This is a genomic window from Companilactobacillus huachuanensis, assembly GCF_005404815.1.
Lineage (GTDB): Bacteria > Bacillota > Bacilli > Lactobacillales > Lactobacillaceae > Companilactobacillus > Companilactobacillus huachuanensis.
In genome coordinates this window covers 57,672-115,342 of sequence record NZ_BJDF01000005.1, presented here as the reverse complement: position 1 = coordinate 115,342, position 57,671 = coordinate 57,672, and the positions used below count along the sequence as shown (strand labels likewise).

Annotated in this window: 52 protein-coding genes (1 of these 52 only partly in view); 37 read left to right on the top strand and 15 right to left on the bottom strand. The window is 36.0% G+C overall.

Features of this window, described 5'->3' with window-relative positions; genetic code table 11:
* Positions 1-4 precede the first annotated feature (4 nt).
* Entirely contained in the window at positions 5-724 is a 720-nt protein-coding gene (locus FFM71_RS04305; RefSeq protein WP_137610957.1) for an MIP/aquaporin family protein, read from the bottom strand.
* A 132-nt stretch (positions 725-856) separates the two neighbouring features.
* On the opposite strand from FFM71_RS04305, the gene FFM71_RS04300 reads away from it, so the two are divergent.
* From FFM71_RS04300 to FFM71_RS04290, 3 genes are read left to right on the top strand one after another with little or no spacing between them, the layout of a single operon-like run.
* A complete protein-coding gene (locus FFM71_RS04300; protein ID WP_137610956.1) occupies positions 857-1,426 on the top strand; it encodes a cob(I)yrinic acid a,c-diamide adenosyltransferase in 570 nt (189 codons plus the stop codon).
* Positions 1,427-1,436: 10 nt separating this feature from the next.
* Positions 1,437-2,045: a sugar O-acetyltransferase gene (locus FFM71_RS04295; RefSeq protein WP_137610955.1), complete on the top strand. Its 609-nt coding sequence runs from the start codon at positions 1,437-1,439 to the stop codon at positions 2,043-2,045.
* 35 nt (positions 2,046-2,080) lie between these two features.
* Entirely contained in the window at positions 2,081-2,791 is a 711-nt protein-coding gene (locus tag FFM71_RS04290) for a DNA alkylation repair protein (RefSeq protein WP_171000468.1), read from the top strand.
* A 151-nt stretch (positions 2,792-2,942) separates the two neighbouring features.
* Here FFM71_RS04290 and FFM71_RS04285 read toward each other — a convergent pair whose 3' ends face one another.
* From FFM71_RS04285 to FFM71_RS04275, 3 genes are all read right to left on the bottom strand, one after another.
* On the bottom strand, positions 2,943-3,737 hold the full coding sequence (locus FFM71_RS04285; RefSeq protein ID WP_137610953.1) for a Cof-type HAD-IIB family hydrolase: 795 nt from the start codon (positions 3,735-3,737) through the stop codon (positions 2,943-2,945).
* Positions 3,738-3,817: 80 nt separating this feature from the next.
* Complete coding sequence (locus FFM71_RS04280) at positions 3,818-4,627, bottom strand: Cof-type HAD-IIB family hydrolase (RefSeq protein ID WP_171000471.1); 810 nt, start codon at positions 4,625-4,627, stop codon at positions 3,818-3,820.
* Between the two features lie 63 nt (positions 4,628-4,690).
* Positions 4,691-5,668 carry an ROK family protein gene (locus FFM71_RS04275; RefSeq protein WP_171000467.1) on the bottom strand — a complete coding sequence of 326 codons (978 nt, stop codon included), beginning with the start codon at positions 5,666-5,668 and terminating at the stop codon, positions 4,691-4,693.
* Positions 5,669-5,878: 210 nt separating this feature from the next.
* Between FFM71_RS04275 and FFM71_RS04270 the strand changes: the two genes are divergently transcribed.
* Positions 5,879-6,919 carry an alpha/beta hydrolase fold domain-containing protein gene (locus FFM71_RS04270; RefSeq protein ID WP_137610950.1) on the top strand — a complete coding sequence of 347 codons (1,041 nt, stop codon included), beginning with the start codon at positions 5,879-5,881 and terminating at the stop codon, positions 6,917-6,919.
* 15 nt (positions 6,920-6,934) lie between these two features.
* On the opposite strand, the gene FFM71_RS04265 is transcribed toward FFM71_RS04270, so the two are convergent.
* Both FFM71_RS04265 and FFM71_RS04260 read right to left on the bottom strand, forming a co-directional pair.
* Positions 6,935-8,311, bottom strand: a complete 1,377-nt coding sequence (locus FFM71_RS04265) for an MATE family efflux transporter (RefSeq protein ID WP_137610949.1) — start codon at positions 8,309-8,311, stop codon at positions 6,935-6,937.
* A gap of 887 nt (positions 8,312-9,198) precedes the next feature.
* Positions 9,199-11,898 (bottom strand): glycoside hydrolase family 65 protein, encoded by a 2,700-nt coding sequence (locus tag FFM71_RS04260; RefSeq protein WP_137610948.1) that lies wholly within the window; start codon positions 11,896-11,898, stop codon positions 9,199-9,201.
* Between the two features lie 220 nt (positions 11,899-12,118).
* Between FFM71_RS04260 and FFM71_RS04255 the strand changes: the two genes are divergently transcribed.
* The 4 genes from FFM71_RS04255 to FFM71_RS04240 all read left to right on the top strand — a co-directional run bounded on the left by FFM71_RS04255 (position 12,119) and on the right by FFM71_RS04240 (position 18,951).
* A complete protein-coding gene (locus FFM71_RS04255) occupies positions 12,119-14,083 on the top strand; it encodes a PTS sugar transporter subunit IIABC (protein ID WP_137610947.1) in 1,965 nt (654 codons plus the stop codon).
* 789 nt (positions 14,084-14,872) lie between these two features.
* On the top strand, positions 14,873-15,412 hold the full coding sequence (locus tag FFM71_RS04250) for a GNAT family N-acetyltransferase (RefSeq protein ID WP_137610946.1): 540 nt from the start codon (positions 14,873-14,875) through the stop codon (positions 15,410-15,412).
* 549 nt (positions 15,413-15,961) lie between these two features.
* The gene (gntK, locus tag FFM71_RS04245) at positions 15,962-17,497 is read left to right on the top strand and encodes a gluconokinase (protein ID WP_137610945.1); all 1,536 of its coding nucleotides are present in this window, start codon (positions 15,962-15,964) and stop codon (positions 17,495-17,497) included.
* 779 nt (positions 17,498-18,276) lie between these two features.
* The gene (locus FFM71_RS04240) at positions 18,277-18,951 is read left to right on the top strand and encodes a DPBB and LysM peptidoglycan-binding domain-containing protein (RefSeq protein ID WP_137610944.1); all 675 of its coding nucleotides are present in this window, start codon (positions 18,277-18,279) and stop codon (positions 18,949-18,951) included.
* 122 nt (positions 18,952-19,073) lie between these two features.
* On the opposite strand, the gene FFM71_RS04235 is transcribed toward FFM71_RS04240, so the two are convergent.
* Positions 19,074-19,379: a PTS sugar transporter subunit IIB gene (locus tag FFM71_RS04235; RefSeq protein ID WP_137610943.1), complete on the bottom strand. Its 306-nt coding sequence runs from the start codon at positions 19,377-19,379 to the stop codon at positions 19,074-19,076.
* A 151-nt stretch (positions 19,380-19,530) separates the two neighbouring features.
* Between FFM71_RS04235 and FFM71_RS04230 the strand changes: the two genes are divergently transcribed.
* The gene (locus FFM71_RS04230; RefSeq protein ID WP_137610942.1) at positions 19,531-20,958 is read left to right on the top strand and encodes a C69 family dipeptidase; all 1,428 of its coding nucleotides are present in this window, start codon (positions 19,531-19,533) and stop codon (positions 20,956-20,958) included.
* A gap of 280 nt (positions 20,959-21,238) precedes the next feature.
* Positions 21,239-22,075 (top strand): alpha/beta hydrolase, encoded by an 837-nt coding sequence (locus FFM71_RS04225; protein ID WP_171000466.1) that lies wholly within the window; start codon positions 21,239-21,241, stop codon positions 22,073-22,075.
* A 581-nt stretch (positions 22,076-22,656) separates the two neighbouring features.
* On the opposite strand, the gene FFM71_RS04220 is transcribed toward FFM71_RS04225, so the two are convergent.
* Positions 22,657-23,091: an ACT domain-containing protein gene (locus FFM71_RS04220; RefSeq protein ID WP_137610940.1), complete on the bottom strand. Its 435-nt coding sequence runs from the start codon at positions 23,089-23,091 to the stop codon at positions 22,657-22,659.
* 403 nt (positions 23,092-23,494) lie between these two features.
* Here FFM71_RS04220 and FFM71_RS04215 point away from each other — a divergent pair, with 403 nt between their 5' ends.
* Together FFM71_RS04215 and FFM71_RS04210 are read left to right on the top strand one after the other, a co-directional pair.
* The gene (locus tag FFM71_RS04215; protein ID WP_137610939.1) at positions 23,495-24,187 is read left to right on the top strand and encodes an NAD(P)H-dependent oxidoreductase; all 693 of its coding nucleotides are present in this window, start codon (positions 23,495-23,497) and stop codon (positions 24,185-24,187) included.
* Positions 24,188-24,189: 2 nt separating this feature from the next.
* Complete coding sequence (locus FFM71_RS04210; RefSeq protein ID WP_137610938.1) at positions 24,190-24,375, top strand: hypothetical protein; 186 nt, start codon at positions 24,190-24,192, stop codon at positions 24,373-24,375.
* Between the two features lie 173 nt (positions 24,376-24,548).
* Here the strand turns inward: FFM71_RS04210 and FFM71_RS04205 are convergent, their stop codons facing one another.
* Positions 24,549-25,259: a B3/B4 domain-containing protein gene (locus tag FFM71_RS04205; protein ID WP_137610937.1), complete on the bottom strand. Its 711-nt coding sequence runs from the start codon at positions 25,257-25,259 to the stop codon at positions 24,549-24,551.
* A gap of 136 nt (positions 25,260-25,395) precedes the next feature.
* Here FFM71_RS04205 and FFM71_RS04200 point away from each other — a divergent pair, with 136 nt between their 5' ends.
* Entirely contained in the window at positions 25,396-26,256 is an 861-nt protein-coding gene (locus FFM71_RS04200; RefSeq protein WP_137610936.1) for an NmrA family NAD(P)-binding protein, read from the top strand.
* Between the two features lie 13 nt (positions 26,257-26,269).
* Here the strand turns inward: FFM71_RS04200 and FFM71_RS04195 are convergent, their stop codons facing one another.
* On the bottom strand, positions 26,270-26,713 hold the full coding sequence (locus FFM71_RS04195) for an Rrf2 family transcriptional regulator (protein WP_137610935.1): 444 nt from the start codon (positions 26,711-26,713) through the stop codon (positions 26,270-26,272).
* Between the two features lie 163 nt (positions 26,714-26,876).
* Between FFM71_RS04195 and FFM71_RS04190 the strand changes: the two genes are divergently transcribed.
* From FFM71_RS04190 to FFM71_RS04160, 7 genes are all read left to right on the top strand, one after another.
* Complete coding sequence (locus tag FFM71_RS04190) at positions 26,877-27,815, top strand: ABC transporter ATP-binding protein (RefSeq protein WP_137610934.1); 939 nt, start codon at positions 26,877-26,879, stop codon at positions 27,813-27,815.
* Positions 27,815-29,335, top strand: coding sequence for an ABC transporter permease/substrate-binding protein (locus FFM71_RS04185; RefSeq protein ID WP_137610933.1), 1,521 nt, complete (start codon positions 27,815-27,817; stop codon positions 29,333-29,335). Before FFM71_RS04190 ends, FFM71_RS04185 begins: the two co-directional genes overlap by 1 nt.
* A 311-nt stretch (positions 29,336-29,646) precedes the next feature.
* On the top strand, positions 29,647-30,279 hold the full coding sequence (locus tag FFM71_RS04180; protein ID WP_506256160.1) for a DUF6198 family protein: 633 nt from the start codon (positions 29,647-29,649) through the stop codon (positions 30,277-30,279).
* Positions 30,280-30,411: 132 nt separating this feature from the next.
* Entirely contained in the window at positions 30,412-30,687 is a 276-nt protein-coding gene (locus FFM71_RS04175) for a hypothetical protein (protein ID WP_137610992.1), read from the top strand.
* Positions 30,688-30,816: 129 nt separating this feature from the next.
* The gene (locus FFM71_RS04170; RefSeq protein ID WP_137610932.1) at positions 30,817-31,269 is read left to right on the top strand and encodes a MarR family winged helix-turn-helix transcriptional regulator; all 453 of its coding nucleotides are present in this window, start codon (positions 30,817-30,819) and stop codon (positions 31,267-31,269) included.
* Entirely contained in the window at positions 31,269-31,790 is a 522-nt protein-coding gene (locus tag FFM71_RS04165; RefSeq protein ID WP_137610931.1) for a GNAT family N-acetyltransferase, read from the top strand. The genes FFM71_RS04170 and FFM71_RS04165 overlap by 1 nt, the downstream gene beginning before the upstream one ends.
* A gap of 1 nt (position 31,791) precedes the next feature.
* A complete protein-coding gene (locus FFM71_RS04160) occupies positions 31,792-32,505 on the top strand; it encodes a B3/B4 domain-containing protein (RefSeq protein WP_137610930.1) in 714 nt (237 codons plus the stop codon).
* Between the two features lie 337 nt (positions 32,506-32,842).
* Here FFM71_RS04160 and FFM71_RS04155 read toward each other — a convergent pair whose 3' ends face one another.
* Together FFM71_RS04155 and FFM71_RS04150 are read right to left on the bottom strand one after the other, a co-directional pair.
* The gene (locus FFM71_RS04155; protein ID WP_137610991.1) at positions 32,843-34,024 is read right to left on the bottom strand and encodes an MFS transporter; all 1,182 of its coding nucleotides are present in this window, start codon (positions 34,022-34,024) and stop codon (positions 32,843-32,845) included.
* 120 nt (positions 34,025-34,144) lie between these two features.
* On the bottom strand, positions 34,145-34,903 hold the full coding sequence (locus FFM71_RS04150) for an NUDIX hydrolase (RefSeq protein WP_137610929.1): 759 nt from the start codon (positions 34,901-34,903) through the stop codon (positions 34,145-34,147).
* A gap of 663 nt (positions 34,904-35,566) precedes the next feature.
* Here FFM71_RS04150 and FFM71_RS04145 point away from each other — a divergent pair.
* Positions 35,567-36,178 carry a WxL domain-containing protein gene (locus tag FFM71_RS04145; protein WP_171000465.1) on the top strand — a complete coding sequence of 204 codons (612 nt, stop codon included), beginning with the start codon at positions 35,567-35,569 and terminating at the stop codon, positions 36,176-36,178.
* Positions 36,179-36,242: 64 nt separating this feature from the next.
* Positions 36,243-37,286: a WxLIP family cell surface protein gene (locus FFM71_RS04140; protein WP_137610927.1), complete on the top strand. Its 1,044-nt coding sequence runs from the start codon at positions 36,243-36,245 to the stop codon at positions 37,284-37,286.
* 385 nt (positions 37,287-37,671) lie between these two features.
* Here FFM71_RS04140 and FFM71_RS04135 read toward each other — a convergent pair whose 3' ends face one another.
* Positions 37,672-37,983, bottom strand: coding sequence for a DMT family transporter (locus FFM71_RS04135; protein ID WP_137610926.1), 312 nt, complete (start codon positions 37,981-37,983; stop codon positions 37,672-37,674).
* Between the two features lie 207 nt (positions 37,984-38,190).
* On the opposite strand from FFM71_RS04135, the gene FFM71_RS04130 reads away from it, so the two are divergent.
* From FFM71_RS04130 to FFM71_RS04115, 4 genes are read left to right on the top strand one after another with little or no spacing between them, the layout of a single operon-like run.
* Positions 38,191-38,895, top strand: coding sequence for a hypothetical protein (locus tag FFM71_RS04130; protein WP_137610925.1), 705 nt, complete (start codon positions 38,191-38,193; stop codon positions 38,893-38,895).
* The gene (locus FFM71_RS04125) at positions 38,896-39,510 is read left to right on the top strand and encodes an ATP-binding cassette domain-containing protein (RefSeq protein WP_137610924.1); all 615 of its coding nucleotides are present in this window, start codon (positions 38,896-38,898) and stop codon (positions 39,508-39,510) included.
* 12 nt (positions 39,511-39,522) lie between these two features.
* Positions 39,523-40,350: a DNA/RNA non-specific endonuclease gene (locus tag FFM71_RS04120; protein ID WP_223876476.1), complete on the top strand. Its 828-nt coding sequence runs from the start codon at positions 39,523-39,525 to the stop codon at positions 40,348-40,350.
* Positions 40,351-40,401: 51 nt separating this feature from the next.
* Positions 40,402-40,968 carry a sugar O-acetyltransferase gene (locus FFM71_RS04115; RefSeq protein ID WP_137610923.1) on the top strand — a complete coding sequence of 189 codons (567 nt, stop codon included), beginning with the start codon at positions 40,402-40,404 and terminating at the stop codon, positions 40,966-40,968.
* Between the two features lie 106 nt (positions 40,969-41,074).
* Here FFM71_RS04115 and FFM71_RS04110 read toward each other — a convergent pair whose 3' ends face one another.
* Positions 41,075-41,893, bottom strand: coding sequence for an AraC family transcriptional regulator (locus FFM71_RS04110; protein WP_137610922.1), 819 nt, complete (start codon positions 41,891-41,893; stop codon positions 41,075-41,077).
* A 134-nt stretch (positions 41,894-42,027) separates the two neighbouring features.
* Between FFM71_RS04110 and FFM71_RS04105 the strand changes: the two genes are divergently transcribed.
* From FFM71_RS04105 to FFM71_RS04095, 3 genes are read left to right on the top strand one after another with little or no spacing between them, the layout of a single operon-like run.
* A complete protein-coding gene (locus tag FFM71_RS04105) occupies positions 42,028-43,533 on the top strand; it encodes a PTS transporter subunit EIIC (RefSeq protein ID WP_137610921.1) in 1,506 nt (501 codons plus the stop codon).
* Positions 43,534-43,548: 15 nt separating this feature from the next.
* Positions 43,549-45,063, top strand: coding sequence for a glycoside hydrolase family 32 protein (locus FFM71_RS04100; RefSeq protein WP_137610920.1), 1,515 nt, complete (start codon positions 43,549-43,551; stop codon positions 45,061-45,063).
* Between the two features lie 20 nt (positions 45,064-45,083).
* Positions 45,084-47,285 (top strand): alpha-galactosidase, encoded by a 2,202-nt coding sequence (locus FFM71_RS04095; RefSeq protein ID WP_137610919.1) that lies wholly within the window; start codon positions 45,084-45,086, stop codon positions 47,283-47,285.
* Positions 47,286-47,838: 553 nt separating this feature from the next.
* Here the strand turns inward: FFM71_RS04095 and FFM71_RS04090 are convergent.
* Complete coding sequence (locus FFM71_RS04090) at positions 47,839-48,882, bottom strand: alcohol dehydrogenase catalytic domain-containing protein (RefSeq protein WP_137610918.1); 1,044 nt, start codon at positions 48,880-48,882, stop codon at positions 47,839-47,841.
* Positions 48,883-49,653: 771 nt separating this feature from the next.
* Between FFM71_RS04090 and FFM71_RS04085 the strand changes: the two genes are divergently transcribed.
* The 8 genes from FFM71_RS04085 to FFM71_RS04050 form a co-directional block, all read left to right on the top strand.
* Positions 49,654-50,361 carry an AzlC family ABC transporter permease gene (locus tag FFM71_RS04085; protein WP_137610917.1) on the top strand — a complete coding sequence of 236 codons (708 nt, stop codon included), beginning with the start codon at positions 49,654-49,656 and terminating at the stop codon, positions 50,359-50,361.
* Positions 50,348-50,674 carry an AzlD domain-containing protein gene (locus FFM71_RS04080; RefSeq protein WP_041500730.1) on the top strand — a complete coding sequence of 109 codons (327 nt, stop codon included), beginning with the start codon at positions 50,348-50,350 and terminating at the stop codon, positions 50,672-50,674. Before FFM71_RS04085 ends, FFM71_RS04080 begins: the two co-directional genes overlap by 14 nt.
* An 81-nt stretch (positions 50,675-50,755) precedes the next feature.
* Entirely contained in the window at positions 50,756-51,706 is a 951-nt protein-coding gene (locus tag FFM71_RS04075; RefSeq protein ID WP_137610916.1) for a zinc-binding dehydrogenase, read from the top strand.
* Between the two features lie 94 nt (positions 51,707-51,800).
* A complete protein-coding gene (locus FFM71_RS04070) occupies positions 51,801-52,967 on the top strand; it encodes a cation:proton antiporter (protein WP_137610915.1) in 1,167 nt (388 codons plus the stop codon).
* 14 nt (positions 52,968-52,981) lie between these two features.
* Entirely contained in the window at positions 52,982-53,596 is a 615-nt protein-coding gene (locus FFM71_RS04065; protein ID WP_137610914.1) for a TMEM175 family protein, read from the top strand.
* A 490-nt stretch (positions 53,597-54,086) separates the two neighbouring features.
* Positions 54,087-55,190, top strand: a complete 1,104-nt coding sequence (locus FFM71_RS04060) for a lactate oxidase (protein WP_137610913.1) — start codon at positions 54,087-54,089, stop codon at positions 55,188-55,190.
* A 685-nt stretch (positions 55,191-55,875) separates the two neighbouring features.
* Complete coding sequence (locus tag FFM71_RS04055) at positions 55,876-57,636, top strand: ABC transporter ATP-binding protein (protein WP_137610912.1); 1,761 nt, start codon at positions 55,876-55,878, stop codon at positions 57,634-57,636.
* Positions 57,626-57,671 carry the start of an ABC transporter ATP-binding protein gene (locus FFM71_RS04050; RefSeq protein ID WP_137610911.1) on the top strand. The gene runs 1,754 nt beyond the window's last position, so the window shows 46 of its 1,800 coding nt (coding positions 1-46); the start codon lies at positions 57,626-57,628; its stop codon lies off the right edge, out of view. The genes FFM71_RS04055 and FFM71_RS04050 overlap by 11 nt, the downstream gene beginning before the upstream one ends.

Here is a 57,671-nt window from a genome sequence, read left to right as displayed (position 1 = left end):
CTTTTTACGGAATCAACAAGTAGGCAAATGCTGCAACGGCACCACCAGCTAGTGGTCCAAAGATAGGAACCCAACTGTATGCCCAGTCAGATTTACCTTTGTTAGCAATAGGTAGGATTTGATGGGCAATTCTTGGCCCCAAATCTCTGGCAGGATTAATGGCATAACCGGTCGTTCCACCAAGTGAAAAACCGATTGCTGTGATTAACAATCCGACTACAATTGGATTTAATCCTGAGGTGAATTTACCACGTGTAAATGCTAATAGAGCAAATACTAAGACAAATGTTCCGATAAATTCACTTAAGAAGTTGAAGAAATAATTTCTAATGGCAGGTCCTGTGGCGAATACTCCTAGAATAGTTGCTGGGTCGTCAGTTTCTTGCCAATGTGGGTAATAATTAAGCCAAACGATGGTTGCCCCAACGATTGCTCCTAATGTTTGAGCAATGATATAAGGAATGACTGATGACCAAGGGAAGACCCCGGCAATTGCCATACCTAAAGTTACGGCCGGATTTAAATGAGCAGGACTTAAAAATGCTGAACAATAAATTCCTAATGTAACAGCTAATCCCCAACCTAAGGCAATGGCAATCCAGCCAGCCCCCTCGGCCTTTGATTTCTTTAAACTAACGGCGGCAACGACCCCATCACCAAGTAAAATTAAAACTAGGGTTCCGATGAACTCACCGAGTAATTGTAATGTTAAACTATCTTGCATAGATTTCCCTCCATAAATTCACATGACTACGCTTACATGCTATTATTATACATAGCTACCAGGCATAACGCTATGAATTTACGTTGTGAAAGCGCTATTTTAAGTAGACAGATTGTATGAGGAATATTAAAAATGAAAATTTATACCAGAACTGGCGATAAAGGCCAGACCAGAATTATTGGAAATGATGTGTTATATAAATCAGCTCCTAGAATCAATTCATATGGAACAATTGATGAATTGAATTCTCTAGTTGGTGTTGTGATTGCTAATTTATCCGATAAAACTATCGTATTGAAGGAAGAATTAGAAGAAATTCAACAGTTACTATTTGATTGTGGAACTGATTTAGCAATTTCTCCAACAGATAAGAAACATGAATTTATCTTCAAGGATGACAATGGTTCAGTTGATTGGTTGGAGAAGAAGATTGATGAGTATACTGATAAAACACCAAAAATCCAGAAGTTCATTTTACCTGGAGGATCCAAAACCGCTGCTAATTTACATATGGCACGCACAGTTACCAGACGTGCTGAAAGAGAAATTGTTGGATTAATGCAAGAAGAGCCAATCAATGATTTTGTCTTGAAATTTATCAATCGTTTATCAGATTATTTCTTTGCTGCCGCTCGTTACAGCAATGTACTAGATGGCGTTGAAGATATTCAATATCGTAACAGTAAACCAGTTTTTAGATAGGAGAAACTTTATGCGCTCAGAAAAAGAAAAAATGTTAGCAGGCGATTTATATATTGCTCACGATCCCGAATTGCGTAAGGATTTTAAGAAGGCCAAAGAATTAGTCCGAGAATATAATCATACGACTGAAAATCAACCTGAGGAACGTCAAAGAATCATCAAAAATTTGTTCAAAAAGAGTGGTAAAGGTGTGTATCTAGAACCACCATTTTACACAGATTATGGCTGTAATACTGAGGTTGGCGATAATTTTTACACTAATTATGAATGTATTATTCTGGATATCGCTAATGTTAAGATTGGCAATAACGTCTTTTTTGGACCACGAGTAGGAATATATACAGCAGGTCATCCGATTGATGCTGCCATTCGTGGAGAATCCTTCGAGTACGGTAAACCAGTTACAATTGGAAATGATGTTTGGGTCGGTGGAAATGTTGTTATCAACCCTGGCGTAACGATTGGCAATAACGTCATAATCGGTTCTGGCGCTATTGTTACGAAGAATATTCCAGACAATGTAATTGCAGTTGGTAATCCATGTAAAGTTTTGCGTGAAATTAATGATGAGGATAAGAAGTATTGGGAATTGGAAAAACAACGTTATTACGAAAATTAATTTCTGAATAACTAGATTTGATGGAGGTGTCTTTGATGCTGATGGATCTGAAAAAATTATCTTGGTCAAATGATGATTATCAAAAATTTTTAATGGAATTGGAAAGTCTCAGCGACCAGAAATATCGCGAGCGTGCAGTTAAAATCGTACCAACAGCATATAACGTGCTGGGAATTTCCATGGGTGAGTTAAAAAAGATTGGTAAAGAAATCAGTCAAGGCTCTCCAGATGCTTTCATGGAAATGGCGGGAATTGAAAATTATGAAGTTGTAATTATTCAAGGATTCGTACTCAGCAATTTGAAATTGTCACTACCGGCATTTGAAGATTATTGTGATGCGTATTTGGGAAAATCAAATTCATGGGCAACCTGCGATATGGTGGTTCATTTTAAGCAAGTTCAAAAATTCTTGCCAGAATTTATGACTAAAATCAAAGAGTATTTGAATAGTGATAATCCTTGGTTGCAACGGAGTGGTTTAGTATTTCTATTGAAATTCTATAATACTGCTGAATATCGAAATGAGATGCTCGATTTAACTACCAATATTTCCAGTGACGATTATTACGTTCAAATGGCGCAGACTTGGTTGTATGCAGCAGTGTTTCCGTATGATCAGGATAAAATTTATCAAATAATTAAGCATGAACCCAAATCAAAAGTTTCCAAATTAACGGTTAGAAGAATCAAGTCACTGCGACATACGACAAATGAAGAAAAAGATGTTTTAGCGTCTTTGTTATAGAATGCCTTGGAACAAAATGGTTAACTTTCAGTCATTAAAAAAAAGAGACACCATAATCCTATTTTGGATTACGGTGTCTCTTTTTTTTTTCGCATTCAAATTTTAATAATTAATTTTAAGATTTTTTATTAATTGACAAGTCAGAGAATACTCATAATTCAAATAATTCTTCCAAATGCTGAATAACACCTTGTTGATTGTTATCCACAGTTTCAAACGGAGCAGTTTGGTGAACGATTGGTGAAGCATTTTTCATAGCAACGCCGTGTCCAACATAACGTAACATTTCTAAATCATTGCCACCATCGCCAAAAGCACACATTTCATCTGGTTGAATATGCAACTTTTCTGACAAATAATCTAATCCAGTAGCCTTGTTGACGTCGGCGCGAATAACGTCAATATCACCATGACCACTTGTAACAACTGAAACTTCTAGACCAATCATATCCGATAATTTTTCCATGTAGGCTTCAGTTTCATCCATAGGGCAACTGATTGAAAATTTCAACACGCCATCATTGACGTCTTCTAATTTATCAACACTAGTGATTTCTGGAAAATAGAATTTACTGGTTTTATAAAATTCTGGAGTTACATTCTTTTCGATATAAGCGGATTTCTCGCCACACATAATTGATTGAACATCATCGAGACTATTGAGGACTCTGATTGTCTTAGCAATTACGTCCGCGGTAAAAGTATCGGTCTTATAAATTTCATCATGACTACCAACAAGAGCACCATTTTCAGCTACAAAAAGGGTCTTGGGGAATTCGCTGAAGAAATTTTTTAACTGATAATATTGATTACCACTGGCGGAAACAAAAGTGATATCGTTTTTTGTCATGTAATCGTAGACGCGACGAAAACGTTCGACATCAAAATGTTTATCGTCAGTTAAAAAAGTTCCGTCCATATCCGTTGCAACTAACTTAATTGTCATAGTAAATTCCTTTCAGTTTCAAAACATTATATTGCTGATTGTATCTGGAAATGTGTAAATGAAGCAACTGCTTTTTGCATTTAAAAAATAAATTTATCCAATGCTTTGGCAATTCCATCATTATCGTTTGTATCAGTGACGTAATCGGCGTTTTCTTTTGCTAAATCTGATCCATTTCCCATACAAACGGCAGTCCCAGCAAATTTAAACATTGGCAAATCATTTTGTTCGTCTCCGAATGCCATGACTTCTTCCGGTTTGATATTCAAAAGTTCAGTTAATTGTGTTAGACCGCTACCTTTGTTAACGTTTTGATGCATCACTTCTAGGAAGTTGTCGGCTGCACGTACAACATAGTAGTCGTTTGAAAATTCTTGTTTCAATTGTTTCTCAAAGCCATCTAGAGTTTCTTTTTCTCCAACGATTGCAGCCTTAGGAATTTCGAAGTCGGCTGGCAATTCATCAGGTGTTCTGACAAAGATACCGGCACTATTTTCCCAAGCTTGAACAACGGCGATACGGTTAATATCATGGTTTGATGTATAAACGTTACTGTTATCGTCTAAAACATAGTATTGCATGTCGTGTGCTTCAACATATTTAACAATGCGTCGGTAATCAGCGTTGGTTAATATTTGCTTAGAGATAATTTTTCCAGAAACTGTTTCAATTAAAGCACCATTATAAGTAATAACGTATTGTTCATCGCCAGAAACACCCAATTCCTTGAGGAATGGGCTGACCCCAGCTAAAGGACGACCGGAGCAGAGAACAATCTTGATGCCCTCTTGGAGAGCCCTTTGTAACGCTATTTTAGTATCCTTGGTAATTTTACTTTGTGAATTTAACAATGTTTGATCAATATCCAATGCAATCAATTTAATCATAATCGGCTCCCTTTTTAAACTTAATTAATTAAGATAGGGCTATTGTACCAAATTGATAAAGCGGTTTCAATCAGTGATTAAATCATTTAGGATTTTGTGTCGACCAATAGTTGCTAAGCCAGTACGATAATCGTTTTCAAAATTACGTTCAAAGTCGATTCGATATTTTTCATGTAATGGCAATACTCGTTGAATGGTCTGTTTTATTTGATCAGTTTGTAAGTTTGAAAGCTGCGTTTTTTTGGCATAAACGATAATCAAATTTGGATTAAGGAAGCTAATAATATTTTGAATATGCTGAATAATTTGTTGAGATAGAGTAGTGTCATGATTGATATTGCTATATTCGATTTCACCAGCCAGACCATCAGCGCCGTTTATTAAGTGATTATTAATGACAATGCCAACTCCAGGTTCAAAATTATTTGGGAAGTACATGCCAACAGCAATATTTTGGCTTTCATTTAATTCAATTGCTGCACCAAAAGTACTAGCATTAGCATCATTAACGACAACGGTTTTAATATCGGTTGCAGTCTCAATTGCCAGTGACAAATTGATACCTTGTAGTGATTTTACATCACTGATCTGGAGATAGCCGTTTAACTCAGCCCCGGGAACTCCAATGATGATTTTCTCTGGTTTATGAGTGGTCACTTGTAGTTTAATGAATTTAGTCAATTGATCAACTGAGGTAATCGGTTGATTATTGAATTCTTTTTGCAAAATTTCACCTTTTAGGTTAGTTAAAAAATATGTGGCTTTAATATCTGAGCCATTTTCGACCAAAGAAACAATTCCTAGCTGATATGCGTCATAGTTCAAACGATATATTTTAGCACGGCGGCCTCGGGTATTGATGTAGTCAGTGGTAATAATGGCGGTATTTAAAAGGAGAATTCCTAATAATTTATTAATACTAACAATACTTAAACCAGTTAAGGCTGATAATTCCTTGGCTGAAAGTTGTTCATTTTCATCCAGCAAATCAAGAATAGCTTGTAAATTTTGTTGGCGGGCAGATAAGTGTATACCTGTTTTCAAAATATTCCTCCTCAGTAATGAATAAGTAGTCAAACTTGATAAAAATAATTATTAAATTTAGATAGAAAATATGTTTAAACATCGTGCATAATAGGTGTAGATAAATTAGTTTAAAAATTAGTCGAAAGAAATGAGAGTATTGGGCAGCGAAGGCACAGCTGATGAATATTGTCATATCTGGAGACGGCCACAAAAAGGATGGTAATTCTTATGATTAAAAATGATTATAACGTAGAACTAAATCGTTTGAATCAAATTGATGCAGTTGATATCCCTCATTTAAGAAATGTTCAGATGATAGTAAAAGATCGTATTGACGCTCATTCATATGAACCTATAATTTATGACCATCTGAAGGGCTTATCCGATGAACCTAGTTTACCAAATGATTTAACACAATTGCGGGATGGAAACAGTCATGATGATATTCCCACGAAAAATTACCCTAACGTGTCGATTGATGAAGAGTTTACAGATACTTTGAATCGTCACGTTCGTTATTTGAAAATTTATCGTAACGATATAACGGTAGATTCTAAGGCTCTAGTTTATCTTCACGGTGGGGCGTTTTATGGTGGAACTCCAGAAGATACTTTACCATTTTTACAGCTTTTAGCCACTAAATTTGCAGGAGTAATTTACAGTGTGGATTATGGTATTGCACCGGAAAATCCTTTTCCATCAGGTGTTGAAGATGTCTTATCAGTTATGTCAGATATTGGTCATAAATACGATGAAGTATCATTATCGGGTGATTCAGCTGGGGCAGCAATTGCCTTGAGTGTCAGTCAATTGTGTCATTTAATGGGTATCTGTGAAATTTATAAACATGTGTTATTTTATCCAACCGTTGTTCATGGTTCAAATCACAATGGTTCGTTATGGAATGACCGTTTAATACCTATCAAAGCTGAACAGCGTCGTGCTTTGCATAACAATTATACTCAATTCAAGTCATTGGATACGATTATGACCAATTATTATACTGATCATAAAGAAATTGATTTAACCGCTCCAATTTTATCGCCATTGTACGCAGATCCGTTGAATTTTAAACGTACTCTAGTTTTAACGGGCGAATTTGATCCATTCAGATTGCAAGATGAGGCTTTTGTCCAAAAAATTGGGATGGCAGGTTGTGAAGCCAAATATATTCGATACGGTGGTTTGGCCCACGCCTTTTTGAATTATGTTGATCAAATTCCAGCGGTTGAAGATGCTCTGAATGAATGTGCAAATGCTTTAAATTAAAAAACTCGAAAGCCATTAACTTTCGAGTTTTTCATTATTACCATCATCATCTCCCAAAAGGTTCTTGAGATTTCTAAGTTTTTTAAGTTCCATTTTCCAAGTACTGACTAATACTAAGACCGAACCGATCCAAGCAAGTGGATTGGCCATCGCAGCTCCGTAAAATCCAAATAAACGAACTAAAACGATACCCGCAAAAACTCTCATTAGAAGCTCGGCAATACCGGCGATAGTGGGAGCTTTTTGATTGCCCAGACCTTGTAAGGTGTAGCGAACGATAAATAATATTGAAAGAATAAAGTAACTGGAACCATTGAAATAGTAATAAATTTGAATCAGATGTAAAACAGTTTCTTGATTACCATTCATAAAGAGGTGGGAAATAGTTCGACCAAAGAAAATTAGGAAGGCACCAATAACTAAACTGGCAGAAACTGAGATCAAAATACCATCTTTAACTCCTTGTAAGATTCGATCAAATTTTTTACCACCAAGATTTTGAGCTGTGTAATTTACTAAAGCTAAACCAAAGCTGAAGGCAGGCAAGGTAGCAATTTGTTCAACTCTACCGGCAACAGTATAGGCAGCCACGGCGTTAGCACCCAAAGTGTTCAACATAACTTGTAAGATAATTGAACCAATAGCAATAATTGAAGACTGAAATCCCATAGGTAAGCTAATCTGAAGCAATTCTTTGATTTCAGCCTTATCGATTTTGAAATCGCTTTTAGTTAGAATTAAATACGGAATATGATTCCTAATGTAAAAGTATAAAACTATAAAGGTGATTGTTTGTGCGAGAACAGTAGCTAACCCGGCACCAGCAACTCCCATATGTAAGTATAAAATGAAGACAAGTTCCAACAAAATATTTAGAACAGTACTTACAATTAAGAAAAAGAGTGGAACACGGGAATCACCAAGCGCCCGCATCGTATTTCCCAAAAAATCAAAACCAACAAAAGAAAATATTCCTGCAAAAATGATTTCCAAAAAGATAAATGAATCATGAATCAACACCTTTGGAGTTTGCATCACTACAAGTAGAGGATAAGCAATCAAAAGGGCGAGGATAGTAAAGACTACGGCAATGCAGATTGAAATGATAATTCCAGATGCAAAACTTTTTCGAACCCCACGTTCATCATTAGCCCCATATTTTCTAGCGGTAAGAATTGTTAAACCACTAGTCATACCCTGAGCAAATCCGATGACTAAACCTGTTAATCCCCCAGTTGCACCAACGCTGGCTAGAGCATCGACACTGATTGTTTTTCCGACAATTAAGGTATCAATTAAACTGTAAAATTGTTGGAAAAAGTTACCTAATAATAAAGGAATTGTGTACAAAAATATAACTTTCATAGGTCTTCCTTGCGTCAGATCTATCATGTGTATATATCCCTTTCATAAAGATTATGACTATTTTAGCATGTTTAATTTTTTTAGTGATGGTGTTTGCGTATAAATATTTAAATTGTTTTAATAAGCTCAGCACATTTGATTAATTTATTTAAAAGAATACCTGTGGTGCTAGTTAAATATGCCGTCTACAGAGCTGGAAAATATTCACTAGCTTGTGCGGAACGGCTCGAGCCAAAATACGGTCTCGAACCTCGGTTTGAAGCCTTACATAGTTCGCCAAGGCTCCAAACACGCCCGGTGATATAAGAACGGGAGAATCTCCCGTCCTTATATCACTTCCACGCACACAAATATTTTCCAGCTCTTTCGACTAGTTTATCGTGCATAAATTGAGTATAAAAAGGCTCATTTTTTATATCCAGCCTGTTTTAAATTTTAATTTGGAATATATAATTGATGCGAATATTTGCAATTAATTATCAACTAGCACCATGCGTAAAAGAATATGTTTTGATATTAATACTGACAATTATTTTTGTAATAATTCATTATAAAAAATATTCATCTAAGATTTTTGAAATCGACAAAAATGAGCTGTATCACACCTAATTATTTGGTTCTTTAAGTGTTATACAGCTCATTTTTATGTATAATTAAAAAATTGAATTCTCGGAAATTATTTTGATTAATAAAACAGACTAACTAGTCGGAAGAACCGAGAAATATTTGTGGGCAGTGGGAGTGGCGTTAGAGCTTCAGCTCTTACACCACCGGGCGTGTTTGGAGACTTACCGGGTTTTGGTAAGGTTTCAAACCGAGACTCGAGACCGCTTCACAGGCTCGAGTCGTCCCGCACAGCCTGTGAATATTTCTCGGTTCTGGAGACGGAATAATTAGTTAGCATAACACGCTATCTAATAAGTAAGTTGAATTTCCTGATTTGCAACTAATGGTAATTTCTTGCCGATAAAAATCACTTCTGTATCACGGTTGGCTTTGATTGAAATACCATCCGAATTAATTCTGAAGTTGAATTTTGTACCCTTGAAATTCATCTTGAATTCAATTTCATCCCACTGCTTTGGCATATTTGGATTAATATCCAATACTTCACCACGATAGTCGATACCAGCAAAGAAGGAGGTTACGAGATTTAACGTTGCTCCCATTACTCCTAAATGGATTCCTTCAGCGGTAGTTCCACCTTGAATATCGTAGTAGTCACTTGTTAAGGCTTCATAGAATAGTTTCCAAGCTGTCTTGGTATCATCGGCTTTCAACAGTAGCATTGAATAGACGATTCTGGAAAGTGTTGATCCATGAGTTGTACGCTCAATATAGTATTTAACGTTGTCATCGATAAACATTTCTGGATTTGTAATAGGGTATCCAAGATCGGCCAAAATGTCGAAAAAGTCCTGATCAGTCAGGTTAAACAAGGCCATTAGAGTGTCAGCTTGTTTAGCAACTTGATAGTTATCAGGTGAGTCTTCGTGGGCCTTTAGAATTCGATCCATTCGTGAAATATTGCCATATTGCTGACGATATTTGTCGAAGTCGAGTCGCTTCAAATCAAAGTATCCTTCGAATTGACCCAGAATATTACCTTGGAAATCGAGTTTTAGATTATGTCTGATATCATCAAGTTTTTGAATATCAATATCAGAGAAGTTAGTTTTACGGAAATTGTTATCTAAAACATCGCTAGATTCAGTGTTGATAAAGTTACCAATTTTCTTGAATAGCCAACTGACCATGATATTAGTATATGCATTATTTTTAAGACCGCTTTCTTTAACTCCAGGATATCCTTCATGGAATTCATCTGGTCCCATAACGTTTCCAATAGTATATTTGCCGGTGTCCTTGTCTAATTTAGACATATCGATCCAGAACTTTGCAATATCAAGCAACATTTCAAGACCAAACTGTTGCATGAATTTTTCATCATGACTGAGATGGAAATAGTTTAGAACGTTATATGCAATTGCCAATGAAACATGACGTTGCTTTCTGGAATTATCCGGATCCCATTTATTGGTGATTGGATTTAAGTGAACTTCTTGGGATTGTTCATCGCCATATAATCCACTTTGCCAAGGATACATAGCACCGTTATAACCATCAGCTCCAGCGTAGTCCATAGCTGCGTGCAGACGGTTATAACGATACATCAAGAGGCTTTTGACTAATTCGGGATTGTGTAGGACGTAGAAATTCATATCGAATAATTCATCCCAGAAAATGTGACCTCGGTATCCTTCGCCGGTTAATCCACGCGAACCAACTGATGCATCGAGATCTTTGTTGGCATTGTTTTGTGCGGCAGTCGTCATACTGTAACTATTCAGGCGTAAGAGTTTTTGAGCAGTAATATCACCAGTAACAATTACATCTTCTTGTGTCCAGACCTTCTGCCAGTCTTCTTGGGCCTGTTTAGCAGCGTCAGCAAAACTTGGTAGGAATTGATGCTTTTTGGCCACTGCGACAATATCTTCCTTAGTTTCTAGAGAAGTGTAGGTGCTGACATCTTTTTCAAAATAATAAGTTTCTCCAGCGGAGGCTGTAAATTCTAATTGTTGTTCTGCAATTTCAGCTTTATTGTGAATGCTGTATTTTGGATTAACAATTGTTGGGTGATTAAGGTCAGTCTTGATTGCCAATTTAATATCGGATTGAACGGTATGTGCTGATAAAATAGCGGTTTCATCGATATTATTAATCTGGTCTATAACGAGATGTTTATTGGATAAATTACGATATCTCTCGACGTTTGAATTGACCACTGTGCCATCAATTTGAGTATAAATAGTAATTTTACCGTTGAAGTTGACTGGTTCAATAGCATATTGCAGATAGTAGTCGTGATAATTCTGCATATCGGCAACCTTTTTTTCTACAATTCTTAACTCTTTACCATCGTCTAATTGAACTAATAACTTGATTGTTAAAAGACCGGATTTAAGATCTAATGATCGATTCGATTCTTTGATATCGCTTTCATTGATGGTGAATCGTTGTCCATTATTAATACTAAAAGTAATGTATTGTGCATTTGGCAAGTTGACTAAATCTTCATTGATGATATCACGGCCGTTAATAGGAGTGGATAGTTGGTCAAAAACCCCAGCAATATAAGTTGCCGGATAATTATCATCGTTAGCTTTAGTTTCAAGGTATGTGCCTCGAAGTCCAAAATAGCCATTACCAATAGTCTGCATTGATTCTTGTCCATATTGACGTTTTTCATGAGCAAGTCCGTAATAGTCAAGGTGCCATGAAGCGTAATCAGTCTCTTTTTCAGCGGCCAATAGTAAATTGGAATCAATTATTTCTTCTATATTAATGACTGGAATATGGAAGGTATTTTCTAACTCAGCTCCTAAGTCAATGACTTCTTCATGAAATAATATGGCATTCTTCTTTAAATGAAATTTACTTGGATTGGTTATCACAATCACGTTAGGTAAATTAGATAGGGAATCCTTGAATTCCTGTAAGTTTTGTTTGAGCTCTATATTTGAATCAAGGTCAAATGATTTTTCATCAATTGCATTTTCACTGTTGGCATAAATTATTTGCGAATCGGTGATCTTAATATATATAGGTTTCATAATAAACTCCTCCGAAAGATATCTAGAATGAAATAGCATAAAGTCCGTGTATTTGTTTAAACACATTCGTACTATCCTGATTATACACCCCGATTAAGTAAATTTGACGCGTTTTTTATAATAATTTATGTTATAACTTGATGTTTATACAGGACAGGTTGTATTATAGTAACAGATAAGGATGTAACCGGTTCCTATAATTTTTAAGGAGGTGTTTTCTATGAAAGGTATTAAAATGCTTGCTCCTGTTTCTGGACAGGCAGTTGAAATGTCTGAAGTTCATGATCCGATGTTTTCTGAAAAGGCCATGGGTGAAGGCTACGGAATTATTCCTGACGATCAAACAATCGTCGCTCCAGTTTCAGGTAAAGTTATGTTAGTCGCATCAACGAAACATGCAATTGGACTCAGTACTGATGATGGATTTGAAGTTTTAGTTCACATGGGTGTTGATACAGTTGAGTTGAAAGGGGCTCCTTTCGAACTGTTTGTTAAAGAAGGAGACAATGTTAAGGCTGGCGATACAATTGCCACGATGGATATTGATGCCGTTAAGAAAGCTGGTAAGGTGACAGATGTTATTGTAGCCATCACTAATACAGCAAAAATGGTTAAAGAGATCCATGTTACTAAAGGTAATGTCAAGGCTGGTGCTACAGTGGCTGAAGTTGAACCGATGGCCCCAGGTGAAGCAGTTGCTAAACCAAAGGGTAAAGTAGATTACAATCAATTGGGCAAGGATATCGTTAAAAATGTCGGTGGATCTGCCAATGTTGAAAATGTAATTCACTGTATTACCAGAGTTCGTTTTTATTTGAAAGATGATAACAAAGCAAATGATGATGTTATCAAGAATATGCATGGTGTTTTGGATGTAGCTAAGGCTGGGGGACAATATCAAGTTGTTATTGGACCAGCAGTTGAAGATGTCTATGATGCCGTTGTGAAAGCATTAGGACCCGGATTTGGTGATGATTCTGCTGCTCCTAAACACGAAAAGGTTGAAGCACCAAAGGGTGTCTGGCCAAAGACAAAATTTTATTTTAGTGCTCTAATCGGTGTCATCACAGCCAGCATGATGCCTATCATTGGATTGTTAGCTGCTTCAGGTATTTTGAAAGGTCTTTTAGCTTTGATCGTATCTGCTAAATGGCTTTCTGCAACAAGTTCTACTTATATGATCATCAATGCGATGGGAGATTCAGTCTTCTACTTCCTACCAATTCTAGTTGGCTTTACAGCAGCTAAGAGATTGGGTGCAAATCAAATCATCATGGGTGTCATCGGTGGTGTTTTGGCATACCCAACTTTGGTACAAGTTGCTACAAAGACAAGTACCACAACTATGAATATCAATGCAACATTCTTTGGTATTCCAATTCATATTGCTAATTACACATATTCAATTTTCCCAATGATTGCTGCAGCTTGGATTGCTGCTAAAATCGAACCATGGCTCAAGAAACATATCGTTATGTCGTTACGTATGATTCTCAGTCCTTTGCTAGAAGTATTTATTGTCAGTGCTGTAATTATCGTTATTGTTGGACCAATTATTACATTACTTAGTTCTTACTTAGCTGCTGGTATCGTTGGTTTATTGAAGATCAGTCCAGCTATATCTGGGTTAATTATTGGTGGATTGTATCAATGCTTGGTTATCTTTGGTTTACACTGGGCCGTTATTCCAGTCGTTGCCAGTCAAATTGCGACAACTGGACATAGTGCTTTGAATGCTATCGTTTCTACAACAATGGTTGCTCAAGGTGCCGCTGCAATGGCTGTCTTTATTAAAACTAAGAACCACATTGACATGAAACAAATTGCCGGTGCCGCTACATTATCAGCCTTTGCTGGTGTTACAGAACCTGCAATGTATGGTATTAATTTGAAATATGGACGTATCTTCTGGACTGCTAATATCGGTAGTGCTGTCGGTGGTTTATTAACTGGACTATTGCATGTTGATATGTGGGGCTTTGCCGGTTCATTGATCGGTTTCGCATCATTTATCAATCCTAAGGGTATTGACGCTAGCTTTACAGGTTATCTAATCGCTTCAGCTGCAACAATCGTAGTTGCCTTTACATGTACTTACTTGTTCGGATTTAAAGAAGAAGATCTTGATGAAAGTCATGAAGTTGAAAAGGTAAGATTAGGTAGTAGAGAACCAGCTGCTAACTAGCTTTGTATAAAAAAGGAATGCCGAATTAATCGGTATTCCTTTTTTCTGACGATTATAGAAATAACTAAAGGTTGAAAGTTTAGTTAAGTATGCCGTTTCCAGAGCTGAGAGTATTCAATTGCTGCGCGGAACGGTCCGAGCCTGGGAAGCGGTCTCGAACCTCGGTTGAAGCCTCGCAAAAACCGCGAGTTTTCAACGAGCCCGGTGGTGTAATTGCTGAAGCAATTACACCACTTTCGCTGCAAATGAATACTCTCAGCTCTTCCAACTAGTTTATTTTTTTAATAGCAGGAACAATAAAACGAAGACTTTCAACCTTCAGGAAATAATCTTTGAATTGATAATGTAATCTATTGTTCCAATATGTCGGAGACTGCCTCATTAACATGTCCTTTTGAGAAATTTAATTTGGATAAGGTACTTGTGATTTCAACATTTTGTAGGTGTATAGAAAATCAGAATCATTTACCTGTTTTAAATTTGCTTGATAATTGGAAATCATCATGAAGATTGCTAACGAGTATTATTTGAATACAGATTAAATTCAATAAATCTTTTTAAAAAATTGTAAGATAATCTGTAAATTAGTGTGTAATTAAATATGTCATTTTCGGAGTGTAGAGGGCAACGTATAGTCAGTTAATGCTTCCAGTAGCTTTGGGGCAGCATATTTAACAAGCAAGATACATTAGATTAAAAAAATTGTTTAAGAATATTTTTATAATTATTTAGATTTAATTAATTGTCGTATAATTATGGCAAGTCTTTTTTTGTTCTGGAGGTAAAAAAATGGCTGAAGTAAAAATCAGACCAGCTCAACCAGAAGAAGTGGAAGAGTTTTGGGAAATTGCATATAGTAATCCAGATCCTGAATGGGCAAAATATAATGGACCATATTTCCATAACGTTTTGCCAAGTAAGGAAGAGTTTGTCAATGTGATTGCGTATAGAAATTGGATTCATAATAAAAATCATCTCGTGATAACTTTTGATGATAAAATTGTTGGTTCCGTTGGAGCAGGATTTGAAGACGGCGATTTAGAGCGCTGGTTGGATATGGGTATTATTGTTTATCGTGATGACTTGTGGGATGAACACATCGGGACGCAAGCTTTGAAATTGTTTATCGACTATCTGTTTGGAATTTACGATTTGCCTCATATCGGTTTAACCACATGGTCCGGAAATCCACGGATGATGCATGTCGCTGAAAAAGTTGGTATGAAGCAAGAGGCTTGTGTACGTAAAGTTCGATATTATAATGACAAGTACTATGATTCTGTTAAATATGGAATTCTTCATGATGAATGGGATAATTTAAATGAATAACTAAAGTTTAGTTAAGTATGCCATTTCCAGAGCTGAGAGTATTCAATTGCTGCGCGGAACGGCTCGAGCCAAGGTGCGGTCTCGAACCTCGGTTGAAGCCTCGCAAAAACCGCGAGTCTTCAACGCGCCCGGTGGTGTAATTGCTGAAGCAATAACGCCACTTTCGCTGCAAATGAATGCTCTCAGCTCTTCCAACTAATTTATTTTTTAATTGAAGGAATAATAAGGAATAATAAGACAAAAACTCCTGATTATTTAAATAAATTAACGCTAAGTCTGTAACAACAACGATTATATTAATTTTTTGCCTTTCAATCTTTAAATAAATATGTATGGTATTAGAATAGTATGGTTGGATATTTCTAAAGCTCTGAAGAGTTCAAGACATGTGAATATTCAAATTTTTGAATAACTAATTTAAATAGCACCAAACGTGAATGAATGTATAAATCAAGGTGAGTTTGTCCGAAAAGTGAAGGGTGGACTCTTTTTTGTTCTCTGTTTACAATTAAAACGTGTTTCTACTATAATAATAAGGAGTTTTTGGTTATGGATTATATGCTTGGGGTTGATATTGGCACGACTAGTACAAAGGCGGTTCTTTACGATATGAAGGGTAAAGTGATTGCCTATGCCAATGCTGGCTATAAATTATATCAAGATGTGCCTGATATGGCTGAAGAGGATCCGGATGATATTTTGGATGCAGTTGTTTCCGTAATGGGGCAGACGATTCAAAAGAGTAAGGCTAATCCTACTGAAATCAAAGGTGTTTCATTTTCGTGTGCTATGCACAGTTTGATTTTAATGGATCATGATGACCAACCATTGACTCGAGCGATTACTTGGGCTGACAACCGGGCTGCTAAATATAGTGAGAAATTGAAAAATAATGGTATGGGAGCTGAAATCTATGCCAAAACTGGTACGCCAATCCATCCAATGGCTCCTTTGTCCAAAATACTTTGGTTAAGAAATGAAAAACCAGAATTATTCAAACAAGCAAAAAAATTCATTGATTTGAAAACGTATATTTTCTTCCGACTATTTGGAACATATAAGATGGACTATTCAATGGCCTCCGCTACTGGGATGTTCAATATTTTTAACTTAGATTGGGAACCACAAGCACTAGATCTATTAAAAATAACACGTGACCAACTACCAGATTTAGTTGAGCCAACTGATAAAATAACTGGCATTGATTCACGATTTGGTAATTTGCTTGGAATTTCTGCTGATACGCCATTCATTTTTGGTGCCAGTGATGGTGTATTGTCCAATTTAGGTGTCAATGCAATTGACCCGGGTGTGGTCGCAGTAACAATTGGAACTAGTGGGGCGGTTCGTGTCGTAGTGGATAAGCCGGTGGTTGATCCCGATGGAAAGCTTTTCTGCTATGCTTTAACTAAAGACAAGTGGGTCGTCGGGGGGCCCGTTAATAATGGTGGAATTGTTTTTCGCTGGGTCAAAGATCAATTGTTTGCTCCCGAACGAATCACAGCGGAACAGATGCAAGTTTCTACATATGATATTTTGACACAAATTGCTGAAAAAATACCAGCCGGTTCAGATGGGTTATTATTCCATCCATATTTAGGTGGGGAACGTGCTCCAATTTGGAACGCATATGCACGCGGATCATATTTTGGATTGACGAGAAAACATACCCGTGCCCACATGGTCAGAGCGGCCTTGGAAGGAATCGTCTATAATTTGTATGTTGTAATGCTAACGATTGAGAAAATCACTGGCAAACCTAAGAGCATTCAGGCAACTGGAGGATTTGCTAGGTCATCGTTGTGGCGTCAACTATTAGCCGATATTTTTGAACAACCAGTGACAATACCGGAAAGTTTTGAGAGTTCATGTTTAGGAGCTGCAGTATTAGGAATGTATGCACTAGGTTACGTCGATGATCTTTCGGCAGTTAAGGATATGATAGGAGTAACACATGTTCATCAACCAAATGAGAAAAATTTCGAAGTGTATCGAGAATTGTTACCTATCTGGATTAGGTTGTCAGAAATATTAGAACCAGAGTATAAAGAAATAGCCGAATTTCAAAAGAGACATAGTAATTAACTAAGGGTTGAAAGTTTAAGTTGGTATGCCGTTTCCAGAGCTGAGAGTATTCAATTGCTGCGCGGAACGGCCCGAGCCAAAGGGCGGTCTCGGACCTCGGTTGAAGCCTCGCAAAACCCACGAGTCTCCAACACGCCCGGTGGTGTAAGAGCTGAAGCTCTAAGCCACTTTCGCTGCAAATGAATACTCTCAGCTCTTCCAACTAGTTTGTTTTTTTATAGCAGGAATAATAAAACAAAAACACCTGACTATTTAAATAAATTAACTCTAGGTCTGTAACAACGGTTATATTAATTTTTCACCTTTCAACCTTCAGTAATTAAATTAGTGTTATGAAAAAATATAGATAATTATGATTTTCAGACATTAGAGGCTTGGCATTTACATTAAGAACTTGTATAACAGATGCTAATTCTCAAACATGGAAAAAGCTTACTTATTCCAATGTTTTAGTCCCAATTTCACATAAAAAGAGAGCCATAAATCCCAGTAAAATAGGATTTATGGCTCTCTTTTTAATGTATTTATAACAAAAACACTAATGAAATAACTAAAAGTTTTCAGAATAAGTCATAAAATATGTTTAAATTTATAACTTTGTGTTTGCTTCTATATCAACGAAAGAACGCATGTTTGTTTCATTTGTATTACTAAGATTACAGAAAATGGCTTATTTGTAATTATATGGACGTTGTTGTGTAATAAAAGGCTGTTAGTATATGCAACATAGCAAATGAGGGCTAGACAAAATACTTTAAATATAAGGATGTAATTTATTTATGAAGAAAGTTTTATCAATCGCTTTAGTAAGTACTATGGCATTAACAGCAATCGCTGCATCAACTAAGACTGCTCAAGCTGCAGTAATTCTCGACAATAATCATGTTCAAGTTGAAGCAGGTGATACTTATAAAGATATCGCTGCTAATGCTGGTGTAACAATCGCTGAACTAGAACAAGCAAATGGCCGTGAAATCGGTGGATTTGATTTGATTTTCCCAGGCGAAACAGTTACATTACCAGGTGCAACAACAACACAAGCAACTGACACAACTGCTACACAACAAACATCAACAACACAAGCAGCTGCTGAAGATACAAGTTACCAAGCTCCTGCACAACAAACAACACAAACTACAACAACACAGACACAAACTGCTTCTACACAAGCTACAACTCAAACAGGTACATCACAAGGAACATTCAAGATTTCTTTCTATGATCCAGCCGTACTTGGTTCAAACATGGGTTATAGCGGTGTTGCTGCTAACCTTTCAGTATTCCCTAAGGGTACAACACTTAAGATTACACTTTCTGACGGTACAGTATTGATCAGAACAGTTAATGATACAGGTACATTTGCATACAGTAACCCTAACCAATTAGATGTTGCTATGCCAAATAACCAAATTCCTTCATACGGTGTTACAACAGCATCTGTTGAAGTACTTTAATATAAAATAAAATTTTAAAAGAAAAGAGACTTGATATTATCAGGTCTCTTTTTTTATAATTGCCTAAAGGTTGAAAGGCGAAAAGTTAATATGGCCGTTGTTAGTACAGACCTAGAGTTAATTTATCGAATTAAAGATAATGCTTGGTGCAAAACATTTTTACCGTTCATTGTGCCGTAATCTTTCATATCGATAATTTCAACTGGAATATCGACTTCTTTAAGTATGTTATTGAATAAAAATCTTATTTGTGGACCAAGTAATATTACGGAGGGATGATGTAGTTCAGCTTCTTGAGGGATGGCAGAACTAGCTGTAGCAAAAATATTTACGTCGATTTTTTCTTCTTTGGCGGCCTTAACCATTTTGGTAACTAATAGGGATGTAGACATGCCTCCAGCACAAGCCAGCATAATTGTCTTAGTCATTGTGAACTCCTTAAATAAATTCTTGATTACCCAGTCAGTATAGCCTTGAGATTAAATATCGACAAGATAAAATTATAAAATTTCTAATAAACCTACTGGCTTATCTCAAAATTTAATCTTATACTAAATAACAAAGAGGGAGTGAACGTAAATGAAAAACACAAGTTCTGATTGTACTGAAATTCTAGTTGGTAAAGCCGCTAGTATGGATGGTTCCACTATTGTCGCCCGTAATGAAGACGGCTATGCGCCAATCAATCCGATTAAATTTGTTGCTCATGAAGCAAAAGATCAAAAAGATGCCTTTTATGTCTCAATAACTACAGGTGTAAAAGTGCCGTTACCTGATCACGCTCATCGTTACACCGCTACACCACAGGCTGATCAAAGCGATGGACAATACGAAGAAGCTGGTATTAACGAATATAACGTTGGTATGAGTTCAACAGAAACGACAGCAACTAATAATCGTGTTTTAGGATATGATCCATTAGTCCATGATGGTATCGACGAAGAAGCTATGTTGACTTTGGTTTTGCCATACGTCAAGACGGCTAAGGAAGGTGCCATTCGTTTGGGTGCTTTACTAGAAAAATACGGTACTGGTGAATGTAATAGTATCGCCTTCAATGATAAAGATGAAATTTGGCTATTGGAAACTGCTGGTGGTCACCACTGGGCCGCAATGCGTTTACCTGAAGATACGTATGCAATCGTACCTAATCAGACCGTTATGCAAGAAGTCGCCGTTAATGATACTGATAATTTTCTAGTGGCTACTGATTTAGTTGAATTTGTGGAAAAACATCATTTGAATCCACAACCAGGACACTTTAATTTCCGTGAGATATTTGGTACTCAAAGTGAGGCTGACGCTTATTACAACACGCCTCGTACATGGTATGGTCAAAAATTATTTAATCCAGAAATTGATCAAGAACCAACTTCTCAGGATATGCCTATGGTTAGAAGACCAAGTAAGAAGTTGGCAATTGAAGATGTTGAATACTTCTTATCATCACATTATAACGGTACAAAGTATGATCCATTTGGAACATTTGCTTCTGGAACGGCTGAGGAGCAGCGTCAATTTCGTTCCATCGCTATGGATCGTAACCAAGCCTCATCAATTCTTCAAATAAGAAATGATGTTGATGAAAGTCATGCTGCCATACAATGGTTATCACTAGGATTCTTCGCATACAGTCCATATGTGCCTTTCTATACAAATATTAAGGACACACCAGAAGACTACAAGAATACAACTAATGATGTTGATATCAATAATGTTTATTGGTTAGAGAAGACATTGTCAGTTATGATTGAGCCACATTACCATGAATATTCCGATATGATCCATGCATATTTAGATGGTTGCCAATCATATGGACGTCAACGTTTGGAAATCACTGATCAAGTTATTGATGGTTTCAACGATGATGTTTCTGAGTTCTTGACCGAGAGTAATATGAAGACAGCCGCTGAAATCTCAAATCGAACACATAAATTATTTGATGAGATTGTCAAAAAAGGTTTGATGCTATCTAAAACTACTTGGGAAAAAGGTCAGAACCTATAGAATTTTAATTTTGTGAATAAAATACATAGCGCTATAACGACTGTGAATTATGTAGTAGACAAAAAGTCTGGTATATAAATCTTATTAAGATAATAGCGCGAGCACGCGACAAAACATAACTTTTTCTGCTTAACCTTACAGGCACAGTAATCTAAAATTGGATAACGTGCCTGTCTGGATTAGTACTCGAAAGTTAATCATGTTTTTCGAGTGCTCTTTTTTGTTGACTATAAGTTTATTTGCTTTAAACTTTGTTAATAAATCAAATTTTGGTGAATTTATGAAAAAAATCAAATTACTATTATTATTACTTGCAGTCATTTTGGCTGGGTATACTAGCGAACAAAGTGTTTCAGCAAGTGACGCCAGACAAATGCCAACGTTATTTTTCCATGGCTTTGGCGGGACAGCACATTCAATGGATTATTTAATAAACAAGTCACAGCGTGATGGCTACGCGACTAGAACTTTAACTATCGTTGTAACGCCTAATGGGAAAGTTATAACGTATGGAAAATGGCAAAAAGATGCTAGAAACCCTGAAATTCAGGTGTTATTTGAGAATAATCATGAATCAGATTACCATCATACTGCGGTATGGATTGATTCAATCTTAAAGGTTTTACATAAGAGATATGGCGTTACACGTTTTAATGCGGTAGCGCATTCGTGGGGAAATAATGCCATTATGTATTATTTGGAAAATTATAGTCAGAAAAAAAATCAACCACAAATAGATTCCCTAGTAAATATTGCGGCACCGATGCAAGTTTTGAATAGAGATATTTATCGACGAAATGATTGGCGATATTCCAATCAACTTAGTAAAGATTTTAATTCGTACGTCGAACCAAATTCAACTATTAGAAATCTTCGTATCCGTGAATTGAATATAATGGGCCAACTTAGTCCTGAGGATCACTTTGATAAGGCTGTTCCTGTTTCAGCAGCAAAGTCTTTACGTAGAGTCTTTAAGGGACCACATCAATCATATGAATCTCGAATCTTCACGGGACCAAGGGCCGAGCACAGTGCGCTAACTCGTAGGAATCCCAAAGTTTTGCATGATATTGAGCATTTTCTGTGGGTGAGAAATTCCAAAAAGATAAATTATTAAAGGCTGAAAGTATGTTGTTTCCAGAGCTGAGAGTATTCAATTTCTGAAGCAATAACGCCACTTTCGCTGCAAATGAATACTCTCAGTTCTTCCAACTAGTTTTTTTTAATAACAGGAACAATAAAACGAAGATTTCTGAGTATTTAAATAAATTAACTCTAGACCTGTAACAATAATGGTTATATTAATTTTTGCCATTCAAACTTCAGATGAATTATTAAAAAGTACGTTAAATTACATAGCAAATTCATTATTTCGTCACATTTTTTCTTTAAAGTATTAAAGTGAAAAACAAAAAAATCGAAAAAATAGGTGACAAAATGAATTTTTTATTGATAACATCAGTCTTTATACTGGGACTCTTGCTGTTTATGTTTGGAGGCCACGTTAAGAGCAGACTGGCATCGAAATTCTTTTATTTTATCGGTACGCTCAATGTCCTGCTTGCCATGTATATTGCTTGGCCAAAATAAAACTCCCCAAAATCATCTAACGTGATTTTAGGGAGTTTTTAATATGTTACGCATGGTGCTATCCGATAATTCATGGCAAATTTATTACAAATATCCGTAACAATTATATTATTCGATTGAAATAAGGCGAACGTTGTCGACAAAATCAGATAACTGCAATTTATCAATCAGGTTATCAATAGTGCCATTTAGGTGACTTATGTCGATTGAAATAACGACTGTGGCAATATTATGAATTGGAATATTTTGGTTGATTGTCAGAATGCTGGCATTGGATTCTGAGATGTCAACCAAGACTTTTGAAAGGATTCCTTGCTCATGGTGTAACATCATTGAGATAACAGCCTTACGATCCGTCATATCTTCGTCAGGTAAGAAAACTAAATCCTTATATTTATAGTAAGTACCACGACTAATACCAACTTCTTTAACCGCTTCACTAACGTTATGGACCTTTTTAGTTTCCAGTAAATTACGTGCCTTGATTACCCGATCAAAGGATTCTGGGAGAATAGAACTATCAACAATATAATATTTCTGCACAACTTTTCCTCCTTACTAAATTTATTTACTGATTGAAGTTAACAAACTTATACTAATTACTTATTTGTTGGACTGTATATTTAAAAATGATGCTAGTATTAGATTGAATTATTTAGCAACAGAATGCTAAATTTGAATCGAACTACAACTAAAGGTTGAAAGATGAAAAATTAATATGGCCATTATTGTTACAGACGTAAAGCTAATTAAATAATCAGAAGTTTTCGTTTTATTATTTCTGACATAAAAATACTCTCAGCTCTGGAAACGGCATACTTAACTAAACTTTCAGCCTTTAGAACTATAAAATAATCTATCTTTTAAATTATATCATTCCGCAGTTTTGTTTGGTTTAAAGATTCTGATTTTTTTGCTATTCTAGTAATGATCGGAGATGTTAATATTGAAGACTTTAGTAATAGTTTCACACCCAGAGATTAATAATTCCCAGACACAACAATTTTTGATGCAAGGTGCAAAACTACAAGATGTTACCTGGCATCATGTCGAGGAATTAGCAAAAATCGATGTTAATGAAGAACAGGCATTACTTAGGGACAATGATCGGATAATTTTTCAATTCCCACTTTATTGGTATGCTGCTCCTGAGGGGTTAAAACATTGGGAGGACCAAGTACTCACACGTAATTTTGTTTACGGTGATGGTGATGACAATTTAGGAGAAAAGGAATTTGGAATTGTTGTTAGTACAGGTATGCCACTGAAAGAATTTCGTCGTGGTGGTAGCGAAAATATAACAATTGATGAAATTATGGCTCCGTATCGGGCAATAGCCAATCGCGCTAAGATGCAAATTCTACCCACATTTACTATTTCTCAATTTGGTTATTTTAGTGATCAAGAGCAGATGCAATTGTTGATTGATTATCAACGATACTTAACACAAGAATATCCTGATACCCTTAGCAGTCGTCAAAAATGGTTTGAACGAGAATTCACTGATCGATTCAAGAATTTCAACGATACCAGTTGTGAAGACTGTGAGACCATTTTGAATACTTTTATTCAACGACGTGAAGATTTAGAACAATTAAAAAGTACCATTGGTTTAATTAAACAAGGGGAGGATGAGTAAGTATGGATGATAATGAAAATGGAATTTGGCTCGAAAAACAAGTTGATGAACTTTCAAAAAAACAACAAGCTTATGAAAACCGAGCCTTTTTAGTTGCCATGAAAAAGGTTATTCAAGAACAGAATCGACGTTCTGATCAGTTAAAAGGTGAAGTGGACGGAAGATTGTGGAATCATGAGCAGTGGTAAGTTGTCTTCTGAATTATTATTGATTTTGATTGTAAAACAAAAAGAAGTTATTTTTTACTTAGGTAATTCCCAAGTAGAAAATGACTTCTATTTTTTTAGCATCAATTAATATTGTTAATACCTGAAGGTTGAAAAATTAATCTAACCATTTTCGTCACAGGCATATAGTTAATTTATTTAACAAATACAAAATCACGATTATCTTTGTTCAGAATCGTAATATCATTAATATCAATATTTAAATAATCATGAAATCGGGTCTTCAAAGCCTCTGCAGCAGCTAAATGATCATTCTTTCGGTCGGGTTGGATGTTTTCCATATAGAAAAGTAGATTCTTAGTGTTGTCAGTATCGGCCACACGTGCGCTGTCTCGCCAAGCCCAACAGCGGGAAATAACATCTTTATCATCGCGGTAAACGACTTCACCTGGCAAAGCTTCCTCAATTTCATCCTCACCAATTGGCGTGAAAGTTTCACCACCCTTAGCAACGGTTAAGTGAACATCACCAATGATTTTATCTAAATCTTCAGCAGCGATTGGGAAGGCATATTCTAACGAAACAGAGTTATAAACATCAACGATTGGATTGATATTACCAACACCTTTATCATTTTTTGCGCGCTTCAGAAGATTTTCAACAGCGTTACGAGCACCCTTTTTGGTTCTGAACTTTCGATAAGCATCACGCCAAGCTTTGACAACTGGATTAATACTGATAGGGTCGTCAGGAACCCACTTTTTGGCAACCTCGTTAGCACGCCGAATTAAGTCATCCGGAACGTCGGCATCGTTATGATTGTCGATTCCTTTGGCCGTCATAACGGCAATTTCAACCTCGGGGAAGATATCCCAAAACTCTTGATCGATAATGATTTTTTGCATTAGAAATCCCTCCATAATCTATTTATTTCATTATATTATTTATGAGTTATTATTTGTTGAGAAATGAGAAATTAAGTTGTTGACTAGGTGTAACAATTGAAGTAACATGTATTTTACAATTGAGGAGGTAGATAAAATGAATTATTTAATTACTGGAGCAACTGGTCATTTAGGAAGCAATGTTTTTAACGAATTAATCAAACTTGTACCTAGCAATGTTGTAACTGCTGGGGTGCATACATTAGCAAAGGCGCAGCATATTTCAGACACTGGTGCTAATGTTTTGCCAATCGATTTTATGAAAGAGGATACTTTAGTTAATGCCTTTAGTGATAAGGATGTTTTAATCTACATTCCCAGTAAAAGTCATGACAGTTTTAGTCGTGTTAGTGAGTTGGAAAATGTGATTCAAGCCGCTCAAAAAGCCAAGGTAGGTCATATTTTAGCAATGGGTTTCATCGCTGATCAGGAGGATAATCCATTTGACTTATCGGCGTTTTATGGCTATTTACCAAGGCGATTAGCTTCAAGTGGTCTTCACTATACAATCGTTAAGAATGCCTTATATGCTGACCCGTTGGTACCATACTTGCCTGAATTGATTGAGCGCAAGAATGTTATTTATCCAATGAAGGATCAGGCTTTGTCATTTATCAGTTTGGAGGACAGTTCTAAAGCTTTTGCCAAGGTGGCGGCCACAAAGGATTTGTTGGTTAACGAAAGAATTTATACTTTAACTCAGGACCGTAATTACACGATGCCAGAATTGGCAGAGGTCTTGTCTGAAGTTGCAGGATCTACGATTGGGTATCAACCAGTTAGTTTAGATGAATTTGCTGAAATTTATAATGAAGGTAACGAAGGTCACATGCTATCATCAATGTATGATGCTGGTGGAAGAGGTTTATTAAACGATATTAGTTCCGATTATCAATTGATAATGGAACGTTCGGCCACACCTTTGAAAGAATTTTTGCTTGAAAATTATAGAAAATAATAAGAGCACAACGTCATTGAACGTTGTGCTCTTTTGCTTTTTGTTCCACTAAGATAGTTTCGATAATATCTTGTAAGGAAACATTATTGAATTTTCTTAAAGCCGCCATTTTGGCATCTTCATAATAACTTCCCAAGACTTTTTGAATATTTCCCCCAACTATACAGTCGGGGTTCGTATTTGTATCAAGTGTGAACAGCTGCTTGGCACGTTCGGTGGCCAAATAAACATCTAATAAAGTGATTTCGTGTGGCGACTTGGATAATTTGGGCTCAGCTGTACCTTTCTTAGTTGCAATTAGGCCGCTTTCACGTAAAGTACTCATCAAACGTCGAACAACAACAGGGGAAGTTTCGATGCTATTTGCGATTAATTCACTGGATAGCCTCTGGTCTTGATAGATTTCGATGAATGCAAGGATATGAACTGAATCGCTGAAACGCGTTGAGACTCTCATTTTTACTACCTCATATCTGTAACTTTTGATTTTACAAGTAATATCATAAATTGAATTAGTAAATTAGTCAATTAATTACGCACTGTGCATAACGTTTGACACAAAACACTAGTTATTTTATATTATTCATGCTACTTAAAAAGTTACATGAAAGAGATTTGTTATGATAAAGTTTGAGCACGTTTATAAGGAGTATGATAATAATTCTGCCATCAAAGATTTGAATTTAGAAATCGAAGATGGGGACTTTTTTGTGATGGTTGGAACTAGTGGTAGTGGAAAAACTACAACTTTAAAAATGATTAATCGCTTGATAAAACCGACTTCAGGACAGATTTTAATTGATGGTAAAAATATTGATACGTATGATTTGCAGAAGATGCGTTTAAATATGGGGTATGTTTTACAAAATATTGCCTTATTTCCCAATTTAACAATTGAAGAAAATATTACTATTCAACCGGATTCATTACATTGGACTAAGGATAAACGTAAGCGGGTTGCTTGGGACCTTTTAAAGAAAGTGGGACTTGATCCCGAAAAGTATGCTAAACGTATGCCAAATGAACTTTCTGGTGGGGAACAGCAGCGAGTCGGTATTATTCGTGCTTTAGCAACTAGTCCCAAAATGGTATTGATGGATGAACCATTCAGTGCCTTGGATCCAATTTCACGGACACAATTACAGGATCTGGTTTTGAAATTGCATCGTGAATTACAGACGACATTTATTTTTGTTACTCACGATATGCATGAAGCTATTCGGTTAGGAAATACGATTGCTGTTTTGAGTAAAGGGAACTTGGAACAAATCGGGAATCGTGACGATATTTTGAATCACCCTAAGAATGATTTTGTTAAAGGTTTCTTCAAACTGGAAAAAGATGGGCAATCCACTGTCGGAGAAATTATTGACGCTGGTTTTGGTCAGCCTGTCGATACCGAAATTAATTCTACTTTGTTGAAAGAGGATTCAGTCAACCGTATGGCGACTGAATTGAAAAATAATAATGGGATAGTTATTTTTGATAATGATGGAAGAAATTATCAACTTACTAATTCTGATCTACTAGATTTCTTGGCAAAGGAAGGTGAGAAATAGTGAGTGCAATTATACATGTTTTGCAAACTCAAAGCAGTGGAATTTGGGAAGCATTAGGACAACATATTTCTATTTCATTGATTTCACTATTTATTGCGGCAATAATTGCGATTCCTTTGGCAATCGTTCTAATGACACACAAGCGGATTGCCGAGATTATATTACAAATAACTAGTATTTTACAAACGATTCCAAGTTTGGCATTATTGGGTATTTTGATTCCAATAGTTGGAATAGGAACGGTGCCAGCTATTATTGCATTGGTCGTTTACGCGGTAATGCCAATTTTTCAAAATACCTATTCCGGTTTAACGACAATCGATCCGAATTTGGATGAGGCTGCCGAGGCCTTTGGATTATCAAGAACCAAAAAATTAGTTAAATTTCAAATACCATTAGCTATGCCGATGATTATTTCGGGTATCAGAATTGCTATGGTTATGATTATTGGAACCGCCACTTTAGCCGCATTAATTGGTGCTGGTGGTTTAGGTACATATATATTGTTGGGTATTGAAACAAATAATAATGCTCTATTGTTGATTGGTGCCATTTTGTCGGCAGTTCTGACATTAATTTTCAGTGCATTAATTAAAGCTATTTCAAAATTATCATTGCGAAAGATGGGAATTATCTTTGCCACATTAATTGTCTTGTTTGGAGGATTTGCTGGGTATCGTAGTATCGTCAAACCCCCTGTTAATATCACGATTGCTGGTAAGATGGGTAGTGAGCCGGAAATTTTGATAAACATGTATAAAGAGTTGATTGAACAAGATCATCCGAACATGAAAGTTTCATTGAAGCCTAATTTTGGAGGCACATCATTTCTATACAAGGCTTTGCAATCCGGCTCAGTTGACATTTATCCAGAGTTTACCGGAACAGTATTGCAGGCATTAGTTAAAACTAATCAAAAGGTCAGCCATAATCCTGAGAAAACTTATCAAATGGCGCGTAAGTTAATCAAGAAGGACGCCAATATGGAATACTTGACGCCAATGAAATATCAAAATGGATATGATTTGGCTGTTACCAAGAGCTTTGCCAAGAAATATAATCTGAAAACTATCAGTGATTTGAAGAAAGTTGAGCATCGGTTGCATGCTGGATTTGATCCCGATTTTTATCAGCAAAGTGACGGTTTTCCAGGTATCAAGAAGGCGTATGGTTTAGATATTGCCAGTGCCAAGACGATGGAGCCTTCAATTCGTTACAAGGCAATCGCCAATGGCAAGGTCAATTTGGTAGACGGATATACGACTGATCCAGAAATTAAAGAATACAATTTAGTCGTACTCAAGGATGACAAGAATCATTTTCCTCCATATCAAGGAGCACCTTTAATGACCGAGAAATTTGCTATGGAACATCCGGAAATTAAGAAAACACTCAACAAGCTTGGTGGAAAAATTACTGAATCAGACATGCAAAAGATGAATTATTTGGTAACTGTGAAGCATGAAAAGGCTTCTAAGGTTGCTCATGATTATTTAACTGACAAGGGACTATTGAAATAGGTTATCTGTCTCCAGAGCTGAGAATATTAATCAAATTACATAAAACAGAATGAGTTGTATCACACTTAAAAAAATAATTAAGAGTGATACAACTCATTTTTGCTGATTTTAATATTTAATGATTCGCACAAAAGCTCTAAAAGTAATTACTGAGATACTACCATAATCAAAATTAGGAGAGGAATCCAAGGATTACAGTGTCTATTTACCTCACTGATTATATGTCGTTTGTGTCTGCGGTTAGTTTTGATGTAACATAATCATCATTGAGAAAGGGTGATTGTATCAAGAATTCAATACAAACAAGAATTATTGGACTGATATCGGGTCTGATTTTAAATGCCTTTGGAAATGGTTTATGTATTTCTGCCAATATGGGGAGTGGCTTATGGACCGCTGGAGCAGTTAATATGACAAAATGGTTTGGCTGGAATACTGGCTTGTTACTTTTTATCATCGGAGTCGTCAATGCTGTCACAAATCAATTTTTGATCAAACATTTTGATGGTCGAAGATTGGTTGGAGAAATTCTTTATGTTATGTTTTTCAGTTATTTTGTGAATATTTTTACCAATTTGCTAAATAGTATTGGGGTCCCAAATTTACCGATTTTGATTCGAACATTTTTATCTTGCTTAGGAGTCGTATTTTTCTGCGTTGCCATCTCATTGTATCAACGAGCTAATATCGTGATGCATCCGAATGACGATACAACAAATATTTTAAGGTTTATGTATTTGAAAGGTAATTCAACAGCAGCTCAACTTGTTGATTTCATCCCACCAATTATAATTATTATTGTGGCGGGTATTGCTATCCATAATGTCTATTCAGTTAATGTGGGGACGGTTTTCTCATTTATCTTTAACGGCATTATAATAGCAGCTTCCGATAAATGGATCTGGCCACAAATAAAACATAATTTTAATACAGAAAATAATTAATTTAGAGATATTTGGCATTTAAGTGAAATTTACGACCATAAGTTATATAATAGGTACACAGGCATAAGAGTAAACGCTTTCATTAGCGTGAACCTGTGTGGGTTTTAATAATTAATTAGGTGGTGTGTATTGATGAAACTAAATGACAATACTGAGGCAAAGAGAATTTTATCGGAGCTTTATACCGATATTAATAATGCAAAGGATTTAGATAAAGAGGATTATTCTAAAGATTTTGTTCTAAAGACATATAATTTGTTAAATAAGAATTATTCATTCCAATATCTATTTGGTAGATTACGTGATGATCGTAAAATCCAAAAGACATTGTCAAAACTAGACAATGGTAGTGAATATATGGAACAAATTGACCAATTTGCACATAATGTTGGTTATGCCATCAATTAAAATTGAATAGAAAAGATTAATTCTGACTGGCATTTGCTTCGGTAAATGTCAGTTTTTTTATTAGATTTTTTGTTGCAAGTACAACAAAATAATTGTACAATATTTTTTGTTTGAAAGAGAGGCATTGATGTGGAAGACATTTTGAGATCAATAGGTGTAATAGCGCGGTCGCTTGATTCAATCAGTAATATTGAATTTAAAAAATACGATTTAACAAAAGGACAATATATCTACTTAGCTAGAATTTATGAGCATCCAGGGATTATTCAGGAGAAAGTCGCTGAAATGATCAAAGTTGATCGCACGACTGCTGCACGGGCAATTAAAAAGTTAGAGACGAATGAATTTATCGTTAGGAAACAATCCGAAGATAATAAGAAAGAAAAGAAACTTTATGTGACAAAAAAAGGTGAAGAAACCTATCCGATACTTTATCGCGAAGAGCATTACTCGAATGAAATTGCTTTAAATGGATTGTCACCTAGCGAACGAAAGCAAGTTTTTAAACTCTTGAATATTGTTGAAGGCAATATATCGGAGAACTGGGAATATGTGAAGAAGGGTAATAAACGGATATATTGATGACGACTACAATTAGAAGATGTACTGAAGATGATTTGAAAACTTTGCAAAGGCTCAGTGTCGAAACGTATACGGATACATTTAAACCGTATAATACTGAGGAAAATATGAAGGCGTATATCGAAGGCGCTTACAATTTGAACACTTTGCGGCAAGAGTTAACTGATAAGAACTCAGAATTTTATTTTTTATATATTGATGATGAGTTAGTCGGATATTTAAAAGTTAATATTCTTGATGCACAAAGTGAGCCTATGGATGATGATTTCTTAGAAGTTCAACGTATTTATATTCGAGTTTCCTATAAGCGCAAAGGACTTGGAGAGGTTTTGATGAAGTTAGCCATCGAACGTGCGCAATCTTTAAAGAAACCAAGGCTCTGGCTCGGAGTTTGGGAAAAGAATTTTGCTGCACAAAAATTTTATCAAGCAATGGGATTTGAACATTATAGTTCACACAAATTTGTCATGGGAACTTCAACTCAGACAGATTATATTTTAAAAAAGGAATTGGAAAATTAATATGACAAAAGTAGTAGTAGACGAAAAATTTTGGGAATTATTTCCTGAGGCACAAATCAGTACGCTAGTAATTCATGGTATCGACAATCACGTTGATGAAAAAGATGATCCTTACTTTGCCAAATTGTTGAAAGATGCATCTGATGAATCGGAAAAATTCATTACCAATGAATCTTTTAAAGATAATGAAGTTATTGATGAATGGCGTGAGGCTTTTCGTCAATTCAAGACTAAAAAAGGTGTCCGTTGTTCAATCGAAGCTTTATTGAAACGAGTTAGTCAGGGACGTGAATTTTCACCAATCAATCCACTAGTCGATATTTATAATAGTATTTCATTGAAATATGGAGTTCCATGCGGCGGTGAAAATATTAAAGCTTTCGACGGTGATATGCATTTAGGAGAGGCCAAAGGTGGAGAAGGGTTCAAACCATTAGGTGCAACAGAAAATTCACCTGCATTACCAGGAGAAATCATTTATTACGATGATGCTGGTGCCATTTGCCGCTGTCTGAACTGGCGTGAAGCACAGAGAACGATGTTGACAGAGGATACAACCGATTCTGTTTTAGTGATTGAAGCTATTAATGAAAAACAAGCAAAACGTGCCAATGAGGCCGTTGTTGAGTTGAAAGATTTGATTGAGAAATATTTCAAAGTTGACGGTCGAATTGAACATTTAACTAAAGATCATTCAGAAACAGCAGTATTGTAATAGTAAAGTGTATCAAGAAATTCTGGTTTTTCTCAGACCTGTTTACAAAAATTATTATTATTTCATGGTTTAATAAGAATCTGAAGGTTGAAAGATGAAAAATTAATCTAGCCATTGCTATTACAGGCTTAGAGTCAATTTATTTAAATAATCAGAAATTTTCATTTTATTCCCGCTGTTAAAAAAATACTATCAGCTCTGGAAACGGCATATTTAACTAAACCTGCAACCTTTAGTAAGACTAAAAAAAGAAGTTACTTTTCATCTCAAATATTCCCTAGTCCAAGGGATGTTTTCAAGTGAGAAGCGACTTCTTTTTTAACTAATTTTCGAAATATTATTTTCTATCTGTATCAATCATTCCAAAAGTAAGAACAGCAATACCGATAATTAAAGCTAAGATGAAGTAGAAGAAAATCATCGTTGTATTAATACCGATACCCAATGAGAAACCAATTAGATAAGGCCCAATAGTTGCTCCAATACGACCGATGGCCTGAGTAAAACCAATGCCCATTCCGCGTAATTCGATTGGGTATTGTGTGGGTGTTAGGGCAATCATAATTCCCCATGCACCAAGTGTGAAGAAGGATAGTAGACAGCCACTGATTAGAACCATTGCTTCAGTTTGAGCTGTACCAAAAAGGAATGCTCCAACGATGGTTCCGATAATATAAATTGCCAAAACTTTTTTACGACTTAGTTTACCCATCAAATAGGCCGCTAAGAAATAACCAGGTAATTGGGCAAAACTAGTGATAAATGTGTATAAGAAACTCCGAGAGATTGACAAGTTACGTTGAATCAAGATACTTGGCAACCAAAGAAATAGTCCGTAGTAGACAAACATGATTACGAACCAAAGAATACTCAAACATAGAGTTGAACGACGAAATTCAGGTGACCAAATTTGTTTCATGGCACGGCGAAGATTCAATTTGTCATTTTTTACATTAGTTTCAGCGGGTAAGTGATTACGCAAAACTAATGTGTATAACGCCGTTACGGAAGTGATGATTACAGTGAACTTCCAACCATAGGCTGGCATTACCAACGTGGCCAGTAGGGATGCAAAAATCCAACCGATGGCCCAGAAACTGTCCACCAAAATGAGCATTCTAGAACGTTTATTTCCCGAGAATGAGTCTGCAATAATAGTTGATGCAACTGGTAATTCTCCCCCAAGACCAATACCAGTTATGAAACGAACCAGAAGAAACTGGTTAACGTCAGTTGTTAAAGCCAATAATAAATTACTAATTGAAAAGACCAGTAATGTGACCATCATGATATTTTTTTTACCAAAACGATCAGCTAAATATCCAAATAGGAAAGCCCCAATCATCATACCAACAGTTGTGATCGAACCGACCAAACCGATTTGACTGGCACTTAAACTCCATTCTTGTTTAATTAATGGCATGATAAATGATAACAATGCCACATCAGCAGCATCGAATAACCAAGCAGTCCCAATAACCATTAACAATTTAAGGCCACTTTTTTGTGTAGTTTCGATTTTTTGTGAATCCAAAACTTACCTCCATAAATTATATAAAATATTACTATTTTTATTAAAGGTAAAAAATACCTTAAATAGCATAAAAAAAGACTATCATTAGTCTTTTCCAAGGTCAAGTTATCCGCGTAGCTCATATAGTTTGGCCGGACGACCACTCTTGCCATGTTCCATACCAATTTCATTAAAGAGATGGGCATGAGTTTTGCGAAAGTTTGAGTTGTCAATGTTTACAGAGGGTTCTTTCCAAAATGTGGCATAAACTTCACGAGCCTGTTTGAGAGTAAAACTGTCCCCTAGGATCAATAAAATAGTTGGTAAATAATCCAGACGATTAGTTATCCTGTGGAAGGCCAAGCGCAGTATCAGAGCATGATCAGCCGCCAAATGGCTGTTGTCATGGGATTCTTCAATATTGTTATAAAATTCACTTTCCGATATTTTGTCAGCTAGAGTCCTGAATTGCAAATCGTGATATGTCAGTAAGTATTGTTCAGGCAAATAATCAACGCTAAACCACTCAGCATCTTTGGCCCCATAACCAGGGGTCAAATCAGGCATGGAGGGTAAGTAGGTCATGTAAGTTAAGGCGATTTCTCGGTGATCACTGATACGTTGAACATTACTGAAAGTAGCTAATTGTTCAGTATAAAAATCAGGCAATTCGATTCCGATTTTCTCCCGGATCAAACGTAAGGAAGCATCCTCGGCATTTTCATCCGTACGCAGTATAGTTGCAGGCAGTCCCCAATGACCAGAATCGTTGCCAAAAGAATTTTGAATCAATAAGACTAAAACTTGTTTGGATTTAGGATTAAAACTCCAAATAATATTAACGACATTGATGATTGATCTGTTTGTTGAATTTATTTCCGACATATTAAATGACATCCTCTAATCATTAAAGATTCTTTCTTCAGCTATTAAGAATATATTCGAAGTGTGAAATTCTCAATATTTGAAGGTCAACTTATTGTTTGATAGATGGTAATAAAGAATAAAAGTATAAAAATGTTTTTAAATCACAGTGATAACGGTTCTATTGTAAAAGGTTCGATCGTAGAAACGGACTTATCGCGAGCAATGGAACTACCACATTTATGTCATTATTTAAAATATAAGTGGCTATTTGATTAAAAATACCTTAGCCGGAGGTTTCCTGTGAAATGGTAGTCTGAAGTGAAGGTGGCGTTATGGCTTTAGCCATTACACCACAGGGCGACTTTGGAGACTTACCGGTCTGTGGTAAGGCTTCAAAGCGAGGGACGAGACCTTGGCTCGGCCCGGTCCTCACTGCAGAACTACCATTTCACAGGAAACTGGAGGCGGCCCACACCCCTATTATAATTTACTTTTCGTACACTAACAGTCTAATATTTGATTCACAATCGAATTGATTCTATAACTTGCAGTGTGGAGGTTGAAAAAATCTTCACAGATGGCCATAAGGTTATTCTCAGGAGCCTTGGATGATGGGGCTGTCTTAAATGATAGGCTCTGGTTCATATCGATAAAATAATATCAGATATGGAGGAGAATATAATGAAACAAATTTTAAGAAATAGTTTATTAATAGGTGGAGCAATTTTAGGAATAGTTTCGGTTGGAGCTGGTGGTTATGTAGCTAAAGCAGCTACGACGGCACCAACAACCTCGACGACACCAGAAACGGCTTCAGCAGCAATTACACCAGGAACCATAACAATTAAGGCTGCACCAAGTATTGGATTTGGTACGGTTGATTCAAGTGCTGACGATACGAGTTATACTTCAACTAGTTTTTCAAGTGGATTACAAATAGCTAACCCAGGTGAACCAACAGGTTGGACGGTTTCGCTAGCAGATACACCATTTACTGATGGAACGACTGGCGGAGCAACTTTGAAAGGTGCAAGCCTATCATTAGCTGATTCTTCAGCAACTCCTGTGAAGGCTGACGATGCCGATAACGTTTCAACATTGCCTGTTTTCACAGCAGCAACGCCGGTTTCTAGTGCTCCAGTAACAATTTTGAACGCCGCAACTGGTACAGGTGTTGGTTCATTCACTACTAGTTATGGTAGTGGCGATGCCACATTGAAGGTACCTGCTGGTAATATCGGTGGGTCATACACATCTGACTTGTCTTGGACATTATCTAATGCACCAGCTTAAAAATTGAATCGAAGAGAGGTATATTAAACCAATATGCTTCTCTTTTTTTCGAAGAGGTAATATTATGAAAAAATATCTGACAATTTTTTTAACATTAATAGCAAGCATTATTTTGGTTTTTGTTTTTGACAATCGAACAGTTGAAGCTGCGACTCCGAACGGTGTCAATTATAGTATTTCCCCTGAGTTACCTAGCAATCAGATTTCAAAAAATATCGGTTACTATGATTTAAAGGTAACTCCGGGTCAAAGTGAGACCATTAAATTTAAAATTAATAATACTGACACCAAGGAACATTCGTACAAAGTCTCAGTGAACCGTGCTGCCACTGATATTAATGGTGTGATCGATTACAATGACCATGGCATAGCCCCAGATAGCGATTTACAATACAATATTGAGAAACTTGTGACTTATCCCAAAGAAGTCACTGTAGCCGCTAATTCATCGAAAGAAGTTTCCATTAAGTTAGACGCTCCCAAAGGAGATTTTTCAGGTGAGTTATTGGGTGGAATTTTTGTTCAGGAAAATAATCAAATAAATAATGATAAAAAATTACCTAAAGGTGTCACATTAAGAAATCAATATAACTATGTTTTAGGATTACAGCTACAACAAAATACTGATGCCGTAAAACCTGATTTGAAGTTTGTTAAAGTTTTTGAAACTGACAATAATGGTCAAATTTCGGTTGATGGAGAAATGGATAACGATGTTCCAACCTTGGAAAATAAAGTCTCCGTTGATGCCAAGGTTACTGCTCAAAATAGTTCTAAAATTATTCTGAAATCAGATAAAAAGGCTATGTCAATGGCACCTAACAGTGATTTTTATTATCCAGTTAATGTCAATACTGTGACCGGACCAAGTAAAAACAAACGCTTAAAACCAGGCAAATATACGATGTATTTGAGTGTTAAAGCCAACAATGGTAAGAATCATTGGAATTTGAAACGCAACTTCGTCGTAACAAAGAAGCAAATGGCCAAGATCAATCATAAGAATCCTGATCGTGCTATGGATCTCTGGATAATCCTAGGTGCTATTCTTGCATTAGTTGTAATCGCAGGTTTTGTTATCAAACATTATCGTAAAAACAGCAGATAGGTAGTATAAATTATTAACGTCAAAATAAGCCTTCAGTTCACCGTTACTTCTAGTGGATTGAAAGCTTTTTTTGCTATGATCAGTGTTGTTACAGACCTTGAGCCAATTTATTTAGATAATCAAAATCGTTAATTTTATTTTCCGTATCATTAGAAAACAAACTAGTTGTAAGAGTTGAGAGTAATCATCTGTAGCGAAAGTGGCGTTAGAGCTTCAGCTCTTACACCACCGGGCGTGTTGGAGACTTACCGGTTTGTGGTGAGGCTTCAACCGAGGTCCGAGACTGTACTTTGGCTCGGGCCGTTCCGCGCAACAGATGATTACTCTCAGCTCTGGAAACGGCATAATTAACTAAAACTTCATAACAATGATTTTCAGAACATCATTAAAAGACATTAATTAAAACAGTGCCGGAGATAACTAAAATAAGTCCGGCAATAGATGGGATGGAGATTGTTTCGTTATAAAAAACGATTCCGGCAACAGTCACAAGAACTAATCCAACGCTACCCCAAGTGGCATAAGTCAAACTAAGTGGTAGTCGTTTTAAAACGTGTGAAAGTACGAAGAGGCAGATAAAATATGAGGCCAACGTTCCTAAAGTAGGCCAAAGGTTGCTAAATCCGTCTGTCTTCTTTAAAAGTGAAGTCCCTAAAACTTCAAAACCGATTGACACTAGTAGTAGTAAGTAATTCATAGGCTTTTCCCCGTCAAAATTTTCTTTCAATATCATACCCGATTTTTATTGAAATGACACTATTGTTACTCAAATGAAATGATTTTTAAATCAATTTGAAATAAATAACTAATTCATAAACTTTTATACCAGAATGCCAATTGACAGTTTGATTAAAATATATTAATTTTTACTAATGTTTGAACAGATAAAGATAGGGAGAATTTAATGTTCGAAAATGATTTAGCTATTTTTAAAATCCAAACTCGGATTGCCATGAAAGAAAGATTCTATTTCATTTATACGCTAATTGCACCGATAATAATGGTCTTTCTTAATAAAACAGAAGATTTTCAGGATAATGAGGCGCTGTACATCTACTGGTCATATATTGTTGTGACGACTGTTTTCAATGGTTTTTTAATCAACTTGATTCGATTACGTGAAAGTGGATTTTTTAAAACGTTAACTTACTTAATTGGGTCGAAGCATTCAATTGTTTTGGCCAATTTATTAGTCCAATTCTTAGTGATTCAATTAGAAATATTTTTATTTAACTTGATTGTCACTTTATTTATTACACATGTCTCTGCAGTTACTTTCGTATATGGTTTCTTAGTCTCGTTTCTTTCAGCGTTGCTGTGTTCAGCGATGATGTCGGGATTATTGCTTTTGAAATTAAGACAGGGAATATTCAATCTTATGATTAGTGGATTTTTTATTATTGGCATCTTGCTATTAGGATTACGTCCACACGGATTGTTGAATTATGTTTTAACAATTATTAACCCGTTTCAGCTGATTTATGAGCTGTATAACATTCATTGTAGTTCGTTTCGTGAGATTATTTTTTTGAGTGTTATTGCTAGCGGATACTTATTAATGGGAGGAATGATTTTTAAAGGAATTTCGATTAAAAGTCATTTGAAATAGATGAAAATTGAGAATTTTTATTGCCGATATAAAAAGAACTTTTTATTTGAAGATGTTAATTTCTATTTTGAAGATTGTCAGTTAAACTTTATCTTAGGGGAAAAAAGTATCGGTAAAACAACGCTGCTAGACAAGATTGCAGATACTAAGCGTGGCGGAAATTTTATTGGTTTCCCGAATTTTAAAAAGATTGCTTATTTAGCACAGGATAATGAATTTCGTGTTGGATTAACAATTTTAGAGATATTGTCGTTTGTTCGTCAATTAAATGAAACTTTAAATTTAGAAATTCCCGAACAAATTCGTAATTTACTACATAAGCATTTCAATGAGTTGGCAGATAATGAAAGAAAGTTAGTTCTGATTTATATGAACTTGATGGTTGATAAAGAATTATATTTGTTTGATGAACCAGATGTTGGAATTGGATTAGATGATTCCCAAACGGTGTTTAATTGGTTGCGTGAGATGACTGAGGAAATGAATAAAACTATCATCATTACGACCAATAAGTTGGACAATATTTGTGACATTGATAATGTTAATTACATTAAAGATTCGCGAGAAATTCTGGCCGATAATTATTTGAAAATTAAATCACAAATGGCATTTTAGGGGGAAATAAATTTGCGAAAGAGCATGCTACTGTTATTACTGACACCCTTGTTTTTGGCGGGGTGTTCTACAACTTCAGCCAGTCAAAACACGACCACATCAACTGTGAAACAATCAGAAATAACAACAAAACAGATTAGTGGCTGGACTTATAAATCAGGTGAAAAGCCAGTTAAAATTATCAACAACGATAAACCTTCTAATATTAAAAAGACTGATTTTGATCAATCCCATATTGATTACAGTGGACTGGATAACTTAAATCGAACGAAAACAGCAACTGCATATTTAACCCGTAACAATTTAGGTAGATCCAATACTAGAACTGAACAAGTATGGCGTCCAACCGGTTGGCATAATGAACCAAAGTATGTCGACAATATGCGAGTTATCCCTCAAAATCGCGGTCATTTGATTGCATACACAATGACTTTTAATTTAAACAAGTCTGGTCAAACGCAGCAAGGTGAGCTTGGTAGTATTGATAATCCTTATAATTTATTTACACAGACGGAATTTTCAAATCAAAAGACGATGACGCAAGTGGAACAAAAGGTTCGAGATGCGCTTGCTCAAAATAAGAAAGTTATTTATAAGGTGACTCCGATTTTTCGTGGGCAAGAGTTAATGGCCCGAGGGGTCTGGGTTCAAGCAATATCGACTGATGGTAGTTTGAAATTCAATCGTTATTTGTGGAACATTCAGAATAACATCGAATTTGACTATGCAACCGGTCGTTCGAAAGTTGATCGTAATCTCAAAGTTCCCGCTGTATCAAACGCACATCAGAAGAATTATCATCATTATAAGAAGCAACGAAATTATAAGCACACCAATTAATTTGACCTCGAGCAAACGCAAAGTGTTAAATTATTAATTGAGGTGAAATATATGCGTGAGATAGAGAAATTAGATAATGGTGAGTGGTATTACTTTTTGGATGACGAAGTAGTTCAGAGAAAAGCCAATGCAGCCAAACTTTGTCAGGAATTTAATGAAATTTCAGCAACTGAACCCGAAAATCAGACCTCAAAAATCAAAGAGATTTTGGGATCATATGGGAAAAATATTTCTGTTCAAAGCCGGTTTAATTGTGATAACGGAAAGAATATTCATGTTGGCAATGATTTCTTGAGCAATTATAACTTGACGATTTTAGACATTGCTCCCGTTAATATCGGAAATAATGTCATGATTGGTCCTAATGTTGATATTTATACAGTTAATCATCCCATGACAGCCAAAGGTCGTCGAGAATACTTGGGTAAGGGATTTCCAGTGACAATTGGCAACGATGTCTGGATCGGTGGAAAAGTGTCAATCATGCCTGGTGTAACCATTGGTAATAATGTAGTGATTGCTGCTGGGGCCGTGGTTACTAAGGATGTTCCTGATAATAGCTTGGTTGGTGGAGTTCCAGCTAAGCTTATTAAAAAACTAGACGAAGATAATAACTAGATGCTTTTATAATGGGAAAAGGTTGATGTCGTTAAAAAAAACGGCATCAACCTTTTTTGTATAATTTTTATGAAGTTGGATTTAACTTAGTCATGTCAGATTGTTACTAATGATTATCTTTGTATTCAGATGGTGTACAGCCAATATATTTATGAAAAATTCTAGTGAAACGTTGATAAGTCGAAAAACCACATGACTGGGCGATAAAAGTAATTGATTCGCTAGAAACCTTTAGTAGTTCCGTAGCTTTCTTAAGTCGATATTTGGTCAAGTATTCCTTTGGACCGATATTCATATTTTCCTTAAAAAGTTTAAATAGATAAGTTCGGTCGACATTTAAATATTCAACAACATCATTAATTGTAATGGCGGATTCATAATTATTTCTGATGTAATATAAAGCTTGCGTATACAATTTATCTGGATCTGATGAATGGCTGTTGGAATCACTTGGAAAAGCGTTACATAGTGAGTTAAGAATTTTTAGGAGCTTGGCTGAATATAAGAAGTCACTACTATTTTTCTCTTGAGAATAATTTACTATTTCAACAATTTTTTGTGGTACAACTGGCGTATCTTTTATAGAGAAAACAGGATTTTTATAAGAAATATCAATTTGGGACATGTATTGTTTGAGTAATTCACCAGTGAATCGGATCCAATAAAAACTCCAAGGATCATTTTTATCAGCAATCATAGTAACTGTTTTATTTGGTTCGATATATATAAAATCTCCCTTTTTTAAATGATATTTAACATCATTGCTAATAAAGACGCCTTTGCCATCGGAAATATAATGCAACATATATCCGGATCTACCTAATGGTCCATAACGATGTGAAGGAACAGTGGCCTCGTAACCACCAGATGTTAGATATAGATATGGATTATATTTTTCATTACTGAAGACAAAATTCTTTTTCATTATTATTTACCATTCAACATTTCGACATATTATAGCAACATTATAACATTTGAAACCGCTTACTCTAGCTGTAGAATACATTTGTAAGTTAATTAATGAACAAAATAAATTAAATCAATTTGAGGAGTTAAGTCATGAAGAATGATCGTAAGTTATATGAGAAAATATCTGATGAAATTCTTCCAGCAATTGGAGGAAAGGACAATGCCATTGAGGCTTTTCACTGTGCAACTAGGCTGAGAATTGCTTTAAAGGATACTAGTAAGATTGATAAGGAAGCCTTGTCAAAAATTGAATTGGTCAAGGGAGTTAATCTTAATAAGAGTCAATTACAAATAATTTTTGGTGCTGGATTAGTTGATAAGGTAACCGATGTCTTCATTCAACATACAGGTATACCATATTATTCCGTTGACTCTGATAGTTCGACTACGATTAAAGAGGATTCTAAGAAGGAAGATAAAAAGAGCTTCTTTCAAAAGTTTATTGATGATCTGACAGGTGTTTTTACAGAGATTTTACCGGGTATTTTGGCCGGTGGTATTTTAATTGGGTTGAATAATCTTTTAACTCAAAAAATCTTTGGTACACAATCATTGGTTCAAATGTTTCCAGGTATTTCCGGGATTAGTACGATTGTAAATTTAGGATCATCCGGTATTTTTGCCATGTTGCCCCTGATTGTTGTTTATTCAGCTACTAAACGATATGGCGGTAGACCAGTTTTGGGGCTAGCAATAGGAGCCGTAATGATGTCGGCCTCTTTGCCATCAATGTCCGATGTTCAAACTGGTGCTGCTAAAGCAATTATTGCCAATATTTTTGGTTGGAAATTATCATTAACTAATTTTGGCGGTCAAATTATTGTTGCCTTAATTATGGGCTGGGTTATTGCTAAATTGGATAATTACTTTCAAAAGAAATTACCTGGGGTCATTCAATTTGTTCTTTCACCAATGTTAACAATTTTAATTTCATCATTTATCCTATTCATGATTGTTGGACCTATTGGAGTCACATTATCTACTTGGATTACCAACGGATTAGTTTGGATGTCGCAATCATTAGGTATCTTTGGTTACATTATTTTCGGTGGAATCCAGCAGTTGATTGTTATTACAGGATTACATAATATGTTCGGTGCAATTGAAACTCAATTGATCTCAACGACTAAATACGATTTTCTTAATCCCTTATTCTCAGGTGCTTTAATGGGTCAAGGTGGCGGAGTATTGGCTTACTTCTTCTTGAATAGAAAGGATGCCAAGGCACGTGAAATCTCAATTTCAGCATTCTTCTCAATTTTATTTGGTATTTCTGAGCCAGCATTATTCGGTATCAATATTAAAAATAAATATCCATTGATTGGTGGTTGTATCGGTGGTGCAACTGCTGGAGCTTACATCTATTTAACAAAATTAACGGCTGTTGCTTTTGGTACGACTGGACTACCTGGTATTGCTATTGCTGCTCCACAAAATAATGGTTATCTCAATTATATTCTAACTAACTTGATAGGTATCGCTGTTGGTTTTCTAGCATCATTGTTAGTATCCAAATTTTCGACGTCTAAATCTAAAGTTGCCGCAACTAAAAAGACTGTGGACGAAGTTCCCACGGAACAATTGAGTGTTGATTAAACGAGGTTAAATACGATGACAAATAGAATCAAAGAATTTAGAAATATGGTTGCTCATCTATCTGATGTGCCAATTTCAGATGTTGAAAAGGAGCAGTCCATTGCTCAAGCAAGTCCTTATCGACAGACGTACCATATTGAAAGTGAATCCGGTACATTGGGAGATCCAAATGGATTTTCTTACTTCAATGGGAAATATCATTTATTTTATCAATGGAGTCCAATGGCATTTTCAAAGGCGCCACATTATACCCAACATGGTTGGAAACATTTAATTTCAGATGATTTAGTTAATTGGCAGGATTTAGGTGCTGCTATTGAAAGTGATACGAAATACGATAAATATGGAACTTATTCCGGTAGTGCCATTCCCGTTCATGATAAGTTGCTGATGTTTTACACAGGCAATACGTGGATTAATACTGAGACAGATAATAATTGGCTTCGTGTTCCATATCAGTTAACAGCTTTTATGGATAAGAATAATCAAGTTCATAGGAGTAATTCTCCAATCATTGAAGGAACTTTTGATGGGTACACGGCTCATTTTAGAGATCCTAAAGTTTGGCAAAAGGACAGCCAATACTATGCGATTTTGGGAGTGCAGAGAAAAAATTTGACTGGAACTGCTTTGATTCTCCAGAGTGATGATTTTGAAAAATGGCATTCACTAGGAGAATTAAAAACTAATTACGAGGAACTGGGATATATGTGGGAATGCCCGGACTACTTCGAAATAGATGACAAAGGCATGCTGATTTTTTGCCCACAAGGATTAAAAAGTTCTGGAAGTCAGTATCAAAATATTTATCAAACGTGCTACTTGTTGGGAGATCAGGTCTCACTACCACAAACCGATTTTAAACATGAGTCATTAAATGAATTGGATAATGGCTTTGATCTTTATGCTAGTCAAACGATGTTAGCCCCTGATGGCAGACGAATCATTATTTCTTGGATGGGATTACCTGAAACCGCCTATCCGACTGAAAAATATCATTATTCGGGATGCATGACGATTCCCAAAGAACTGCACATTAAAAATGGAGAATTATATCAAATACCGATTAAGGAAATGAATTCATTACGAAAAAATTGTCATTCACTTAATGAACGTCTTGAGAATGAAACAGTTGACCTTAAGTTAAAAAAAATGTCTAATGAGTTTGACCTAACAGTTAAATTTAATGATTCCAATGCACTTATGTTAGATTTATTTGCTGATGCGTTAGATCAACGTCGATTTAGAGTCATTCTAAATAAGAAGAAAAATGAAATTATGATTGACCGCTCACAATCAGGTGTGGAAGTAGCAACTGAGTATGGCGTAACTAGAAAAATTGATTACAAATTATCTGAAAAATTAAATTTAAAAATTTATACGGATTGTTCATCAATTGAAATATTTATTAATAATGGTGAGAAAGTATTTACTTCTAGAATTTTTCCAAACGAAGATCAAATCCATATGTTTTTACATAGTATCTGTGGAACAACAAATATTGATGGTTCAATATATGAAATGAAATAATAGGTGGAAAAGTAGAAATTATGACTGATTTAATTCAAGTTGATCAAAAGAGAAGAATATTTTATCTGAGTAACCAGAAAATAAGTTACATTTTTCGAGTTATGCCGAGAATGAATAAGCTAGAGCATATTTATTTTGGCGACAAAATATCCTCACATCGAACAATTGAAAATACTATTCAGACTAGTTTTGCATGGGGAGAGAAAAGAATTGTTGGTGATGATAATTCATCATTGTCAAAGTTGATGCAAGAATACCCAGAATATGGAACTAGTGATTATCGGATGCCCGCTTTTGAGATTGATTATCCGACCGGAGATAGTATTTCCAACTTTGAATATGTCGGTTATAAAATTATTGATGGAGCGTTAGAAATCAAAAATTTACCCCATGTTAGATATAAAAATGATGAATGTCAGACACTGATAATTAGTCTAAAGGATCAGTATAGCGACCTAGAATTAAGTCTTAATTATACGATTGATTTGAATAATGCCAGTATAATCAAAAATGCAACGATTAAAAATAATGGGAAGAAAATTTACAATTTAGAAAATATCAAGAGTAACTGTTTGGATATTCCCAATGAACAATTTGAATTAATTACTCTAAATGGCAATTGGGCTCGAGAAAAGCATGTGAATCGGGAATCAATTCATCAGGGAATTAAAGAAATTAGCAGTTCTCGAGGTGCTAGTGGTCATGTCCATGATCCATTTATTGCGTTGGTTAATCCGGAAACAACCCAAAGTAGTGGTGTAGCTTATGGAATTTCTACTATTTATAGTGGTAATCATAAGGAAACCGTTGAGCTAGATTCTTATGGTGTAGTCAGAATATTGACGGGGATCAACGATGAACACTTTAAATGGGAATTGAAGGCTGGAGAAAGTTTTACGACACCACAATCGATTTTGACATTTTCTAGTAATGGATTAAATCAGATGAGTCAAACTTTCCATAATTTGATTAGAGATCATTTGATTGAATTTAAGTGGAAAGATGTAAAACCTCCAGTCCTTATTAATAATTGGGAAGCAACGTATTTTGATTTTAATGAAAGTAAAATTATTGATTTAGCCACTAAAGCGGCCACTCTTGGTTGTGACCTTTTTGTTTTAGATGATGGGTGGTTTGCACAACGTAATGGTGAGAAGGGTTCACTAGGTGATTGGCGAGTGAATTTTGATAAGTTACCACATGGATTAGATTTTATCTCACAGAAAATTCATGCATTAGGTATGGATTTTGGATTATGGTTTGAACCGGAGGCAGTTTCTGATGATACTCCCATTTTTAAGGAACATCCGGAATGGATAATTGGTGTAAAAAATAAATCATATAGTTTAGGTCGAAATGAATATTTGTTGGATTTTAGTAATCCCAAAGTAATTGATAATATTTTTGGGCAGATGGATAAAATTTTATCTAGTACCAAAATTGAATACCTTAAATGGGATATGAATCGGAATATTACAGAACCTTACTCAAATTACTTGAACTCTGATCAGCAGGGTGAATTTTTCCATCGGTATATTTTAGGAGTTTATGATTTGTATGAGCGTCTGTTAAAAAAGTATCCAAAATTATTGATTGAATCTTGTGCGAGTGGCGGCGGTAGATTTGATTTAGGGATGTTATACTATGCGCCGCAAACTTGGGGTAGTGACGATACAGATGCCTATGAAAGACATCAAATTCAAGCCGGAGAATCTTATGTTTATCCACTCAGATCCATTGGTACACATGTTTCAGTGTCACCTAATCACCAAACGGGTCGAATAACGTCATTGCAATCAAGAGGAAATGTTGCCTTGTTTGGGACCTTTGGATATGAAATGAATCTACTAGATTTGTCGTCTGAGGAACAAGCAGAAGTAAAGCGTCAGATTAAATTAAAGAAAAAGTATGATGAACTGATTACCCATGGAAATTTTTATCGCCTAAATACTCGTTTGGAAGGAACTGATGCTTGGATGGTTACTTCGGTGAATCAAAAGCAAGCTCTAGTATGTTATTTTAAAGGACTAAGTCATCCAAATATGGGTTATGACCAAGTAAGATTAGATGGATTGGATACTAAAACTAAATATACTATTAATGATTCTTATGATTTGTATGGTGATGAGTTAATGAAAATTGGCTTACCAGTCCGTTTTAGTAGTCAAAAGACCAAAAAGAGTGACTTTGAAAGTAGTTTATTTGAGATTAAAGCAAATTGATGAATAGTATTTACTAACTAAAGGTTGAAAGTTTAGTTAAGTATGCCGTTTCCAGAGCTGAGAGTATTCAATTGCTGCGCGGAACGGCCCGAGCCTGGGAAGCGGTCTCGAACCTCGGTTGAAGCCTCGCAAAAACCGCGAGTCTCCAACGCGACCGGTGGTGTAATTGCTAAAGCAATAACACCACTTTCGCTGCAAATGAATACTCTCAGCTCTTCCAACTAGTTTATTCTTTAAATGGTGGGAACAATAAAACAAAACTCCTGATTATTTAAATAAATTAACTATAGGCCAGTAACATCAATGGTTATATTAGTTTTTCACCTTTCAACCTTTAGGTTTTTAATAATAAGAATGTCCGACTGTGATCTCTTGCTATTTAACTAAATTGGTAAATAAATTGAATTTAGGACTGTAACAGCAATGTTTATATCACTTTTTCACATTTCAACCTTCAGTTACTAAATCAAAAAGAAGGTGTTTTCTACTTGAAATTACAAGTTGAAAACACCTTCTTTTAATATTACCAAAGGTTGAAATATTATTTTATTTTCTAGTCGCTAACAACGACCAATGCTTTGATAACTTTACGATCAGTCATTTCTTGATAAGCATCATTGATTTCTTCAAGACTGAAGCTCTTTGTGAAGACCAATCCCGGATTGATTTCGCCATCGAGAACAGCTTTCAACAAGCGTTCCTTGTCATAAGTTGTAACTGAAGCGGGACCACCGCCAAGAATAATATTCTTGCCAAATGATGATGAAACGTCCATTTTACCAGTATGTGGCAATCCAACACGACCAACGATTGAACCAGGACGACCGACTCTCATAGCTGTTTCAGTTGAAAGTTCAGTTCCGACACATTCCAAAACAGCGTCAGCACCTTCATTATTTGTCAAAGCCAAAATCTTTTTGACGCCTTCATCACCACGTTCAGCAACATTGTCAGTAGCACCAAATTTCTTAGCCAAAGCTTCACGGTCAGGGTGACGACTAGTTGAGATAATCTTAGTGGCTCCCATCATCTTGGCAGCAATAATACCACATTGACCAACGGCACCGTCACCCATAACAACAACAGTGTCACCAGGTTTAACCTCTGCTACACGAGCAGCGTGATAACCAGTTGCCATAACATCAGCCAAAGTTAGGAGTGATTTAAGCATACCTTCTGAATAATCACTAGGTTTGCCGGGAACCTTGACTAAAGCCCATTGACCATGTTGGAAACGAATATATTCAGCTTGATTGCCATTACTGAAGTTGTCACTATGTGATTGACAGTCGCCGTCGAATCCAGCACGACAAGCTTTACAATAGCCACATCCGTGAGTAAATGGAGCAATAACAAAATCACCCGGTTTAACAGTCGTGATTTCAGATCCAACTTCTTCGACAATTCCGATAGCTTCGTGACCAGAATTTTCTGAATTTTCAGCTTTATCCTCTAAACCACGGTATGCCCAAAGGTCAGAACCGCAGACACAAGCGCGAACAACTTTGATGATTACGTCATCATCAGCTTGAATAGTTGGTTTTTCAGCATCCTCAAGTTTCATTTGACCAACTTTTTCAAAAATTGCTTTCTTCATATAGAAATCTCTCCTTTTTAATTATTAACAATTAAATTATAACTATAATAGTATGAAAAGTAACCGTTTACCTTTAGTTAATTATAAAACTAAAGGTTGAAAGGGTTAGTTAAGTATGCCGTTTCCAGAGCTGAGAGTATTCAATTGCTGCGCGGAACGGCCCGAGCCTGGGAAGCGGTCTCGGACCTCGGTTGAAGCCTCGCAAAACCCGCGAGTCTTCAACACGCCCGGTGATGTAAGGACTAAAGTCCTAACATCACTTTCGCTGCAAATGAATACTCTCAGCTCTTCCAACTAGTTTGTTTTTTTTATAGCAGGCACAATAAAATAAAGATTTCTGAGCTATTTAAATAAATTAGCTTTAGGTATGTAACAACAAGTTTTTGTATAAATTTTTTACCTTTCAATATTCAGATATGATTCTATTGATAGTTTGAAATCAAAAATAGTCGTTATAACGCCACATAACTGTTGTGTTTATTAAGAACAGTCTTCAGCGGAGTGACTTTTATTTGATTTTTTAATATTAAGAAATTCATGATCAACCGTGACACAAAAATATAAAAGGGTAATCCCTAGATATACCAAAATGTTAGTATTCGGTTGACAGGTATTTCATCAGCAGCGAGGGTCGAGACCGTATTTCGGCTCGAGCCGGTCCCACAGCAGGTGAAATATCTGTCAGCCGGATGCGGCCTCCACCAAAACCCTAATTGACATTTAACTTAATTAAAATTATTATAATGTTCTACATAAAAAGGGGGATAGCTTATGGATGACAGCTTGAGCGTTAGAACTGCCATGAAAGATACACTTCCAACGGTATTTGGTTACATTGGCATTGGAATTTCGTTTGGAATCGTGGCAGCATCGGCTGGAATGAGCGTATTAATGGCGACGTTGATGTCGTTGATTGTTTACGCTGGTTCAGCACAATTTATTTTGGTCAGTTTATTGGCGATTGGGACGCCGATTTTTTCAATTGTTTTATCAGTCTTTTTGGTTAATTCTAGAATGATTTTGATGAGTATGACCACAGCTAATTTCTTCAAAAAGAATTCTATTTTTGAAAACATTTTAATTGGTAGTCTGATTACTGATGAAAGTTTTGCTTTGAGTATGAACAAACTTAATTTTACTAACGGAAAATTGGGATTTAAATGGTTTAATACCGTCAATTTGATGGCATATCTTGTTTGGGCAGCGTCCACAATGGTTGGTGCTATGTTAGGTAAAATTATTAGTAATCCTGAAAAATTAGGCTTGGATTTTGCCCTAGTTGCCATGTTTATTGGCTTGTTGTATTTGCAATTGATCAGTGACAAGACAATCTCATTAAAAGTACAATTAATCGTTGTTTTGGCAATGTTGCCACTAGTTTATTTTGGACTAATTTTTATTTCGAGTGATTTGCTGATCTTGGTTGTAACTTTGATTGGCTGCGGGTTAGGGGTGATCTTGAAAAATGCCTTCGACTAAATTTGTTTTGTGGACATTGATAGCCTGTGGTTTAGTGACATGGTTATCAAGAATTTTGCCATTTGTCTTGTTGAAGAAATTCAATTTACCAGCCAAAGTTGTTGAATTCTTAGGATTCGTACCAATTACAATTATGGCAGCCTTGTGGTTTGAGAATCTATTCCATCAAAATTTGGGACACTTGCCAACAATTGACTATGCCAATTTAATTGCCTCAATTCCAACTGTTTTAACCGCAATATTAACGAAAAAATTACTGTTAATCGTCATTGTGGGAATCATTTCCCTAGCTCTGGTACGTTTAGCAATTTAGAAATACCTGAAGTTAGATTCAGGTATTTTTTTTATGCCTAGATTATAATTATCTTAATTGGTATTTTTGGAGGGTGAGTAGATGAAAGCAATTGTGGTTGAAAAAGCTGGTGGACCTGAAGTTTTAGAATATAAAGAAGTTCCTACACCGAAGGTTAAGTCCGGATGGTCACTAGTTCAGGTAAAAGGATTTGGTATCAATCATTCAGAAATTTTTACGCGTGACGGCGAGTCTCCAAGTGTAAAATTCCCACGAATTTTAGGAATTGAATGTGTGGGAGTTGTGGCTGAAAGTACGACCACTGAATTGCAGAATGGACAAAAAGTGATTTCAATTATGGGTGAAATGGGTCGTGCTTTTGACGGATCATATGCTGAATATGTTCTGTTGCCCAATGAACAAATTTATCCGGTAGAAACAAAGTTGGATTGGGCTGATTTGGCAGCTGTGCCAGAGACTTTTTACACCGCTTTTGGTTCATTAAAAACTTTAAATTTACAAGCTGAAGATTCGGTTTTGATTCGGTCAGGTGCCAGCGGCGTGGGGATTGCGGCGTTGCGCTTGATTAAAGCCCAATATCCAGAGATTAAAGTAACTGGTTCAGTTCGTAAACAAGCCAAGGAACAGGTTTTATTGGATGCTGGTTATGACTTGGCAGTTGAAGATCAGAATGGAGTATTGCAGACTACTGAAAAGTATGACAAAGTATTGGATTTAGTTGGTCCCAAGACATTAAAGGATACTTTCAATCATGTCAACTCACAGGGAATTGTCTGCAACACAGGTGAACTTGGTGGCCAGTGGTATATGGACGATTTTGATCCCATTTCTGATATTCACGAGGGCGCTTATTTGACTTCATTATCATCGGGTGAAGTGACTAGTGAAAAACTTAATGAGATGCTTGATTTTATTAATAAATATCAGGTAAAAGTTGCCCCAACGAAAATTTATCGCTTGAATCAGGTCAGAGAAGCACATGAATATTTGGAGAGTGGGCACAATTTAGGTAAGGTCGTTGTTGTAAATTAAGATAATTAGTGAAAATATTTATCAAATCTTGAATTTTTTTGTTTTAAATGTCTGATAGAATGCTTAAGTAGCAAATTAATAAGAGGGTATGATCATGGAGAAATTTGCATTATTAATTGTTTTATTTGCAGCTTTGGCGACACCATTAATTACCGCCAGATTTCATTTAACGAGAATGCCAACCTCAATTTCTGAAATTATTATGGGAATAATCATTGGAAAAACGGGGTTAAACATTGTCCAACCAGGTCAGAGTTTACAATATATTGCCAATTTGGGCGTTATTATGTTGATCTTTTTAGGTGGAATGGAAATTGATTTTTCACTTTTGGAACCAAAAAAGGACAAAACCACTTATTCACCATTGGGAACAGCCTTTGGTGGATTCATGTCGATATTTATCATGTCGATTATTTTGAGTGCCATTTTATATGAGACAGGAATTTTCAGTCAATTCATTTTAGCCGTAATTTTATTTAGTACGATTGCCTTGGGTGTGATCATTTCTCTATTGAAAGAAGCAAACATACTTAATACTAATTATGGCCAGACAATTTTGTTAACGTCAGCCTTTGGGGAATTTATTCCTTTAGTTGCATTGACGATTTATTCGGCAGTCCAACAACAACACTACATTTCAGTTTTAGGATTACCGGTCATCTTTTTAATAGCAATTTTCCTATTGCATCGATTTAATCGAGTTTATGTTTTCTTTGATAAAATCGATAAGTCGACGACACAGTTGGATATTCGTTTGGCATTTTTCTTGATTTTCACTTTGGTAACGTTTGCTGAGCAGATTGGTGCTGAGAGTATTTTGGGTGCCTTCTTGGCAGGTGCGGTTATGAAACTGTTGAAACCTAAGGAGGATACTGAGGCAAAATTAAGTTCAATGGGATATGGGTTCTTCATCCCAGTATTTTTCATTACTACTGGAGTAAACCTTAATTTAAGAAAACTCTTTGTGAATAAGGATGCCTTGTTACTGATTCCAATATTTTTAGTAGCTTTCCTACTTTCTAAAGCCATCGTTTACTTTGTATTCCGCAAACGTTTTGGTAACCGTTATGCTATTGCTGCGACAATCGTCACGTCAACTACTATTACTTTGGTTTTGCCAATCTTACAAGTCGGTCAAAATTTGAAATTAATTACAACCGCTCAATCAGGAGCAATCACGTTGGCGGCAATAATTACCTGTCTAGTTTGTCCGACATTGTTTAATAAGATAGTCACGAATCAAACATTTGATCTTAATTAAAGAGGGGATTCTTTGTGACAAAAGATCGTTTACTAGCATTCAGTGACGGCGTTTTTGCCATTTTAATTACTATTTTGGTTTTGGAGTTTACTGTGCCAAAATTTCAAACGGGACATTTACTAATTGCGATGCTGCAACAGTGGCCAATATTGGTAGCGTATATCGTTTCATATTTTTACGTAGGGACATTGTGGTTGTTTCACCACGATTATTTTCAAGCGTTGAAATCAATTGATCGGCGGTTAAATTTAATCAATCTGTTGATGTTATTTAGTATTACCTTGATAAATTACCCGATGGCGTTAGTTGCAGAGACATTGAACCGCGGAAATAATGGGGATATCAGAGTGGCATTTATAGCTTATGCAGTAATTGCGTTGTTTATATCGGGTACGTTTCAACTTTTGTATTTTTACGTTGGAAAGCACGCGGAATTGATGTCCGAAAAAATGAAACGAGCGCGGTTTAGGAAAAGTCACTCTGATCCTTTGATCAGTATGGTGTTGTATATATTAGCAATCGTCACATCACTATTCTGGGTATCGTTGGGTGCGGTATTTTTGTTACTAGGAATCTGTTTTCATTTCGTGGCGTATTTGCATTTAAGCAATGCACTTGGTCAAAAATAGTAATAATGTGTGAGTTTGCCGTTTCCAGAGCTGAGAGTATTCATATGCTGCGCGGAACGGCCCGAGCCAGAAAGCGGTCTCGAGCCTCGGTTGAAGCCTCGCAAAACCCGCGAGTCTTCAACACGTCCGGTGGTGTAATTGCTGAAGCAATAACGCCACTTTCGCTGCAAATGAATACTCTCAGCTCTTCCAACTAGTTTATTTTTTTAATAGCGGAACAGTAAAATAAAGACTTCTGCTTATTTAAGTAAATTAGCTCTAAACCTGTAATAATAATGGTTAGATTAGTTTCTCACCTTTCAATCTTCAGTTACTAAAGGTTAATTAGTCGGAAGAACTGGGATATTTAAGAGCGCCACACATATTAAATAAATTATTTTATGAATATTAAAAAACAAATTGATAATTCCGGAACAAATCTCAGCATAATTTACAATTGTAGGTTAAACTGATCATGTTAATAAATTGCAAAGTAAAGGACGGGATTCCGATGAGTAATAAAAAGTATGAAGCAAGTACTGCAGAGAACCATGTTGAAATTGTAAATTTAGCTAGTCTTGAGGCTAGAGTTAAAGATCACATGAGTAATGAAAAGGGTGCTTTTGGATATATCCGTGGAGGCGCTGAGGACGAATGGACTCTAAAGCAAAATACTGAGGCTTTTAATAACAAGGAAATCATGCCTCGTGTTATTCAAGGTATCGATCACGCTGACTTGAGTACAAAATTGTGGGATATTGATTTGAAGACTCCTATTATTCAAGCACCATCAGCTGCTCATGGTTTGGCTCATGTTAAGGGTGAAACTGATACTGCCAAGGGTGTTGCCGCTGCTGGTTCAATTTTCTCAATCAGTACATACGCAAGTACATCAGTTGAAGATGCTGCCGCTGCTGCTCCAGATTCACCATTATTTTTCCAATTGTATATGAGTAAAGATGATAAATTTAATGAATTTTTGATTAAGAAAGCTGTTAAGGCTGGAGCTAAAGCTATCGTTTTGACAGTTGATTCAACTCTTGGTGGTTATCGTGAATCAGATATCATCAATAAATTCCAATTCCCACTACCAATGCCAAACTTGGCCGGATATTCAGCAGGCGATGGTGAAGGTAAAGGAATCTCTGAAATTTATGCTTCAGCAAAACAAGGTATCGTACCAACAGATATACAAAAGATCAAAGATATGTCAGGACTACCTGTCTTGGTTAAAGGTATTCAATCGCCAGATGATGCTGAATTGGCAATTGAATTTGGCGCTGATGGTATTTGGGTTTCTAACCATGGTGGTCGTCAATTAGATGGTGGACCAGCTTCATTCGAAATGCTTCCATATATTGCCGAAGTAGTCGATAAGCGAGTTCCAATCGTCTTTGATAGTGGTGTTCGTCGTGGCGAGCATGTTTTCAAGGCATTGGCAAGTGGTGCTGATTTAGTTGCCCTTGGTCGTCCAATTATTTATGGATTGAATCTTGGTGGCGCTCAAGGTGTTACAGATGTTATTGAACACTTGAATATGGAACTTTCAATTACTATGCAACTTGCTGGTACTAAGACAATCAATGATGTTAAAAATACTAAGTTGCTTGGATAATTTTCATATCCTGATAATGTGTTAGTTATCTACTAAGGGTTGAAAGTTTAATTAAATCTGCCGTTTCCAGAGCTGAGAGTATTCAATTGCTGCGCGGAACGGCCCGAGCCAAAGTACGGTCTCGGACCTCGGTTGAAACCTCGCAAAACCCGTGAGTCTTCAACACGTCCGGTGGTGTAATTGCTGAAGCAATAACGCCACTTTCGCTGCAAATGAATACTCTCAGCTCTTCCAACTAGTTTTTTTTTAATAACAGGAACAATAAAACAAATATTTCTGATTATTTAAATAAATTGACTTTACGCTGTAATGGCAATGGTTATATTAATTTGAAAAGTTATAAGAACTGAAATTCATTTAAAAATACATTTGAAATAGTCATCCAGTTAGATTTCACCGTCTAACTGGATGACTATTTTTGACTGCTAAGACTGTTAAAAGTTTTTTTGTTTAACGCTTTTGGGGGTAAAACCGTAATTAAATTTCGCTTAAAGTGAATTCTATAATATCTTTATTAAGAATTCATTTCTCAGGTCAGAAAAGGGCATCATTCAAAAATAACTGCCAAAATATAACTAAAAACGTTTTCATAAGCAAATAAAAGTCGAATTGCTTGAGTTGAAGTTAGCTCTAAGGTGTAAAGTAATTATCAAAGTAAAATGGGATTATAGGTGGTGAGATAAATATGGGGATTTTTTCTCGATTAAGTTGGTTTTTTAAACGCCAATGGAAACAATATTTAATAGGTGTGATTGCGTTAATTTTGGTAGCGATTTGTAACGTTATTCCACCACGAATTATTGGGGATATCGTTGATGCTGTCAGCAAACGGAATATGACCATGCATTTTTTGGTTACGAATATGGTCGTACTTTTCATAGTTGCAATCGTGCAATATCTCTTGCGCTTTTTGTGGCAAAAGATGATTTACGGTAGTTCTTATGTTTTGGAGCGTGATTTAAGGAGTCGTTTATTCCGTCATTTCATGCGTATGGATACCACATTTTATCAAAAGTGGCGAACGGGTGATTTGATGGCTCATGCGACTAATGATATTGATGCGGTCCGTGATGTTGCGGGTCCTGGTATTTTGACCTTGGCAGATTCGTTGATTACCGGAACTTCGATGATTTTAGCGATGGGACTGTTGATTGACTGGAAACTGACTGGGTTAGCTGTATTACCACTGTTGTTACTAGCAGTTATGGCAAATGTCTTGGGTAAAAAAATTCACTCGGCGTTTAAAAATTCCCAAGCGGCTTTCTCAAGTATCAATAATAAAACTCAAGAGAGTGTTGTTGGTATCAAGGTTCTCAAAGCTTTAGGTCAAGAAAAAGAAGACGAAGCTGACTTTGATAAATATGTTGATGAAAATATCAAAGCTAATAAGCGTTCATATCGATTGGATGCACTGTTTGATCCTTTGACGACCATCATTATGGGATTATCTTATACAGTGACGATTATTTTTGGTGGCTTAGCTGTTTTGAATCAGCGCATCACAATTGGTCAGTTAGTTTCATTTATCACATATATGGCTGAATTGATGTGGCCGATGTATGCAGTCGGCAGTCTCTTTAATTTACTTGAAAGAGGCTCAGCCAGTTATGATCGAATCAGTGAATTGTTGGCTGAAAAGTCATCGTTAGTAAAGCCGGAGCATGTCTTTACGACTGTTCCTAATGGGACGCTAAATTTTGAGATTGATAAGTTCAGTTATCCTGATGATGAAGCAGTTGCTTTGGAAAATATTCATTTTAAATTGGGAGCTGGACAAACTCTTGGTATCGTTGGTCCAACTGGTGGTGGAAAATCAACCATTATCAGTCTATTGATGCGTGATTTTGACCATTACGATGGTGATATTAAAGTTGGAAAAATTGATATTAGAAAATATGATATCAACAGTTATTTGGATACGATCGGTTATGTACCACAGACTAACTTCTTGTTTTCAACGGATGTTAGAGATAATGTTCGTTTCGCTGATATTAAAGCAACACAGAAACAAGTTGAAGAAGCAAGTTACGTGGCCGATCTTGATGGAGATATTGCTGATATGAATGACGGTTATGACACACAAGTTGGTGAATTAGGTGTTTCATTATCAGGTGGTCAAAAACAACGGTTGGCTATTGCTCGCGCTGTTTTGAGTGATCCAAAACTGTTGATTTTAGACGATTCATTATCAGCGGTCGATTCTAAAACTGAACGAAATATTGAGCAACGAATTGCGAAGAATCGTAAAAATGGTACGACAATCATCGCTGCTAGTCGTTTGAGTTCAGTTGAGAATGCGGATCAAATTATCGTGGTCGATCACGGCAACGTGGTAGAGCAAGGGACTCATCAAGAGTTACTTAAAACTCCCGGGTGGTATGCCGATACATTTAATTTACAAGAACGAAACGCTGAGTTAGAGGGGAGGCTGAATAATGAAAGATGAGAATAAAAAAACGCTTGATGAGATTCATTCTTTAA

Coding starts and splice junctions, on each gene's coding strand:
- FFM71_RS04225 (WP_171000466.1), top strand. CDS start 21,239: ATGAAAAAAATCAAATTACTATTATTATTACTTGCAGTCATTTTGGCT.
- FFM71_RS04150 (WP_137610929.1), bottom strand. CDS start 34,903: ATGTCGGAAATAAATTCAACAAACAGATCAATCATCAATGTCGTTAAT.
- FFM71_RS04130 (WP_137610925.1), top strand. CDS start 38,191: ATGTTCGAAAATGATTTAGCTATTTTTAAAATCCAAACTCGGATTGCC.
- FFM71_RS04190 (WP_137610934.1), top strand. CDS start 26,877: ATGATAAAGTTTGAGCACGTTTATAAGGAGTATGATAATAATTCTGCC.
- FFM71_RS04290 (WP_171000468.1), top strand. CDS start 2,081: ATGCTGATGGATCTGAAAAAATTATCTTGGTCAAATGATGATTATCAA.
- FFM71_RS04205 (WP_137610937.1), bottom strand. CDS start 25,259: ATGCAAAAAATCATTATCGATCAAGAGTTTTGGGATATCTTCCCCGAG.
- FFM71_RS04080 (WP_041500730.1), top strand. CDS start 50,348: ATGCCTTCGACTAAATTTGTTTTGTGGACATTGATAGCCTGTGGTTTA.
- FFM71_RS04165 (WP_137610931.1), top strand. CDS start 31,269: ATGACGACTACAATTAGAAGATGTACTGAAGATGATTTGAAAACTTTG.
- FFM71_RS04060 (WP_137610913.1), top strand. CDS start 54,087: ATGAGTAATAAAAAGTATGAAGCAAGTACTGCAGAGAACCATGTTGAA.
- FFM71_RS04200 (WP_137610936.1), top strand. CDS start 25,396: ATGAATTATTTAATTACTGGAGCAACTGGTCATTTAGGAAGCAATGTT.
- FFM71_RS04075 (WP_137610916.1), top strand. CDS start 50,756: ATGAAAGCAATTGTGGTTGAAAAAGCTGGTGGACCTGAAGTTTTAGAA.
- FFM71_RS04160 (WP_137610930.1), top strand. CDS start 31,792: ATGACAAAAGTAGTAGTAGACGAAAAATTTTGGGAATTATTTCCTGAG.
- FFM71_RS04105 (WP_137610921.1), top strand. CDS start 42,028: ATGAAGAATGATCGTAAGTTATATGAGAAAATATCTGATGAAATTCTT.
- FFM71_RS04135 (WP_137610926.1), bottom strand. CDS start 37,983: ATGAATTACTTACTACTACTAGTGTCAATCGGTTTTGAAGTTTTAGGG.
- FFM71_RS04085 (WP_137610917.1), top strand. CDS start 49,654: ATGGATGACAGCTTGAGCGTTAGAACTGCCATGAAAGATACACTTCCA.
- FFM71_RS04265 (WP_137610949.1), bottom strand. CDS start 8,311: ATGATAGATCTGACGCAAGGAAGACCTATGAAAGTTATATTTTTGTAC.
- FFM71_RS04230 (WP_137610942.1), top strand. CDS start 19,531: ATGAAAAACACAAGTTCTGATTGTACTGAAATTCTAGTTGGTAAAGCC.
- FFM71_RS04115 (WP_137610923.1), top strand. CDS start 40,402: ATGCGTGAGATAGAGAAATTAGATAATGGTGAGTGGTATTACTTTTTG.
- FFM71_RS04095 (WP_137610919.1), top strand. CDS start 45,084: ATGACTGATTTAATTCAAGTTGATCAAAAGAGAAGAATATTTTATCTG.
- FFM71_RS04140 (WP_137610927.1), top strand. CDS start 36,243: ATGAAAAAATATCTGACAATTTTTTTAACATTAATAGCAAGCATTATT.
- FFM71_RS04145 (WP_171000465.1), top strand. CDS start 35,567: ATGAAACAAATTTTAAGAAATAGTTTATTAATAGGTGGAGCAATTTTA.
- gntK (WP_137610945.1), top strand. CDS start 15,962: ATGGATTATATGCTTGGGGTTGATATTGGCACGACTAGTACAAAGGCG.
- FFM71_RS04070 (WP_137610915.1), top strand. CDS start 51,801: ATGGAGAAATTTGCATTATTAATTGTTTTATTTGCAGCTTTGGCGACA.
- FFM71_RS04300 (WP_137610956.1), top strand. CDS start 857: ATGAAAATTTATACCAGAACTGGCGATAAAGGCCAGACCAGAATTATT.
- FFM71_RS04195 (WP_137610935.1), bottom strand. CDS start 26,713: ATGAGAGTCTCAACGCGTTTCAGCGATTCAGTTCATATCCTTGCATTC.
- FFM71_RS04235 (WP_137610943.1), bottom strand. CDS start 19,379: ATGACTAAGACAATTATGCTGGCTTGTGCTGGAGGCATGTCTACATCC.
- FFM71_RS04090 (WP_137610918.1), bottom strand. CDS start 48,882: ATGAAGAAAGCAATTTTTGAAAAAGTTGGTCAAATGAAACTTGAGGAT.
- FFM71_RS04250 (WP_137610946.1), top strand. CDS start 14,873: ATGGCTGAAGTAAAAATCAGACCAGCTCAACCAGAAGAAGTGGAAGAG.
- FFM71_RS04110 (WP_137610922.1), bottom strand. CDS start 41,893: ATGAAAAAGAATTTTGTCTTCAGTAATGAAAAATATAATCCATATCTA.
- FFM71_RS04285 (WP_137610953.1), bottom strand. CDS start 3,737: ATGACAATTAAGTTAGTTGCAACGGATATGGACGGAACTTTTTTAACT.
- FFM71_RS04240 (WP_137610944.1), top strand. CDS start 18,277: ATGAAGAAAGTTTTATCAATCGCTTTAGTAAGTACTATGGCATTAACA.
- FFM71_RS04255 (WP_137610947.1), top strand. CDS start 12,119: ATGAAAGGTATTAAAATGCTTGCTCCTGTTTCTGGACAGGCAGTTGAA.
- FFM71_RS04295 (WP_137610955.1), top strand. CDS start 1,437: ATGCGCTCAGAAAAAGAAAAAATGTTAGCAGGCGATTTATATATTGCT.
- FFM71_RS04210 (WP_137610938.1), top strand. CDS start 24,190: ATGGATGATAATGAAAATGGAATTTGGCTCGAAAAACAAGTTGATGAA.
- FFM71_RS04305 (WP_137610957.1), bottom strand. CDS start 724: ATGCAAGATAGTTTAACATTACAATTACTCGGTGAGTTCATCGGAACC.
- FFM71_RS04055 (WP_137610912.1), top strand. CDS start 55,876: ATGGGGATTTTTTCTCGATTAAGTTGGTTTTTTAAACGCCAATGGAAA.
- FFM71_RS04260 (WP_137610948.1), bottom strand. CDS start 11,898: ATGAAACCTATATATATTAAGATCACCGATTCGCAAATAATTTATGCC.
- FFM71_RS04125 (WP_137610924.1), top strand. CDS start 38,896: ATGAAAATTGAGAATTTTTATTGCCGATATAAAAAGAACTTTTTATTT.
- FFM71_RS04100 (WP_137610920.1), top strand. CDS start 43,549: ATGACAAATAGAATCAAAGAATTTAGAAATATGGTTGCTCATCTATCT.
- FFM71_RS04270 (WP_137610950.1), top strand. CDS start 5,879: ATGATTAAAAATGATTATAACGTAGAACTAAATCGTTTGAATCAAATT.
- FFM71_RS04175 (WP_137610992.1), top strand. CDS start 30,412: ATGAAACTAAATGACAATACTGAGGCAAAGAGAATTTTATCGGAGCTT.